Below are 57,671 nucleotides of genomic sequence, written 5' to 3'. Positions count from 1 at the left end.
TGCGCAGCTTTATGCCCGGCTCCCGCCTGGCCCACTGTTACATTGTAAAAGATGGCCTGCAGCCCGGCGAACGGATTGTATGCGAAGGCACACAAAGCATCCGCGATGGTATGCATATCAGTCCTGTAATCATTCCCCTTGACAGCCTTTTGGATAAAAAAATGTAAGGGAGCAAAAACAAAACAAACACATGTTCGATACTTTTATAAAGCGGCCGGTACTGTCGCTCGTTATTTCTTTGATCATACTGTTACTGGGCCTGCTGGCATTGTACACATTGCCGGTTACCCAATTCCCGGATATTGTGCCGCCTTCTGTAACGGTTACGGCTAAATATACCGGGGCCAATGCCGAAGTGTGCGCCAAAGCAGTGGCCACGCCGCTGGAACGCGCCATTAACGGCGTGCCGGGCATGACGTATATGTCAACCGTAGTAAGCAACAACGGTATTACACTGATTGAGATCTTTTTTAAGGTAGGCACAGACCCGGACCAGGCAGCGGTGAGCGTACAAAACCGCGTGGCCACTATTATAGACGAATTGCCCGAAGAGGTAATCAAGGCCGGCGTAACTACAGAAAAAGAGGTGAACAGCATGCTGCTGTACCTCAATATTATGAGCGACGATCCCAGCCTGGATGAGCAGTTCATTTACAACTTTGCAGACATTAACGTACTGCAGGAGCTGAAACGTATTGACGGCGTTGGCTTTGCGGAGATCATGGGCGCCAAGGAATACGCCATGCGCGTATGGCTGAAGCCCGACCGCATGCTGGCCTACAACATTTCCACAGAGGAGATCATTAGCGCCATACGCCGGCAGAATATTGAAGCCGCACCCGGTAAAACCGGCGAAAGTTCCGACAAAAGCCCACAACTGTTACAATATGTACTGCGCTACACCGGGAAGTATTTTGAGCCTTCCCAGTATGCAGGCATTATCCTGCGCACAGAGGCAGATGGGTCTATGCTGCGGCTGAAAGACGTGGCAGACCTGGAGTTCGGGTCGTTAAGTTACGGCATGGTGTCTAAAACAGACGGTAAGCCCTCTGCATCCATCATGCTGAAACAACGCCCCGGCTCCAATGCGCGGGAGGTAATACAAAACGTAAAGGACCGTATGGCGCAGCTGAAGGCCACCTCCTTTCCGCCGGGCATGACGTACAATTTCAACTACGATGTATCGCGCTTCCTGGATGCCTCCATACATGAAGTGGTGCGCACCCTGTTTGAAGCATTCATACTGGTGTTCGTGGTAGTGTTCCTGTTCCTGCAGGACTTCCGCTCTACCCTTATTCCCGCGCTGGCGGTGCCGGTGGCGCTTATCGGCACCCTTACCTTTATGCAGCTGCTGGGCTTTTCCATTAACCTGCTTACGCTGTTTGCGCTGGTGCTGGCCATTGGTATTGTGGTGGATAACGCCATTGTAGTGGTAGAGGCCGTGCACGTAAAAATGAGCGAAGACCACCTGCCGCCGCTGGAGGCCACGCTGGCCGCCATGAAAGAGATCAGCGGCGCTATTGTGGCCATAACGCTGGTAATGTCGGCCGTATTTGTGCCGGTAGCCTTCCTCTCAGGCCCGGTGGGCGTGTTTTACCGGCAGTTCTCGTTAACGCTTGCATTTGCCATTGTTATATCCGGCATCAATGCATTAACGTTAACGCCTGCACTCTGCGGCATTATGCTAAAGAACACGCATGGGCGGCCGCCGCGTAAAAACTTGCTGCAGCGTTTCTTCAAAGGTTTTAATAAAGGGTACGATGCTACGGCCAACGGCTACCGCAGCCTGCTGGGCCGTATTGCCAGCCGCAGGCTGGTTACGGTTGGCCTGCTGCTGCTCTTTTTCCTGGCTACCTGGGGCGTTAGCTCCATACTGCCTTCGGGCTTCATTCCTTCGGAAGACCAGGGCATGATATACGTGAATGTAACCACGCCGCCCGGCGCCACCGTAGAACGTACGGAAAAGGTGCTGGAAGAGGTATATGCCGTAACGCGCAAAATAGACGCGGTAGAGTCGGTGTCTACCCTGGCGGGCTTTAGCCTGGTGAATAACGTTGCCGGCGCTTCCTATGGTATGGGTATGATTAACCTGAAACCCTGGGAAGAAAGAAAAATGTCGGTAACAGACATGATAGCGGAGCTGGAGGAAAAAACAGCACATATTACAGACGCCAACATCGAGTTTTTCCCGCCCCCCACTGTACCGGGCTTTGGTAATGCCAGCGGCTTTGAGCTGCGCGTGCTGGACAGAACCCGCAGCGACGACCTGGAGCAAACGGCCACTGTTACCAATGATTTTATAGCGGCATTAAAAAAACGGCCGGAAATAGGCTCCGCCTTTACCAACTTCGATCCCAGCTTCCCGCAATACCTGATACATGTTGATGAGGAACGGGCCGCGCAAAAAGGCGTAAGCATTGAGAATGCCATGAACACGCTGCAAACACTGTTAGGCAGCTACTACGCCTCCAACTTCATCCGCTTCGGGCAAATGTACAAGGTGATGGTGCAGGCCGCACCGCAATACCGCACCAAGCCGGAAGACGTGCTGCACCTGTACGTGAAGAACGATAAAGGGGAAATGGTGCCCTTCTCCAACTTTATACGGCTGGAAAGGGTGTACGGGCCGGAGCAGCTAACCCGCTACAACATGTACACCGCGGCCATGATCAATGGCGATGCCGCGCCGGGCTACAGCAGCGGCGACGCCATACGCGCCATACAGGAAACCGCCAAAACGCTGCCCCGCGGCTTCACCTATGAATGGAGCGGCATGACGCGTGAGCAGATACTCTCCGGCAACCAGGCCGTTTATATTTTCCTGATATGCCTGGTGTTCGTGTACCTGCTGCTGGCCGCGCAATATGAAAGCTTTCTGCTGCCGCTGCCGGTTATACTATCGTTGCCGGCCGGCATTTTCGGCGCCTTCCTGTCGCTGAAATTACTGGGGCTTGAAAACAACATCTATGCGCAGGTAGCGCTGGTAATGCTGATTGGTTTGCTGGGCAAAAATGCAATCCTGATCGTGGAGTTTGCCATTTTGCGCAATAAAGAAGGGCTGTCGCCGCTGGAAGCCGCCAAAGAAGGCGCGGTATCGCGTTTGCGGCCCATCCTCATGACCTCCTTTGCATTTATTGCAGGTTTAATACCCCTGTGTATGGCTGCCGGCGCAGGCGCCATGGGCAACCGCTCCATTGGTACCGCAGCGGCCGGAGGTATGTTAATAGGCACTGTGTTCGGCGTGCTGGTAATACCAGGACTGTATGTATTATTCGCCGGCCTGTCACGCAAACACTTAAACAAAACAACATGATGCAACTGAATAAATTGCCTGAGATAAATAACAAACAACCCGGCCGGCGGAGATACCGTGTGCAGCCGCACAGCCGGCGTACAGGGTTTACACGTGCGGCCCTGTATATGGGATATTGCGCGTTGGGCCTGCTGTTGCTGGTTTGGGGCTGCCGCGTGCCGAAGCCGCTGGCGCTGCCGGACAATCAGCAGCTGCCCGATACTTTTGCCCTGGCCGGCGCCAATGCAGATACTGCAGGCATAGGGCATATACCCTGGCAGCAGTTCTTTACAGACCCGCATTTGCGTGCGCTGATAGATACGGCGTTAAAAAATAACTATGCCTTAAAAACCAGCACCGAGCAAATGAAAATTTCCGAAGCTGCGCTGCTGGCGGCAAAGTATGCATGGCTGCCTAATGTGAACATTGCGGCAACCGCCGGCGTTGATAAATTCGGCAAGTACACCATGAACGGTGTAGGCAACTTTGATACGAATTTATCCGGCAACATCAATAAGGATCAACATATTCCTGATCCCACACCGGATTTTTTCCTGGGCCTGCGCAGCAGCTGGGAGGTAGACCTGTGGGGCAAGATAAAACAGCGCAAACAGGCAGCGGTGGCGCGTTACCTGGCCAGCGCGCAGGGCCGCCGGCTGTTAACCACTTTCCTGGTGTCGGAAGTAGCGGCGCATTATTACACGCTGATAGCGCTGGACAGTGAGCTGGCAATTATTAAAAAGAACATTGCATTGCAGGAAACAGCGCTGGAAACCGTGCAGATACAACAATCAGCCGGCCGTGCTACCCTGCTGGCGGTACAACAGTTCCAGGCGCAGCTGCTCGATACCCGCAGCCTGGAGCATCGCACCCGGCAGCAGCAGCTGGCCATAGAAAGCCAGCTGAATTTTCTGCTGGGCCGTTTTCCGCAGCCCATTGCCCGCAGCAAGGCGCTGAATATTGATACCCTTGCTGCGCCCTGGCGGCCGGGATTGCCCAGCAGCCTGCTTACCAACCGCCCGGACATTAAACAGGCCGAGCTGGAGCTGGCTGCCGCCAAAGCAGATGTAGGCGCTGCGCGCAAAGCCTTTCTGCCTTCTTTAAACATAACGCCATACGCGGGCTTTAATGCATTTAAGGCAGGCCTGCTGCTGGAGCCGGGCTCCTTTGCTTATGGCATACTGGGCGGCCTTACTGCGCCGCTGTTCAATCAAAAGCAACTGCAGGCGCAATACCGTATCAGCGCTGCCAACAGCCGCATCTCTTATTATAATTACCAGCAAAAAATATTAAAAGCATACCAGGAAACGTCTGTTGCGCTGGGTTACATGTATAACCAGCAGCGCATATACGCTTTAAGGGCCCAGGAAGTAAGCGTGCTGCAAAACGCCGTATCTACCGCCAATGATCTTTTCCTGGCTGGCTATGCCTCCTACCTGGAAATCATTACCGCGCAGAAAAGCGTGCTGGAAGCAGAGCTGGCGCTGGTGCATGCCCGCCGCGATATGCTGTCGGGCACCGTACAACTGTACCAAACCCTGGGCGGCGGCTGGCAGTAGGCAATTACGAATTGTCAATTACGAATTACGGATGATGACCGAAGCGAGTTAACCGCAACACTGCTAACTATTGCATTCCATCCGTAATTCGTAATTGTCAATTCGTAATTGATTTCGCTTATCCGTGTAAATTATTTGCGTTAAGTTACAGTATCTCCCCGGGTGATTTCTTCGTACGCTGTTTCATCTTATATCCCCCTCAAAAAAGCTAATCTGAAATAAACGCGCTTCATAAATATTCACCGCATCCCTTTTTATGAGCATTCCAGGGATATTAAGAAAATATATATCCTTTATTGAAGTAAGCGGGCGTGTTAAAAATACGTTACCACCGGATAGCCTTTTGCTTTTTTTGTAAATTCATGTAAGAATTACTCAAAATAAGCACCTATGAACCTAAAATTTTACTATCTCGCCAGGATGCAACCTAAACCATGATTGTTTATGACTGAACGATGATGTGTTCCTTTTCCAAAAGGGATGAATGTTCTGACAGCAACAGCATGTAAACGTGTGAAATAACAGATTGGATTTTTTGACCGGCAGACTATATCTTTTAAATACGGCGCTTTTATATAAAAGTCCTTTGCTTTTGACAGATTGAAAAACCTATATCCATCTTTATTGCAAAGTACCCTTGCCTGGTATAACACCTATATCACTATTTTAAAAATGTATGACCGCCAGAACCCTGCCAGGCAAATAAACCGTATATATAAAAGAAAACGAACCAACTATTGTGAATAGCCATAAAGACCGATCCGGAGAGGACCATGAAAACCCTTGTGAATAACAGCCTGTACCAGTTCTGTTAGCATAAGTATGCCCTGCCGGAATAAAACCACTATCATGGGAAAAATGAAAATTATCGGGGTTACTCCGCTGGAGCAACCAGATGCAGGCCTTGTATTGTCGTTACATAAAGCAAAAGCCCTTCCTGTACTTCACCTGGGCCGCGATTTATTGAAAGCCCAGGCAGCCCTCAACACCATTACTGCACAAAATGAACAGCCTTTCGGCGTATGCTTCAGCAATGCGCAGCTGTCGGCCATCTCCCTGCCGGCACAGGTTTCACTGGCTATTATTCCTTATGGTGTTAACATCGCCCTGCCCAAACATATATCCATCTACTACCAGGTACATTCAGTGGACGAAGCGCATAAAGCAAAAGCAGCCAATGCGCAGGGCATTATTATAAAAGGCAATGAAGGCGCAGGCGCCGTGAGCGATGAGTCGTCTTTCATCCTGTTCCAGCGCATAGTACGGGAAATAAGCGGCCTGGAAATATGGGTGCAGGGCGGTGTTGGCGTGCACACTGCCGCGGCATTGGCCGCTACCGGCGCTACCGGTATAGTGCTGGATAGCCAGCTGCTCCTGTTCCCCGAATGCAATGCGCCTGCCGCTATAAAAAGTACCTGCGAAAAGCTGAGCGGCGCCGAAACCCGTTTGGTGGATCATTACCGGGTGCTGGCAAGGCCTAACTCGCCCATGCTGCCGGAAAAAGCCACCCAATCCGACCTGGCGCCGTACCTGGGCATTACCGACCTGGATAAAGGGTACATACCCCTGGGCCAGGATATTGCCATTGGCATTGACCTGGTGCAACGCTACAAAAAGCTGAACCGTTTAATATTCGGCCTGCAGGAAGCGGCCTATGGCCATCTGCAGCAAGCCAAAACCCTGCAGGTCATCAGCCCTGGCAACGCATTATCCCAAGAGCTGCATATCACCTACCCTATTGCGCAGGGGCCTATGACACGCGTGAGCGATGTACCTGCTTTTGCCGCTGCAGTAGCAGATGCAGGCGCGCTGCCCTTTGTTGCGCTTTCCCTGTTAAAAGGCGCTGCCGCACAAAAGCTCATACAGGAAACCAAAGCGCTGGCAGGCAATAAAACCTGGGGCGTTGGTATACTGGGCTTTGCGCCGCCGGAGCTGCGCGAAGAGCAGCTCAACTATATTAAAGAGGAAAAACCACCTGTTGTATTAATAGCCGGCGGCCGGCCTTCTCAAGCCAAAGCGCTGGAGCTGGCAGGCATTAAAACCTACCTGCATGTACCCTCTGCTTCCCTGCTGGATATGTTCATTAAAGAAGGCGCCAAACGTTTCGTGTTTGAAGGCCGCGAATGCGGCGGCCACGTAGGCCCCTTATCCAGCCTGGTATTATGGGAGCGCCAGGTAGAGCGCCTGCTGCAGGAAGAGCATGCCAACCAGTTCAGCGTGTTCTTTGCCGGCGGTATTCATGATGCGTTGTCGGCCGCCTTCATATCTGTAATGGCGGCGCCGCTGGCGGCACGGGGCGCTAAAACCGGCGTGCTGATGGGCACCGCTTACATCTATACGCAGGAGGCAGTAAGCAGCGGCGCTATCCTTCCCCGGTTCCAGGAACAGGCCATTGCCCATAAGCACACTATACTGCTGGAAACAGCACCGGGCCATGAAACCCGCTGCCTGTACACGCCTTTTGCCGATTATTTTAATAAGGAAAAAGAACGCCTGCACCTGGCCGGTGCTGATAAAAAAGAAATATGGGCGCAGCTGGAGCAGCTGAACGTAGGCCGTTTACGTATAGCCGCCAAAGGTATAGCGCGCAGCGGCAATGACCTGGCAGAAATAAGCCCTGCAGACCAGCTTTCCGGCGGCATGTACATGATAGGCCAGGTAGCAGCGCTGCGCAATACCATTACCACCGTTGCCGGCCTGCATAAAAATGTAGCCGCCGACAGCTGCAGCATTATTGAAAAAGCGGCATTGCCTGCAATGCCAGATGCTACGGAAAAAGCACTGAACGTAGCTATTATAGGGATGGCCTGCATTTACCCCGGCGCCCGCAACATAGAGGAATACTGGCGCAACATCATACTGGGCAAAGATTGTGTAACCGAAGTACCGGATGAACGCTGGAATAAAACCCTGTATTATGATGCCGCTGCTACCAACGGTGAAAAAACACCTTCCAAATGGGGCGGGTTTATTCCTAAAATAGATTTTGATCCCGTAGCTTTTGGCATTCCCCCGCAATCGCTGGCGGCCATTGATCCGGCCCAGCTGCTTAGCTTACTGGTAGCCAAACAGGCGCTGGACAATGCGGGCTATGGCGGGCTGAATATCAACCGGGAGAATGTATCTGTTATCATCGGAACAGAAGCCGGTACAGACCTGGCCAATAACTACGGCTTCCGCGCCCTGTTCACGCAAATATTCGGCGAGATGCCGCCTGAGCTGGATGCAGCGCTGCCCCGGCTCACGGAAGACTCTTTCCCCGGCGTGCTGGCCAACGTTATTGCCGGCCGTATTACCAACCGGCTTGACCTGGGCGGCCGTAACTACACCGTAGATGCGGCCTGCGCGTCTTCCCTGGCAGCCATTGACCTGGCCTGCCAGGAGCTGGTGCTGGAAAAATCAGACATGGTAATAGCCGGCGCCGCCGACTTGCATAACAGCATTAACGATTACCTGATGTTTGCCAGCACCCACGCGCTAAGCCGCAAAGGCAGGTGCGCCACCTTTGATGCTAACGCCGACGGCATTACGCTGGGCGAAGGCATTGCCATGGTAGTGCTGAAACGCCTGGAGGATGCAAAACGCGACGGCGATACCATTTATGCCGTTATTAAAGGCGTTGGCGGCTCCAGCGACGGCAAAAGCCTGGGCCTTACCGCACCGCGCAAAGCCGGGCAAACCAGGGCACTGGAACGGGCATACGAACAGGCCGGCATGTCACCGGCCGCCGTAGGGCTGCTGGAAGCGCATGGCACCGGCACCGTGGTAGGCGACAAAACAGAGCTGAGCGCCATCTCCGATATGCTCATCCGCTCCGGCGCTACCACTGCGCAAACTTACCTGGGCTCTGTTAAAACACAGATAGGCCACACCAAATGCGCCGCGGGTTTGGCCGGCTTAATAAAGGCGGCACTTGCGGTATACCACGGCGTAAAACCACCTACCCTGCACCTGGAAACACCCAACAGCTTTTATAACCCCGCGCATAGCCCGTTTGCATTTAATAAGCAAACCGGTACCTGGAATGATGATAAACGGGTAGCCGGCATCAGCGCCTTTGGTTTTGGCGGCACTAACTTTCATGCAGTAATAGAAAACGACCCCGCGATGCCGCAGCCCGCAGCTGTAATGAATGCCTGGCCGGCAGAGCTGTTTGTGTTCCGCGGTCATACTTATGAAGCAGCGCAGCAAATGCTGCTAACCATAAAAACGCTGCTGGAAAAAAATGATAGCATCCCTTTAAAGGACATTGCCTTCAGCCTTTATAAACACCACGACGCCCCGGTGCAGGTATGCATTGTGGCCGGCAGTGCAGACGACCTGCTGCTAAAGCTGGACCTGGCCCTGTCGGGCGCTGCTACCAACGGCGTGTACACCATACAGCCGCTGCAGGGCAAGGTAGCTTTCCTGTTTCCCGGGCAGGGCAGCCAGCGGGTGAACATGGCGCGCGACCTGTTCGTTGCCTTCCCCGCCATGCGCCGTTTGTTAAAGCACAAGCCACGGTATGAGCACATCCTGTTTCCGCCGGCTGCTTTTGATGAAGCGGCAGCCAAAGCACAGAAAGCAGCCATTAAAGATACCCGCCTGGCACAGCCGCTCCTGGGCGTGGTAGACCTGGCCATTGCCACTTTCCTGCAGGAGCTGGGCATTGTGCCCGACATGGTGGCCGGCCACAGCTACGGCGAGCTGCCCGCCCTTTGCTTTGCTAAAGTGTTTGAAGAAGACCAGCTGGTGCCGTTAAGTGAAAAACGGGCAGCCGCCATACTGGATGCCGTGGGCGCGGATAAAGGCGCCATGCTGGCGCTGGGCTGCCGGCAGGAGGCCCTTACCACTGCTATTGAAGGCGAAAGCGATGTATACCTGGTAAATCATAACTCGCCCACGCAATGGGTGGTGGCCGGCGCAACACCTGCTATTGCCCGCCTGGCAGATAAGCTTACTGCCGCCAATATATCTTTTCAGCAGCTGGAGGTTGCCTGCGCTTTCCATAGCCCGCTGCTGTCCGGCGCCAAGGATTTGTATGCCCGTGCGTTGAAAGAGGCCGCCTTCAATACGCCTGCTATCCCGGTATGGTCCAATACCACAGCAGCTGTATATCCCACAGCGCCCAACGCTATAAAGGAAAGGCTGGCAGCGCACCTGGTGCAGCCCGTACGCTTTACTGAAGAAATTGAACAGATGTATGCCCACGGTGCGCGTGTATTCATTGAAGTGGGTCCGGGTAAGGTGCTGGGCAACCTAACCAGGTCTATCATAAGCGGTGATGCGCTGGTACTGCATACAGAAGACAAAGACCAGCAGGGCATTACCTGCCTGCTGCATACTATTGCGCGCTACATGGCCAGCGGCAGAACCGTACTGCTGAACCGCCTGTTCGAAGGCCGTAATATTAACCAGCTGAACCTGGATGCCATTGATCAATACAAAAAACCGGCTACTGTTTGGCTGGTGAACGGGCAAATGGCCGTACCGGCAACCGGCAGCCTGCCTGCGCATGGCGCGCTCCCCATTGTTACGCCGCTGGCGTTAAAAGGCAATGCTCCTGCTGCCGCAGTGATGAATAACAACAGCGCGGAACAAATGGTGGCCGCTTACCTGAACAGTCTTAAACATATTGTACAGGCCCAGCGGGATGTGATACTGGGCTACCTGGGCCATGCGCCGCAAAGCTTCCAGGCTGCGGAGCTGCCGGACCTGGCGCCGCAAAAATCCATACCCGTGCACACCAACGGCGCCAACGGGCATAACGGCAGCAATGGATATGGCACTAACGGCCACCTGCATACGAATGTAACGCACGCGCCGGCCACTGCAAACAAAGACGTAACAGCAGTGCTGCTGGCTGTGATCAGCGATAAAACCGGCTACCCGCCGGATATGCTGGGCATGGAAATGGACCTGGAGGCAGACCTGAGCATCGACTCTATTAAACGTATGGAGATCATTGGCGAGCTGAAAACCCGGCTGGGCGGCTTTAACAGCAGCACCCAAAGCGAAGAGCTGCTGGTAGAGCAGCTGGCCGCTATCAAAACCCTGAAAGGCCTGGTAGCATGGCTCACCGCCAATGCGCAGGAAACAGCGCCCCCCGCAACACAAAGTAAAGGCTTACCTGTTACTGAAATACAAGCCGTACTGTTAAACGTAGTGAGTGAAAAAACCGGCTACCCGGCAGATATGCTGGGCCTGGAGCTTGACCTGGAGGCAGACCTGAGCATTGACTCCATTAAACGCATGGAAATCATTGGCGAGCTGAAAACGCGCCTGGGCAACCTGCAGCAGGCCGGCGGCAATGATGAGGAAATGATGGAAAAGCTGGCCGCTATCAAAACCCTGCAGGGCCTTATCACCTGGATTGCAGAAAGCACTGCCGCTAACTTTGAGCCGGTGCAGGAAGCCAAAAAGATCATAGAACAGGGATTTGTAAAAGAAAGCCTGGAAGAAAAGCTCTCCCGCCTGCGCTTTGAGCTTACACCTGCCGCACTGCAGCGTATGTCGCCCGCAAAGCTGCAGGGAATGCATTTTGCCATTACGGATGATGGTGGTTCTGTTGCCGCGGCCATTCAGCAGCTCCTGGAGCAGCAGGGCGCACAGGCGGCCATTATACAGGAAAGCGATCCGCTGCACGGCTATCATGGCCTTATTATACTCGATATTTTTTCATCGCCCAGGCAAAGCAATATCATCACTTCTTTTTCCATGGTGAAAAAGCTGGATTTTGAGAAAGTGAAATGGGTATATGCCCTCTCTGATTTCGACAGCCATGTAACGCAAACCGCAGACCCGTTGCTGCTGCAGCACCTGCAGGGTTACAGCGGCTTTTTCAAAAGCCTGGGTAAAGAGTATGAGCATACCAGATGCCGCACTATTAACCTGGCGTCCGGGCTGTTGCCGGAAAACATTGCCGCCATTGCGCTGGATGAGATACTGCATCCTGAAGGGCCGGCGGAAGTAGTGTACCATAACGGGCAGCGCCAAACGCTGCAACCGGTGCATGCGCCGTTAACCATTGGCCAAACGCCCGACATCCATCTTACCCAACAATCCGTTGTACTGGTATTCGGCGGTGCGCAGGGCATTACCGCGGAGCTGATGATCCGCTTTTCCAGGGAATATCCCTGTCATTACATACTGGTAGGCCGCTCTGCAGATCCGCGCGCACAGGCGCATGAAAATCGCCCGCACCTGCAAACCAAAGATGAGATACGGCAGTACGTACTGGCGCAGGGCCAGCTGAAAAAACCGGCCGACATTGAAAAGCGCACCGCCGAAATATACAAGCACAACCAGGCCTTGCATACGCTTACCGCGCTGGAGCAGAACGGGGCCACCGTTAGCTATCACTCCCTGGACCTGCGGGATGAACCTGCCCTGCGCGCCTTTATGAACCAGGTACGCAAAGCATACGGCCGCATTGACGGTGTAGTGCATGGCGCCGGCCTGCTGGAAGACAAGCTGTTTCACCAGAAAACGCCGGAGTCTTTTGAACGTGTGTTCTCTACCAAGGTAACGCCCCTGCGTGTACTGGCGGAACACCTGGATGCACATACGCAATTTGTGATCCTGTTTTCCAGCGTAGCCTCTGTATACGGTAACCGCGGGCAAACAGATTATGCTGCCGCCAACAGCGTAATGGACCGTTATGCAAGGGTGCTGAAACAGCACCTGAAAGCAAAGGTAATGGCCATTAACTGGGGCCCGTGGAAAGGCGCCGGCATGGTATCACCTTCGCTGGAAAAGGAATATGAGCGCCGCGGCATTGCCTTAATACCGCTGCCCGATGGTATGGAAACCTTTATTGACGAGCTGAAATACGGCAATGAAAGCCAGGTGGTGATTATGGCGGGTGATGTTATCAAAAAAACAGGCCACAACAGATGAGCAACGATATAGCGATCATAGGAATGTCATGCATCTTCCCCGGCGCGCCGGATGCAGCCGCTTTCTGGAAGAATATCATTAATAAGGTAGATGCTATTCAAACCGTACCGGAAAACCGGATGGAAAAAATGTTCTTTGACGGGGAAGCGGCAGTAGACCGGTTCTATTGCCGCCGGGGTGGTTTTATAGATGATTTCGCAGCGTTTGATCCCATACAGTTTGGTATACTGCCCCTGGTAGTGGAAAGCACTGAGCCGGAGCAGCTGCTGGCCCTGCACCTGGCCTATAAAGCGCTCGCCGATGCAGCGGTGTTTGAAAAAGAGCTGTCGCTGGAAAACACCGGCATCATCATCGGCAAGGGAAATTATCCCGGCCCCGGTGCGGTAAGAGGTATTGAAATAATAAGAACCGGTGAACAGATAGTACGGGTACTGCAGGACCTGCTGCCCGGTATAAAAGCGGAAGCATTAGACCGCGTGAAAAAAGAGTTCCAGGTAAGGAAAGGCCGCTTTGGTCCCGATACTGCCATGGGTCTTATCCCCAATCTCGTGGCCTCACTGGCGGCCAACCGCCTGAACCTGGGCGGCACTGCCTATACGGTGGATGCAGCCTGTGCCAGCTCGCTCATAGCAGTTGATCATGCGGTGCGGGAGCTTACCAGCCGCCGCGCCGATATGGTGATAGCCGGCGGCGTGCACGCCTCACAGAACGCGCCTTTCTGGAGCATTTTTACGCAGCTCGGCGCCCTCTCGCACATCCAGCAGATACGCCCTTTTGACCAGCGTGCGGATGGCGTGCTGATAGGCGAAGGCTGCGGCTTTGTTGTGCTGAAAAGACTGGATGACGCTATCCGCGACGGGCATCGTATATACGCCGTCGTTAAAGGTGTGGGCGTGTCAAGCGACGGCGCAGGCGTGAGTGTAATGAGCCCCTCCGTAAAAGGGCAAACCAAAGCCATTTTACAGGCGTGGCAGCAGGCAGGTGCCAGCCTGCGCGACATTGGCTACATTGAAGCGCATGGCACGGCCACACAGCTGGGCGACAAAACAGAGCTGGAAACCCTGCTGCATGTTTTCGGCAGCGCGCCGGACCTGCCCAAAGCAGGCATTGGCACCATTAAATCCATGATAGGCCATGCCATGCCCGCAGCCGGTATTGCCGGCCTTATTAAAACTGCGCTGGCCCTGTACCACAACCAGCTGCCCCCTACCCTGCATTGCGAAGATCCCCTGCCCTTTATGGAAAAAACGCGGTTCACGCCCGTACAAACCGCCGCTCCCTGGAGCCAGAGCGGGCTGCCGCTGCGCGCGGGTGTAAATGCATTCGGCTTTGGCGGCATTAATGCGCATGTGGTGCTGGAAGCCGCTACCCTGGAGGAAAAAGCTGCCGGCAAGCTGTTTAACGGCACAGGCGCGCCCCTGCAAAAAGACCCGGTGCTGCTGCTGGCAAGGCCCACCAAAGCCGCGCTGCTGCAGGCGCTGGAAAATAACGAAACCTATACCGGCGAAGGCGGCTACCGCATTGCCCTGTTTGATCCCACACCGGAACGCATACAGCGCGCTGTTAAAATAGTGCAGAAAGATAAGCCCTGGCGTAACCGCAACGACATCTGGTTCTCCAACCATCCCCTGCTGCAGCAGGGCGGTAAAATAGCCTTCCTGTTCCCGGGCCTGGACGGGCTGGCAGGCGGTGAAACCACCAGCGTAGCACAGTATTTTAACCTCACCGGCCTGCCGCGTATAGCCGGCAGCGGTAGTGTGCTGGGCGCCGCACAGCAGCAAATGGAGAACAGCGGCATTCTTGACCGTGCATTAAAGCTGCTGGGCGTACAGCCTCACCTGAATGCCGGCCATAGCCTGGGCGAATGGCTGGCCGGCTACGCCGCGGAAATGGTAACGGAACAATCGCTGCTGCGTTTACAGGCCCGGCTTGACCCTGCGCTGTTTGAGCAAAAGAATGCCACCTTCCTGGTGGCCGGCTGCGGGTATGAAAAGCTGCAACCCTTACTGGCCGGCGTTAAAGACATTTACCTTTCCATTGATAACTGCCCGCAGCAGGTGATCCTTTGCGGTACCAATAAAGCCGTGCAGTCGTTTATAAACGTGCTGAAGGCAGAACAGGTATTTTACCAGGTACTGCCCTTCCAGTCCGGTTTTCACTCCCCTTTTATAAAAGAAAAGCTGGAGCTGCTGCTGGCCGGCATGAACGAGCTACAGTTTCAGCCGGCAAAAGTACCGGTATGGTCTGCCACTACATTAACTCCTTACCCGGAGGATGTAGCGGCTATCCGCCGGCTCAGCGTGGAGCATCTTATAGCACCGGTGCGCTTCCGCGAGCTGATCGAAAAACTATATGCCGGCGGTGTACGTGTATTCATACAGGTAGGCGCCGGCGGCCTGGTAGGCTTTGTAGATGATACGCTGAAACAGCAAAGCTACAGCGCCATAGCGGCCAGCATACCTACCCGCTCCGGCCTTGCACAGCTGCAACGGGTGCTGGCTGCCCTGTTTGCAGAGGGGCACGCGGTAAACAGCGCTTTTATGGAAGCGCCGGCAGCGACCGTTGCCATAAAAACCAAACCATTGGGCCGCCCGGTAAAACTACAGCTGGGCTCTCCTATCGTAAGCGGCCTCTCGTCCCTTAAAAACCTGGCTGCGCCCACTGCCGGGCACAACATGCTTCCGGAAAAAGCAGCTTCTCCTGTTATGCAGGCGCTGATGGACAATTTTGTGGAAATATCCGGCATACAGCAATCGGTAATGGAAATATTCCGGGAAAAAGCAGTCCATCATAACGGCACTAACGGAAACGTACATACTGCTTTTGCAGCGGCGCCGCCACCGCAAAATCAGCCGGTGATAAAGCAGCTGAGCGTATCGCTGAACACGCATCCTTACCTCATAGACCATTCCCTGATACGGCAGCGGCCGGGCTGGCATTGTGCAGATGACTGCGAGCCCGTAATACCTATGACCATGATACTGGAAATGTTTGGCGACATTGCCAGGGAAAGCGCCCCGGGCATGCAGGTACAAAAGATTATGCAGGTGAAAGTGCTTCAGTGGATGAACGTGGCCACTCCCTTCCGGGAAACAGTAAAAGGAGAATGGAAAGCGCCGGACCGTATTTACCTGGACGTTGAAAAATATGCCAGCGCAGAAGTGCAGCTGTCGCGCCAATACAGCACGCCTGACCGTACCGGCGCAAACATAGGCGCGCCGCTGAACATTACCATTACGCCGCAGCAAATATACACGCAGCGCATGTTCCACGGCCCTGCCTACCAGGGCATTACCGCAGTAAAGGTAGTTGCGGAAAAAGGCATTACCGGCATTATAGAAGGCGGCGCAGGCAAAGGCTCCCTGCTGGACAATGCCGGGCAGCTGTTTGGCCTGTGGCTGCAGCTAACGCTTCCAAAAGACCGTATAGCCTTTCCCGTGAAAATACAGGAAGTGGAGTTTTACCAGCCCATGGAAGACCAGCAGGGTAGCTTTGAATGCACCTGCCGGCTCACCTCCCTGAACAACGAGTTTGCCTTTGCTGATTTTATCCTGGAAAGGGACGGTAAAATATGGGCCATTGTCCGCGGCTGGCAGAACCGCCGCCTGGAAATAGACGAGCCGCTGTGGAACGCCCTTATATCGCCCGAAAATGCGCTGGCAAAAGAAATTGTACCGGGTGTGTTTATGTTCCACAATGCATACGCCAGGGTAAACTCCTGGGACTTTATTGTAAAACGCTATTTTAACCAGGAAGAGAAAAAATATTACAATGCCCTGCCCCTGCATAAGAAAAAGGAATGGGTGATCAGCCGCGTAGCGGTAAAGGATGCCGTAAAGGCCCTGCTGCTGAATGCCGGCAACCTGTACTACCCCGTGGAATTTGCCATCCGTTCAACCAATACCGGCCAGCCTTATACAGCAGGCGATATGACCGGCAACATCCACATTTCCCTGGCGCATAAAAATACCGACGCGGTAGCCATTGCCCGCTTCAATAAACCTGTAGGTATAGATATAGAAGAGATACGCGGGCATAACAACGCCTTTGAGGAGCTGGTGTTTGATCCCGCGGAGTTAGCGCTGCTGGGCAACCGCAATCATGCAGAGTGGCTTACCCGCTTTTGGGTAGCCAAGGAAGCCTATGGCAAATCGCTGGGCAAAGGCCTGCAGGGCAATCCCAAAGCATATGTAGTAGAAGCCGTTAACGGCGAAACCTTAACCATAAAAGGCGTACACATTCAAACTATTCAATACAAAAACTATATAATCGGATGGACCAGTTAACACAACCTACCCAGCTCAGCGAAGCGGAAATATTGCAGGTGCTGAAAAAATTCATCACAGAAGTGATAGGCGAGGAATTTGTGGAAGACCTGGACATAACAGCGGAAAGCTCTTTCACAAAAGACCTGGAAATGGACAGCATTGAGATCGTGTCTTTTTCCGAAAAAGTAAAAACCTATTTCGGCAAGGACATAGATTTTACCGGCTGGCTGTCGAACATGGACCTGGATGAAATTATCCGTTTGAACCTGGGCGATATTACAAAATATATTCACACATGCCTGTAGCAACGCAGTCACATATACACCTGCATGTGCAGGAGATGAACCGGGAAGCTGCGGAAACCGTGCTGCTGGTGCATGGCATGTTTACCAACCTTTCCATCTACTATTTTAATATAGCGCCCCTGCTGGCGCAGCGCTACCATGTAGTGCTGTACGATCTGAAAGGCCATGGCATGAGCGCCCGCGCCCACAGCGGCTATGACCTTACCACCATGAGCGATGAGCTGCTGGCGCTGATGGACCGGCTGCAGCTATCCTCCGTACACCTGGCAGGTTACAGCTACGGCGGTTTGATAGCGCTGAAAACAGCCACCCGCTGCCCGGAAAGAATTAAAAAGCTCGCCATCATTGAAAGTCCTGACCCCTATGAGCAGGAAACCATGAGCGTAGTAGACGTGTACAGCAAAGAGCTGCTGGTGCATTTTATAAACAGCCAGGGGCTCCATACTCCTGTTCCTATGGGCAGGCGGCAGCTGGAGCGCAGGCACCGCCTATACGAATTTCTGCTAAAGGAAAGCACCATCCGCCAGGATATGCAGCACGAACGGCATTTCTTCAGCAAAGGCGGCATACAAAATATCCCGCATGAAACGCTGCTGCTGTATGGCAGCCACTCCAACTGTGCAGGTGCAGGACTGGAGCTGCAGGGAAAAATAAAACAGGCGCGCCTGGTGTTCGTAAACGGCGATCATAACATACCCGTACAGGAGCCATTTGAAATCGGGCATATGCTCCGCGATTTTTTTGACACGCAGGATTAATCTAACCATAACGCCTATGGCAAAATTTGCTTTTGTTGTACCGCCCCTGACCGGCCACATTAACCCTACGCTTAGCGTAGGCGCCGAACTGCTGCTGCGCGGCCATGAAGTAGGCTGGATAAGCCTGGAGCCCGGCCTGCAGCAAAAACTGCCGCCAGGCGGACAGCTGCTGCTGGTACCGCCCGGTGAGCCCGGGGAAAACGGGCAGGAGCCTTACCTCAACGCCATCCGGCAAAAAAATGTGTACGGCGTAGAAAGCATTAAGTTCCTGTATGACGATGTGCTGGTGCCGCTGAACCGCTACATGTTTCCCGGCATTATGGAGTGCCTGGATGCTTTCCGGCCGGATGTGGTGATCAATGACCATGAGCTGTTTGCCGGCGCCATGGCAGCGGTAAAAAAGGGCATTCCCTATGCCACCGCCGTAACAGCGCCTGCTGCTGTAAGGGCTATGGACGACCTGCCCAAGGTGAAAGAATGGGGCGACCAGCGCATTGTAGCACTGCAGCAATCCCTGGGATTAACCGCCACGGAGCCTATCCAGTGCTCCGGTATGCTTACGCTGGTATTTACATCCAGGGCATTTTTTGGCGATAAGGCGCTGCCGGATTATTACCGCTTTGTAGGGCCGGTAACTGCGCACCGCCCGGCCAGCATTGATTTTGAGTGGGAACGGTTTTACCACATGAACCACCCGCACAAGGTGCTGGTATCTATCGGTACCACTTTTGACCATGCCTATAAGAAGGATTTCTTCAGCAAAGTATGCGACGCATTGGGCAATGAGCCGTTAACCGTGGTAGTGGTGTCTGACCCGGCGCTGTTCAACGTTTGGCCGGGGAACTTTATAGTACAGGAAAAAGTACCGCAGCTGGCCTTACTGCCACACCTGGATGCGGTGGTGTGCCATGGCGGGCATAATACCGTATGCGAAGCCCTGGCGCACCAGCTGCCCCTGGTAGTCATACCCATTGCATACGACCAGTCTTTTGTAGCCAGCTGTGTTACCGCCACGGAAAGCGGGGTACGGCTGAACTTCAAACGCTTTAAGGCCGCGCATTTAAAGGCTGCCGTGTGGGATGTGCTGCAGGATCCCAAATATGCAGCAGCTGCGCAACAGATCAAAGCCTCCTTTGAAAACGCCGGCGGCACGGCACGAACGGCTGAGCTGCTGGAAAACGGTGCAAAATGTGCAGATGTGCAAATATGCAAATGTGCAGATGACGGAAAAGGATGATTGAATGTCACAAATTCACAAATTATAAACGATGTATAGCAATGATAATTATGCATGAAAAAAGTAAACACCAATATGCAGATGAGTAAACACGCAAATACACACGTAATAGCAGGTGCACACCGGTAGCAGTGCATTCATCCGCATATCTGCACATCTGCACATCTGCACATTTACTACCCTTTCCTTATTAAACACTGTGCTATGAAAAAATTCCTATTCGTTGTTCCTCCTTTTTTCGGGCATATCAGCCCTACGCTGAGCGTAGGCGCCAGCCTGCTGGCCCGCGGCCACCAGGTAGCCTGGCTGGGCATCCAGGACATTGCTGCTAAGCATATACCGGCCGGCGGGCAGTTTATTGTGCCCCACGCCGAGCTGGAAGAACACCTGCCGGAAATACAACGGATATTAAAACGGCAGGATGACGGTCCGCATATTTCCGGGGCCGAAACCCTGAAGCTGGCCCTGGAAGAAACCTACATGCCCTTTTGCCGGTTCCTTATGAAAGGGCTGTTGCGTATTGTTGATGAATTTCAGCCGGATGTGATCGTAAGCGACTGCATTACCTTTGCCGGCGCCGTTTGCGCCCATAACAAAGGCATACCCTGTGTAACCACCACGCCGGTACCGCCCAATGTAGGCGGCGATGCTATGAGCGCTCCCAGGGTGCACGCCTGGTGGGTGAACAACATCCTGGCCCTGCAGCAGGAATTTGGCATTTATGACCCGCAGGTAATAGTAAACTCCAGCCAGCTGAACCTGGTGTTCACCTCACAAACATTTGCCGGTGTGCCTAACGCCCCCGCGCATATGAAATTTGTAGGCCCCGTAAAAGGCCGCCCCAACGATACGCCGTTTGACTGGGAGCGCCTGCGCAGGGCCACCACGCCCAAAGTATATGTGTCACTGGGCACGCTGCTGGTAGACATCCGTAAGGAATTCTTCAGCAAGCTCATAGCCGCCTTTGCAAATGAGCCGCTGACCATCGTGGCTGCTACCAGCCCGGATATTTTTGAACAGTGGCCGGATAATTTTATTGTACAGGGCTTTGTACCGCAGTCGGAGCTTATGGCGGAAATGAATGCCGTTATCTGCCACGGCGGATTTAATACCGTAAACGATACGTTCATGAACGGCCTGCCTATGCTCATCACGCCTATTGCCTACGACCATTTTCATACCGCATCGCTGATAGAAAGGGCCGGCTGCGGCATTAAGCTGCGTTACAAACGGTTACGGGTAAACGATCTTAAAACCGCTATGTGGGAGCTGCTGCACAACCCGCAGTACGGCAAAGCAGCGCAGCGCATCCGCGAAACCTTTATACAGTCCGGTGGTAACGACAAAGCAGTGGAGTACCTGGAAACCTTTGCCGCAGAAGCAAAAATGCTGGCGCTTTAGGACTATTAAAATATGAAACCGGGCATAAACATTTTCCCACACGGGCATGTTAATGCGAGGTTCTATCCGACATATAAAAAATCATTTATTAACGGATGAAAGCATGAAAAGAAGACTACTTTTCCTGGAGCGGTTCATTTACGGGGATGGGTCCATTCCCAAGAACATCACCTTTACGGTAAAAATCAATGGCTCCTTTACAGCAGCTGCGCTGCACAATGCGCTGGCTAAGCTACAGGCCAGGCATCCCCTGCTAACCGTTGGCGTACAGGAAGACAGCCAGGGCCGGCCCTGGTTTGTATCGCCCATGCCCGTGCCCGACATCCCGGTACGGATAGTAACCCGCATATCCGATGAGCAATGGATGGAGGAGTCTGAAAAGGAATGCCAGCTGCGGTTTGATATGGAGAACGGCCCCTTGCTGCGGATGGTATGGCTGCGCTCCGCAGCAGTATCGGAGCTTATTATGGTATGCCACCACTGTATTTGCGACGGCGCTTCCATTGTAACCCTATATAAGGAGATATTGACGCTGCTGGATCAGCCCGACCTGGCCATTGGACAGTACCGGTCTTTTAACTCGGTTGCCGAACTGGTGCCGGAGGCCATTTTATCGGATAAAAAGCTGCAGCGCAAAGGCAGGGTAACAGCTGCTTTTTTAAAGCTGTTCCTGTTCTTTGTACGCGGTAAAAAACAGATCAGCAGGGGAAAGGACTACACCCTGCGCTGGAAGCTGGACAAGGCTGCTACAGCGGCTTTGGTACGGCGCTGTAAAGTGCAGCACACCACCATGCATGCGGCCCTGTGCACCGCATTCCTTTGCGCGTTCCGGCATGTAAAAGGCCGCAAGGCAAAAAACCAGGTGTTTTGCCCGGTAAACCTGCGCCGCTATATCCCTGAGATAAAAGAGGACATGCTGTTTGGCTTTGCCACCAGCACTACTTTATCTATAGATAAAGACCCCGCGCTGGATTTTGCCACGCAGGTAAAGCGCCTCAATGAGCAGCTGTCGGAAAAGCTGGCCAACCTGAAAGTGTACGAAGAGATTATGCTGAATGAATATTACCACCCGGTAGTAAAAAAGCTGTCGCAGTACCTGGGCACCGCCAGGGGCAATAATGACCTTACCTTTTCCAATATGGGGCGGCTGGATATTCCAAAGAAATTCCGCTCATTTGAAGTGGAGGCAGTGTATAATCCCGTCCTCATCTTCAAATCGGCCAACCCGAACGGCATTATTGCCAGCACGTTTGACGAGCAGCTGAATTTTTCCTTCCTCTCCAATGACGCTTATCTCTCCCAGGACGATGCCTGCGCCATACGCGACAAGGCCATGGAGCTGCTGCTGGAGGGGAAGCAGGTACCGGAGGCGCAGCTGGCGAATGCACAATAAAATGCACCGGGCAACGGCATAACACCGCATCCCATGTTTAGCATTTATCGTTAAAACTTTACGCTTTATGCTTTACGCCTTCTGCTTTACGCAACAATAAAAATCTCTACGGATGAAAAGAAAACTCATCATTGGTGAAAGGATCATGTATGGAGATGGCAACACGCCTTTGAACAGCTGTTTTACTGCCCGTATAAGGGGTACCATTTCCCCGGAAAACCTGCGGCACGCCCTTGCCCGCATTCAGTCCAAACATCCGCTGCTGAGCGCAGGCGTGGTGCCGGACCGGAAAGGACGCCCCTGCTTTGTAACCAATGCGCATATAACGGAAATACCCGTACGTAAAGTGCCCCGCCATACGGATAACGACTGGCAGCATGAGTCTATGGCAGAATGGGCCACACCGTTTGATATGCACAACGGCCCCCTGTGCCGGGTGGTTTGGATAGCGTCTGCAGCAATATCAGAGCTGGTGCTGGTATGCCACCACTGCATTTGCGACGGCGGCTCCGTGGCCACCATTTTGCAGGAGCTGCTTTGCCTGCTGGACCGGCCCGATATGCCCATGGAAACTTACCTGGCCTTTAATGATATACATGAGCTGATACCGGCTCCTTTCCTGGAAAACAGGCAGCTGCGGCAAAAAGGCCGGAAGTCGGCCGTGCTGGCCTGGCTTACCTTGTCTGTAGTATTATTCGGGAAAAAGCAGCCGCCTAAAGGCAGCAATTACCTGCTGCACTGGAAGCTGGGCAGGGAGCAGTCGGCCGCCTTTGTGAACCGTTGCAAAACAGAAGGCACTACGGTGCATGCCGCCCTGAGCGTAGCCCTGCTGCGGGCATTTAAACAGGTAAAAGGCGGGCAGGCAAAAAACAGGATCATATCGCCGGTGGATATACGCCGTTTTATAACCGCCATCCGGCCGGATCATTTGTTTGCCTATGCGCCAACGGTAACCCTTTCCCTGGATGATGACGCGCCTGATACCGCCAAAGGTTTTTGGGTGCAGGCTTACCGGCTGAAGGAAGCACTGTCGGAAAAAATAGCGGAGATGAATGTATTTATGCAGCTCATGATAGGCGAATATGTGCACAGCTCCCTGAAAAAGCTGGTAAAGCTGCTGAAGGTAACCAACGGCAACCATGATGTTACGTTTTCCAATATGGGAAGACTGAACATCCCCGAGCAATACAGCACCTTTGAGGTTGAAACCATTATGAGCCCTACAGTAGCGTTTCCCTGGCGCAATCCCAATACCATGGTAACAACAACTTTCCGGGGTCAAATGGATTTCGTGTTCATGTCGAACGATAGCTTTTTACCCTATGCGGAGGCCGTAGCCATTAAAGAAGCTGCTATGGCGTTAGTGCTGGAGGAAGCGGAAATACCAGTAGCAGTATGATATTAACATTTGTATTAACGCTTACGTTAACACTTTATTAGCTAAACAAGGTTTTTGAAATTGTACTTTAGCTGTAGATATTAAATGAATTTTTCTTAATTCAGCAGGGGCGGTGATTTCTATCCCGCCCTGTTTTTATTGGTGGCTATGGTGGGGGTTTTGTATCTTGCCGCATGAATTTTCATTCGCGCTTGATAAGAATAATATTCATTACTGTTAGCATACTCTGTTCCTCTACCCTTTCCCAAGCGCAACACCTTTTGCGTACCACCGTTACGGTTAACGTAAAAAAACAGCCGCTGGTAAAGGTGCTGAACAGCATAGGCGAACAGGGTAAATTCCATTTTTCCTATAACAGCGATGTAGTACGGAACGACAGCCTGGTTACATTTTCGGCCGCCAACAAGCCTGTAAAACAGGTGCTGGACCAGCTCCTGGGCGCCGGCTACCAGTATAAAGAGGTGAGCGACCATATCATTATTATGCAGGACCTTTCGCGGCAGTTCATCATCACCGGGTATGTGCAGGACCGCGAAACCGGGCAAAAGGTAGCCAATGCCACCGTGTATGAAAAACAGCAGTTCATCTCTACCCTTACCAATGAACAGGGATTTTTCCGACTGCGCCTCAAAAACAACGACCGTTATGCCGCTGCCATTACCGTAAGCAAAGACCTGTACCGCGATACCACCCTTTCCGTACACGCGGGCATTGACCAGCAGGTGGATATATCCATTAAACAAATGCCGCCGGTAATGTTAGCGCCGGTAGATGTTGGCGTGGAAAAAACCTGGATGGGCCGTTTCTTCCTTTCGTCGAGGCAGCGCATGCAAAGCCTTAACCTCAGCCGCTTTTTTGCAGATAAGCCTTTTCAATCGTCTATAGTGCCGGGGCTGGGCTCCCATGGCCGCCTGGATGCGCAGGTGATCAATAAGGTTTCCTTTAACCTCATTGGCGGCTATGCTGCGGGACTGAACGGCGTAGAGGTAGGCAGCATCTTTAACATTGATAAAAAAGATGTGCAGTATATGCAGGTGGCCGGCGTGTTTAACGCAGTGGGCGGGCATATGCTGGGCATGCAGGCAGCGGGCATCCACAATTATGTGATGGACACGGTAACCGGCATGCAGGCCGCCGGTGTGCTCAATATTGTAAAAGGCCCGCTCACAGGCATGCAGGCTGCCGGCGTATTTAACCAAACAAGAGCAACTGTGCAGGGCATGCAGGTGGGTGGTGCGCTCAATATAGCCGATACCGTACAGGGCGTGCAGGCCGCCGGTGCAATCAACCTGTCGAAAAAAGGCGTACAGGGCATGCAGGTGGCGGGTGCAGGCAATATCAGCCATGGCCGCGTTAACGGCTTTCAGGCAGCGGGCTTATTTAATTATGCCGATACTCTGCGTGGCCTCCAGGTGGCAGTGGTGAACGTGGCCGATACCTCCCTGGGCTGCAGCATCGGCCTTATTAACATTATTAAAAAAGGCGGCCTGCGCCAGATAACATTATCAGCCAATGAAATTACCTTACTGAACCTTTCTCTTAAAACCGGTACTAAAACATTCTACACCATATTAACCGCCGGTATTAACCCTGTGGCAGATAAAAAGGCTTTCCTGTTCGGGTTTGGACTGGGACATATTTTTACCCTGTCTGAAAAAATGTACCTGGGTGCAGAGCTGATGTCGCCCAACCTGTACCTGGGCAGCTGGGATCATTTACAGTCGCTGGTACGCCTGCAGCCTTTGCTGCATTACCGGCTAAACCGCTGGTGCAGCGTGTTTGCAGGTCCGGCCGTTACCATTTACGGCAATGACGATGTTGCGCCTAAAACCGGCTACCGCAGCCGCCCCCATGCAGTAGGCTGGAATGCCGGGATCAGCATATTTAACGGATGCGGTTATTATTGATCTTCTTTGCAGAGGATGGGTCTGTCTGGTAAGTGAGCACAGATCCATCCTTTAATATTTCCACCACACGGTAACCCCTGTATTCAGTGCCCCAGGTGCCTGCTACGTGTGAGTCCCAGAAATAATATTTACCGTCTTTCTCCCGCATGCCATCCTCATCATGGTCATGGCCCTGGAAAATGGCCTTCAGATTGGCCTGGCGGCTAAACAGCTCCACAATATCCGGGCGGTCAATGCCATACTTGGTCCATTTTACCGGCGTAATGTGCATGAATACGAACACCTGTTCCTTATCCTTGTAATCATCCAGGAAAGCCCTTGTTTTTTCCAGGTCAGGGCCGGTATATTCGCCCTTTATATCAGCGGTATTAAGGGTGATAAAGCCAACATCTTTTTTGGTGAACACATGGTCAAAGGGCGTACCCCATACGGACTGCCAGTGCGTTTCTTCCGTTTTATCGTGGTTGCCGTGCGATACATAGTACGGAACAGCAAGCTTGTCCCACGCAGCTTTCACCTGCGGCAGCAATGCAGGGTCATTATGAAAAAGATCACCGTTGATCATCACAAAGTCCAGCCCCCGGCCTTTGGCTTCTGCATTCAGCCAGTCGGTCATTTGCTGGTGGCGCGCGGCATAATCGGATTTGGCTTCTCCATAATGCCCGTCGGATGCCAGCCCAAAACGCAGCTTCACATCTTTGCGGGCAGGCAGCCTGAAGTTGTCCGGCATAAAAGCAGGCAGGGTGTTGCCCATGCCCAGCAGGATCACGCTTTTAATAGTGGATTGCAGAAACGCTCTGCGGGTGAATGTCATAACGCAATGCTTAAATTGTTATACAAACAGGTGCAATATTAATACGCCCACCAGTCCTGTTACAGAAACAATGGTTTCCATTACAGACCAGGAGCGGAAGGTATCTTTCAGCGACAAATTAAAATATTCCTTGAACAGCCAGAAACCGCCGTCGTTCACGTGCGAAAAGAACAGGCTGCCCGCGCCAATGGATAATACCATAAGACTGGGGTTCACATGCAGCTGCCCCATCATGGGCGCCAGAATGCCGGCAGTGGTTAAACCCGCTACTGTAGCGGACCCCAGGGCCAGGCGTATTACAGCGGCAATCAGCCAGGCCAGCACCAGCGGCGGTATGCTCCAGCTTTGCAGCACAGCGGCAATCTGCATGCTTACACCGCTGTCAACAAACATCTGCTTGAGTATACCGGAGCCGCCTACGATCAGCAATACCATGGCTACATCCTTTACCGCTTCGCTGTAAATGTTCATTACCTGGTGCATGGTTCTGCCCATGCAAATGCCCAGGCTAAAGGTGGCCACAATAATGGTAATGACCATTACAATACCCGGCTCGCCCAGGAAAGTGAGCAGCGTGGCCAGCGGGCTGCCTGCCGGCAGCACGAACAGCAGTATGGTGGTAACAATGAGCATAATCACCGGCAGCAGCGATGACAGCAGGCTATTGAACACCCCGGGCAGCAGCTCCTCGGGCAGCGGCGCCACGTTAAAAGTTTGCAGGGGTTTTGCCTCCAGTGTTTTCAGCGTTTTGGAAAATACCGGCCCGGCCAGTATTACCGCCGGAACAGCTACTATAATGCCGTATATTAACGTAATGCCCATGTTGGCATGAAACTGCCCTACCAGCGCCGCCGGAGAAGGGTGCGGCGGCAAAAAGCCGTGAGTCACGGACAGGGATGCCAGCATTGGCAATCCAATATACACTGCGGGCATTTTATATTGATAGGCAACGGAAAATATTAAGGGTATAATCAGCACAAAGCCCACGTTATAAAACAGTGGTATACCAATAATAAAACCGGTGAGCATAAGCGCCCACTGTATGTACTTTGCGCCAAAAGCCTTCATAAGCACGGCGGCAATACGCTGCGCCGCGCCGCTTTCCGCCACCAGCTTGCCCAGCATGGCGCCCAGTACGATCACCACTACCAGCGATCCCAGTGTATCGCCGATACCTTTGTATACTGACAGCGGAATGTCGTTTAACGGTATGCCCAGCAGCAAACCGGTAACAACAGATACTACCAGGAAGGCCAGGAATGCATTTACCTTACCCCACGAGATCAGCAGTATGAGCGCAACAATACAAAGGAAGATGATCAGTAATGTCATGATGTAGCTTATGGTGAATATTTAATGTGAGTCCCTGCTTACTTCCGATCCGGAGCCGCCAACCAGGAAGTCAAAGTCGGCGCCTTTATCGGCCTGCAGCACATGGTTAACATACAGGCTAACATAGCCGCGCTGCATGGGCGCTACTGTTTTTTCCCAATGCTGCCGGCGTTGCTGCAGCACGGCATCCGGCACATCCAGGTGCAGGCGGCGGCCGGCCACGTCCAGCTCAATGAAATCACCATTTTCTACCAGCGCCAGCGTACCGCCAATGGCCGATTCCGGCGATACGTGCAGCACTACAGTGCCGTAAGCGGTACCGCTCATGCGCCCGTCGGAAATACGCACCATATCGGTAATGCCTTTATCCAGCAGTTTTTTGGGCAGGGCCATATTGCCTACCTCCGGCATGCCGGGGTAGCCTACCGGCCCTACGTTCTTTAACACCATTACGCAGGTTTCATCTATATCCAGCGCAGGATCATCTATACGGGCATGATAGTCTTCTATGGTTTCAAACACCACAGCGCGGCCGCGGTGCTGCATCAGTGCAGGCGTGGCGGCCGATGGTTTTATTACGCAGCCGTTCTCGGCCAGGTTACCCTTCAGCACCGCAATACCGGCTTCCGGTATCAGGGGCTGCTCAAGGGAATAGATCACATCCCGGTTGTAACAGCTGCAGGCATCTGTAATATTTTCCGCATGCGATTTACCGGTAACAGTAATTGCATCCATATCCAGGTAAGCTTTCAGCTCGTTCAGGATCACGGGCAGGCCGCCGGCATAATAAAAATCCTCCATCAGGTATTTACCCGAAGGCATGAGGTTCAGCAGCAGCGGTATGTGGCTGCCCAGGCGGTCAAAGTCCTCCAGGTTCAGCTCCACTCCCATCCTGCCGGCAATGGCGGTAAGGTGAATGATAAAGTTGGTGGAGCCGCCGATGGCGGCATTTACCTTAATGGCATTTTCAAATGCCCGCCGGGTAAGTATTTTAGACATCTTCAGGTCTTCCTTCACCATTTCCACAATACGGCGGCCCGAAAAGTGGGCCAGCACTTTTTTGCGGGAGTCTACCGCCGGTATGGCGGCAGCGCCGGAAAGCGTCATGCCCAGCGACTCTACCATGCAGGCCATGGTGGAGGCAGTGCCCATGGTCATACAATGGCCTGCGCTGCGCGACATGCAGCTTTCAGCAAACAGGTAGTCCTTGGGCGTCATCTTACCTGTTTTCATGTCGTCGGCAAACTTCCATACGTGCGTGCCGGAGCCTATCTGCTGCCCCTGGAAACGGCCGTTCAGCATAGGTCCGCCAGGCACCACAATGGTGGGCAGGTCTACGCTGGCAGCGCCCATTAAGGTAGAAGGCGTGGTTTTATCGCAGCCGGTAAGCAGCACAACGCCGTCTACCGGGTTGCCTCTTATAGACTCTTCGGCGTCCATGCTGGCCAGGTTGCGGAACAGCATGGCCGTGGGCTTCAGCAGGGTTTCGCCCAGCGACATAATAGGAAATTCCACCGGGAAACCGCCGGCTTCATATACGCCTCTTTTCACCACTTCGGCAATATCGCGCAGGTGGGCGTTGCAGGGCGTGAGCTCTGACCATGTGTTGCAGATGCCGATCACAGGCCGGCCATCAAACATATCTCCGGGGAAGCCCTGGTTCTTCATCCAGCTCCTGTAAATGAAGCCCATCTTGTCTTTCTTCCCAAACCAATTGGTACTTCTGAATGTAGACATTACTATAACCGTTTATACGTTAACGTGGAAGCATTGCGCTTTTCCGGGTTGTTAAAGCCCAACTTACAAAAAAATGCCTCCTTTTTTCCAAAAAAATCCTCAGGTGTTGTAGTATTTACGCATCAGGCGTTCGTATGTGCGTTCAGGTAATACCTTTTTCAGCACCACGGAAAACTTTTCAATAGGTTTGCCTATGCGGTAATAACGTTTTACATAGGATGAATTAATGATCTTTTCTATTGCAGGGCCAAACTGCTCCGCAGGCAGGCCATGGTCTATGCTGGCGTCGATAGCGGCATACACGCGGTCAAAGCTGGCTTTATAGGGAGAGTTGTCGGGCACTTTTGTTTTAATGCGGTTGGCATTGATATCCGTATGTACGGCGCCGGGCTGCACGCAGCAGGCCTGTATGCCGTAAGCGCCGGTTTCGAGCCGCAGGGCTTCTGTAAAACGGTCAACCGCTGCTTTGCTGGCGCTGTACACGCCCCGGTAAGGCAGCCCTGCTTCCGCGGCAATGGAGCTGATATTAATGATCAGGCCCTTGCCCTGGCTGCGCATATGCGGCAAAATGGCCTGGCAGGTGCGTATAACGCCCAGTACGTTGGTGTCGAAAGTTTTCTGCACATCTGCCAGCGACAGGTATTCTGCTACGCCGGCAATGCCGATACCGGCATTGTTGATCAGTACATCTATGCGTGGCTGCTCCTGTAAAATGGTTTGTATGGCCTGCTGTATGCTGGCTTCATTACAAACATCCATCACCAGGGTGCGGAACTGTTTTCCTTCCTGCTGAATGTTACGGGAGGTGCCGTATACTGTAAATCCTTTTGTTGAGAGATAATTGCCAATGGCCGCGCCTAATCCGGCGGAAGCGCCTGTAATGAGTACTACTCCGGGCATGAAATGTTATTTGGTTTTTAGGTTATTTCTATAGGTTTTATACTTTTCCACTACCCGTTTAAAATGTGCGGCCAGCTCTTCCCACTGCCCTTCCTCAATGAGCGTTTTTGGGAACAGGTGGCTGCCCATGCCCAGGCCTTTGGCGCCCGCCGCCAGGAACTCGGTAAAATTATCCGGCGTAACACCGCCGGTAGGCATCAGCCGCAGGTAATCCATAGGCGCCAGCACCTCTTTGAAATAGGAAGCGCCCAGCTTTGTGGCAGGAAACACCTTTACCATGGTGGCGCCCAGGTGCCAGGCAGTATAGATCTCCGTAGGAGAATAAGCGCCGGGGAATACCGGCACCTGCGCCTTTTGGCAGGCACGCACCACCTCCTCCTGCAAAATGGGTGTTACGATAAACTGGGCGCCCGCCCCCAGGGCCTTTTCCAGGTCGTTCAGCGTGCAAACGGTACCGGCCCCTATGTTCAGCTGCCCTTCAAACTCCTGTACCAGCCGGGTAATGGTGGTAAGCGCTTCTTCCGAGTTAAGGGTTACCTCCAGCGTGGTCAGGCCGGCGGCCTGGTAATACCGCGCCAGCACCGGTACGGTAAGCGGCGGCATATTACGGAGTATGCCCACAATGGGCAATTTGTCAAACAGCGTTTGTGAAAAAGCATGTGGCATAGTTAACTGTTTAACTGGTTATATATTTTGTGCTGTCCGCGTACTACTGCGTCTTCTGTCCATGCGGCGGAAAAAATAACCGCGCCCGTAAGCCCCAGCACCGATAATGCCGTGGCATAGCGTTGCTGCAGGTGGGCGCCACCGCAAAGGTATATGGTACCGGGATCAGTAAATAATAATTCCTGCAGCTCGGCGCCTATGAGCAGCCCGCTCAGGTAATCGAGGTTTTCAATGGGCGTAAAGCTGCCGAACAGGTGATGCGTTCTTGCACGAAAGGCGGCATGCAGCAGCGGCTGGGTTACGGCGTCGCGTACGCCCTGGCTGAAAGAGCCGTCGGTGGTAACAATCAGCGGCGCTTCGTGCCCGGCCACCGCATCTCTTAAAATGCTCTGGCGGCGCAGCAGCTCAAACAATTCGCCGGTCATGAATGTTTTAAAGTCCACGGCCTGCCGCTCCTTTACCTGTATGTGCTTGGAGTGCGTGCCGGGCAAAATAAAGGTGCCGAAATCGGCCAGCGCCAGGTCGTCGCTGATACAGCCTACCAGCTGTGTTTCCTCTCCGCGCATTACATCCAGCTGGCTGCGCACGCCGGAGATGAGTATAATTTCGTGGGGAAAATCTGCAGTAGGCGGGGCAAAATGTGTGTGCACGTGGGCGCCGTCTACTGTAAAAGGCAGGTTGCCGTAAGGCAGCTCCAGCATACCAATGGAGGAAGACGCCATGCCGGAAATAATCACGGGCACCTGCTCCAGCGTATAGCCGATACGGTGCTCAATAGCGGTGATGGCGTTGTGTATCACCTGTACATAAAATTCCCATCTGCCCGGGCGCTCCCGGGGCCCGCCCGATTCCCAGGCCCTGCAGGTAGGGGCAATGCCCTGGCCCGATATTTCAGATGCCAGTACCTCCAGGTCCAGCGCCTGTATTAATCTTAACCTGAAAGAGGAGGTTCCCCAATCACAACTTAGAAAGGTAGTCATGGGGGAAAATTACGGATAATTACGAATTGGTTAATTACGAATTACGGATTAAGGCGATGAGTAACAGGTAAGATTGCCGTATGGAGCGGCAATAGTCGATTATGGATTAAGGCGGAGAGTAACAGGTAAGATTACCGTATGAAGCGGCAATAGTCGATTATGGATTACAAAGCGGAACATAGCTGTTTCCTGCATCACCGGAAGCGCCGGTGAAAATATTGTGATTGCGAATAACTAGGGCAATGGGGAATGTTGGCTTATTGAATATTGAATGGCGGGTGGAATGAAGAAATTTATGCCCGCACGCCTTTACTACCCTGTTTATACGCTTTTACCAGGGATGGGGAACGCTTTTACTACCCGTCACAAACGCTTTTACCTGCAGTTTCGCAGCAGTTACCCCCTGGTGGCGGCCGGTTTTATCCGTTCACTTATCGCGGTGCATCACCGCCCCTGCCCATCCGTAATTATTTTCACTGGCATTCCTGATTCCAATCGGCCATTGCCGCCAGGCATCCAACTTATTCGCCATCATAATAATTTCATAAGCGCTCATGAATACTTCGTAATTGGTAATTATTCATAATCATAATTTATTTTCAAAGGCATTTTCCGCAGGGCGGAACAGGCAATGCACTGCTTTGCGGGATCCTGATTGAATAATTCGTAATTGAATGCGTATTTTGCTTATCAACCAAAATCAAAATCAGCAAGCCTATGCAAAAGCACCTGTTTGTGATTCTCGCTGTTATTGCGCCTGTACTGGCGCTGGCCCAGGTGAAAGAGCTGGACCAGCGGGTAAGCGGCGTAAAAGACTCCGTTATTGCCTGGCGAAGGCAGCTCCACCAGCACCCCGAGCTCTCTAACCGGGAATATAAAACCGCTGCTTTTGTAGCTGCCCACCTGGAAAAACTGAGGCTGGAAGTACAAACCGGCGTGGGAAAAACCGGTGTGGTAGGCATCCTGAAGGGCGGTAAGCCCGGACCTGTAGTGGCTTTACGGGCCGATATGGACGCGCTGCCGGTATTTGAAAGAACCCATGTACCCTTCCGGTCTGCCGACAGCGCAGCATACCTGGGCCAGCGCGTGCCGGTAATGCACGCCTGCGGGCACGACGCGCACGTAGCCATTCTGCTGGGCACCGCCGAAGTGCTGACCAGCCTGAAAAAAGATATACCCGGCACCGTTAAATTCATTTTTCAACCCGCTGAGGAAGGCCCGCCCGGTACAGAAGAAGGCGGCGCCCCTTTAATGATTAAGGAAGGAGTAATGGATAACCCGAAGGTAGACGCTATTTTTGGCCTGCACATTAACGCGCAGACACCTATCGGCAAAATAAAATACAAACCTGGTGCGGAAATGGCATCCAGCGACTGGTTTGTAGTAACGGTAAAAGGGAAGCAGTCGCACGGCTCGCAGCCCTGGAGCGGCATTGACCCAATAGTAGTGGCAGCGCAGATCATACAGGGCTTTCAAACCATTGTAAGCCGGCAGGCAGAGCTCACCAAAGCGCCGGTAGTAATTACCGTGGGCAAGATACACAGCGGCGTACGCAGCAACATTATACCCGAAGAGCTGGTGATGGAAGGCACCATCCGCACGCTCGACAGCAAAATGCAGCAAATGGTGCATGAAAAAATGAAGCAGATGGCCACCAACATCGCAGCAGCATCCGGAGCTACCGCAATAGTGAGTATTGACACCAAAACCAAGGTAACCTATAATGATCCCGCGCTGGTAAAAATGATGCTGCCTTCTATTGAAGCAGCCGCCGGCAAAGACAATGTATATGAAACCGAGTGGACTACCGGCGCGGAAGATTTCTCCTTCTTTGGGGATAAGGCGCCGGCCTTCTTCTTTTTCCTGGGTGGTATGCCGGCCGGCCAGGACCCCGCAAAAGCAGCGGCCCATCATACGCCGGATTTTTATATTGACGACTCCAGGCTGGATGTTGGCGTAAAAGTATTTTGCCGGCTGGTGTTTGATTATGCAAAACAGCAACACGAAAGAATGTAAAATGTAAAATTTTAAATGCCGAATGTAAAAGTAAAACGCCCCGAAACCGGTACAATGTTTTGTTGGTTGCGTTTTACTTTTACATTTTACATTTTAGATTTTAGATTTATCATCTTACATTCCTTAGTATGCCGGCGATTTTATCAGTGCATCGCCTGCCTTGCCAGCAGCTTCCATTGGCCGCCCTCTTTCACAAATACCAGTATGATGCGCAGGTGCACGGTACCCGGCTTACCACTGTCGTTGGTGTCGGCATCCAGCACATGGCGTACAATGGCCGTGTTGCCCACAACCGTAATGGTTTGCCCGCTCAGCTTTATGTTAACAAAATCAGACCGTCCGCTTACGATGTGCTCCACAAAAGTGGGTTTATCTTCCAGCGCGCCGCTGGAGTGCCCATAGGAAAGCTTGTCATCGGCCAGCTTTTCCAGGTCGGCCTTGTTGCCGCTTATCATGGCCAGGCGCATGTTCTCTACGGCGGCCGCCACCGCCTTTTCCTCTTTGGATTGGGCATTAGCGCACTGCAACAGCAAAAACATAACGGGGAATAATAAAAGACGTTTCATCCGTAATTCTTTTGGAACTTTAATTAAGATTGCCCTTAAATATACACAATCACAAAAGAAATATCAGGTGTTTCTCTTTCCCTAACGTTATTGCTGCTTTCGTTGCTCCCTGGCTGTTATATACCCGTTAAAAGTAATGGGCTGCCGGTTATTGCTGGTTACCTGCAGCGTGCCGTAGCCGTCTTCGGACAGCAGCAGCGTCATTTGCCGCACATCCTCCGCGTCGGACGGTTTAATAGAGATGGTCCAGCCGCCTTTTTTGCCATTATTCACCGTATAGCCGAACTTATGGGAAGTAAACTGTATGCCGCCCTTGGTAGGGTCCAGCGGGGCCGTGTAGGCGCGGCCAAAATAAGGCAGGTAGGCTATAACAGAGTCTTTAGCCACCTTCAGTTCATATTCGCTGGTAAGCTGCCGGACACGGCCGCTCATGGGCAGGGCCGTTTGCGCTTTAAACGTGTAGGATTGGGCGCTCACCAGCTCTTTTATCTTGTCTTTTTTATCCTGTGCCTGCAGCCGGCCGGTGCAGCTGATGGCTATTAATAAACATAAGGTTCCGTTCAGTAGCTTTTTCATAAAACTGTTCTTTTGCTAAATTTACGCAACTTCCTGCTGCGGTAAGACACCCCCTTCAAAGGCTTTACCAGGGAGCTTTTCTCCTGTTTGAACGGCAAATACTGCAGGCGTTTAGCCTCCTCCCCAGTTTTAGCGTTTATTTAACACCCCTGTGCCTGCTAAATTCAGGCCCGGCTGCTCATTATCCGCTGTCTTGGCGTAATTTTACGTTGCCTGGAGCGCTCCTATACCCAAACCGTTTAAAATCTTTCTATATGGATAAACAACAACTCCGCGAAGCATATAAACTTTATTGGCTGGAGAATGGAAAACCACCTGTTTCCGTATATGCCTTTTGCAAAATTGCGGGCCTGCCGGAAGCAGCGTTTTATGACCTTTACAGCTCCCTGGAAGCAGTAGAAAAAGATATATGGCTGGCCATTTTTGAAGATACTGTACAACAGCTGCAGAACGACGAAATATACCAGGCCTACTCTGCCCGGGAAAAACTACTCACCTTTTACTTTATGTGGGTGCAAAAGCTGAAGGCCGACCGCAGCTACATACTGCTGCAGAAAGAAAGGTTCCGGTTCCCTGCCATGCGGCAGGCGCAGCTTGATAGCTTTAAAAAAGCTTTTTACCGTTATGTGGAAGACCTGGTAAAAGAAGGCTACCAGTCCGGCGAAGTAAAAGAACGCAAGTATATTTCCGACCAGTATGTACATGGTTTCTGGGTACAGGCGCTGTTTGTGCTACGCTACTGGATAAACGACAGCAGCGAACGGTTTGAAATGACCGATGCCGCCATTGAAAAAGCCGTGCACCTGAGCTTTCAGCTCATTGCCTCCAATACGCTCGACAGCCTGCTGGACTTCGGCAAATTTATGTTCACGGGAAAATAAGGCCGCGTACTTTTTCAGGTCCGCAATTGAAATGTGCTGCCCGCAGCTTTCCCGGGAGGAACAATACAATAAAAATCAAACCAGCACGTCTTCAATGTAGTGTTGCTTATGCCGGCACTATAGCAGAAGCCGTAAATCTACTCTTAAACCAGCGCAATGAAGGAACAAACGAATATTCCCACCGGGAAGGTGGAGAGGGCCGGACGGTTTATCACCACGGGATTAAAAGTAGGCTCCAATTACCTGAAACATTATACCCGCAAGCTCATAGACCCCACCGTTACCAAAGAGGAGCTGCATGCAGACAATGCGGAAGATATTTACGATACCCTGAGCCACCTGAAAGGCAGCGCCTTAAAGGTAGCACAAATGTTAAGCATGGATAAGGGCATGCTGCCCAAAGCGTATTCTGACCTGTTTTCCATGTCGCAATACAGCGCGCCGCCGCTTTCCGGCCCGCTGGTGGTGAACACGTTCATTAAAACACTGGGCAAATCGCCCTCACAGCTGTATGATAAATTTGACATGCATGCCTGCAATGCAGCATCTATAGGCCAGGTGCACAAAGCCTGGAAGAACGGGCAGCAGCTGGCTATTAAGATACAATACCCGGGCGTGGCCAACAGCGTAAAGTCGGACCTGCGCATCGTAAAGCCCTTTGCCGTGCGTATTGTAGGCATGAGTGAAGTGGATATGGACAAATATTTTGACGAGATAGAAACCAAGCTGCTGGAGGAAACCGATTATAAGCTGGAGCTGCACCGCTCCGTAGAGCTGTCGGCCCTGTGCGCGCATATACCCAACCTGGTGTTTCCGCGGTATTACCCCGAGCTTTCCTCTGACCGCATTATTACCATGGACTGGCTGGAGGGGTACCACCTGAAAGAGTTTTTGCAGCGCAACCCTTCCCAGGAAGTGCGCAACCGCATCGGGCAGGCCCTGTGGGACTTTTACGATTTCCAGATGCACCGGCTGAGAAAAATACATGCCGACCCGCACCCGGGCAACTTCCTGATGCGCGACGATGGCACCGTGGGCATCTTTGACTTTGGCTGCATCAAGGAAATACCGGAAGATTTTTATGAGAACTATTTTATGCTGGTAGATAAGGAGATACTGAAAGATGAGGCCAAACGCATGCAGATATACACCAACCTGGAAATGATACATCCCACCGACACGGAAAAGGAGATCACCTTCTTCTCCAGCCTTTTCCAGAAAATGATAGACCTGTTAACCCTGCCCTTTACGCAAAACAGCTTTGACTTTGGCAATGAAGACTACTTCCGGGAAATATATGCGTATATGGATTACGTGTATAACCTCAAAGAAGTACGGGACTCCAAGGTAGCCAGGGGCTCCCGCCACTCCCTGTATGTAAACCGCACTTATTTCGGCCTGTACTCCATACTCAGCGACCTGCGGGCGGAAATACATACCGGCGCAGGCAGGTTTAAAACGCTGATGCAGTAAGCGCAGGCTTATTCAGCAAGGATATTACCTGTTGCTCCCATAGGTTGTTAAAAATGCAGCACATCAAAATATTTGCAACTGTGTTTCATTTTTTACTACCTTAGCATTATGGAACCAGTACAAGCATTTGACGTTATTATCATCGGCGGCAGCAATGCAGGACTTTCCGCCGCCATGGCATTGGGCCGCTCATTAAGGCAGGTGTTGATCATTGACAGCGGAGAGCCCTGCAACCGGCAAACACCCCACTCCCACAACTTTCTTACGCACGACGGCAGCGCACCCGCTGAAATTGCCGCTATAGGGCTGCAGCAGGTGCTGGCCTACCCTACCGTGCAGCTGCTGCAGGGGTTAGTTACCACTGCTGCAAAGCACGATAATGGTTTTATAGTAACCACTGCTGCAGGCGGACAATATACAGCGGGCAAGCTGCTGCTGGCCACCGGCATGAAAGATATAATGCCGGATATACCTGGTTTTGCGGCCTGCTGGGGCATTTCGGTACTGCACTGCCCTTACTGCCATGGCTATGAAGTACGCAACCAGCCCACCGGCATTTTAGCCAACGGCGACATGGCTTTTGAGTTCTGTAAGCTCATACGCCACTGGACGCCGCAGCTCACTCTTTTTACCAACGGCCCATCCACACTGGGCGCGGAACAAACCGCGCAGCTAACGGCATGGGATATACGTATAACAGCATCGCCTGTTACCGGCATTGTACATGAAAAGGGGTACCTGCAGCACCTGGTGCAGGAGAACGGCAGCACGCCTGCTTTAACGGCGCTGTATGCACGGCCGGCCCTGCAGCAGCGGGAGGTGGTGCTGCAGCTGGGCTGCGGGCTGAATGAGCATGGATTTATTACTGTGAACGATTTCCAGGAAACCACCATACCAGGCGTATATGCCGCGGGTGACAATACCACCATGTTCCGCGCCGTGTCCATTGCAGTTGCCGCCGGCACCAAAGCCGGGGCTATCATCAATAAGGTGCTGATAGATGCCGCTGATTGAGCTTACTCTGCTTTCAGGCTTTTTACAGGATTTACCAACGCGGCTTTTACAGACTGGAAGCTGATGGTGGCGAAGGCAATGGCAATTACCAGCACGCCTGCTATGGCAAATATCCACCAGCTTAAATTCACCTGGTAAGCAAAATCCTGCAGCCACTTGTTCATGGCCCACCAGGCAATAGGCGACGCCAGCATCATTGCTATCAGCACCAGGCGCACAAAGTCCCTGGATATTAAAGCTGTTACCTGCGCCACAGAAGCGCCCAGCACCTTGCGGATGCTGATCTCCTTGCTGCGTTGCTCCGCCATAAAAGCAGAAAGGGCAAACAGGCCCAAACAGGCAATGATAATGGCCAGCACAGAAAAGCAGGTAAAAATATAGCCGGTGCGCTGCACATCGCTGTACATGCTGGCAAAACGCTCGTCGAGGAAATTATAACGGAAAGGCTGGTTAGGCAAAAAGCTTTTCCATACGCCGCCAATGGCGCCGAGCATTTTTTGCATGTCGGCGGTTTTCACCTTTACAGATACAATGGTGGGGCTGTTGCCCAGGCTCATGCAAAGGGGCTCAATGTGATTGCGCATGGATTCAAAGTTGAAATTCTCCACCACGCCAATTACTTCGTGCAGGCTGGTGCCGTCGTTATTATTGGTAATACGCCGGCCAACCGGGTTTTCATTACCGGGAAACAGCTTCCGGGCCATGGCCTGGTTAATGATAACTGCCTGCGAGTCTGTAGGCATACTGGGCAAAAAATTGCGGCCCGCTACCAGGTGCATGCCCATTGTGGCCAGGTAGTCATTATCTACCGTCCAGTATTGTCCATAAACAGGCACATCCACGTTGGTTCTCCCTTCTTTCCAAAAGCCATTACCATTACGCTTGGTATTGTTTACCGGCAGGTAGTCACTTATAGCCACGTGAACAACCTCCGGCAGCTGCTGCAGCTCCCCCTTAAATGCTTTTACCTGGTTGCCCAATGTTTGCGCACCCTGTATCATCACTACCTGGTCTTTATTAAACCCCACCTTACGGTGCAGGATGAATTGCATTTGCCGGTAAATAACCACGGTACTGATAATAAGGATAATGGAAGTAGTGAACTGGAACACTACCAGCACGCTTCTAAGGCTGGCATTCTTAACGCCACGGCTGATATTGCCTTTCAATACCTGTATGGGCTGAAAGGCCGACAGGTAAACCGCCGGGTATAATCCCGACAGCAGGCCCACTATCACGGCTGACAGCAGCAGCGCAGGCGCCAGCCACGGTTCTTTCCAGGGAAATACCAGGCTTTGCGCAGCCAGCGTATTGAAATAAGGCAGCAGCAGCCAGGCCAGCAGGCTACCCAGTAAAATAGAGAGGAAGCTATACAGGAACGACTCTGCCAGGAACTGCTGTATCAGGCTGGTACGGTAAGCGCCGATTGTTTTTTTAAGCCCCACCTCTTTGGCGCGGTTGGCGGAACGCGCGGTGGACAGGTTAATAAAATTGATGCAGGCTATCAGTAATATAAAGCTGGCTACAGCGCCAAACAGCCATATAAAGCGAATATCGCCGCGGCGCTCCTGGTCATCACCAATATCATACGAGTGCAGGTGTATATTACTTACAGGTTGCAGCAGCAGGTGATACTGCAGGCTTTTACCCAGGCGTTCCAAAGTCTTATCTCCCTGCTGCTTCATAAGAGGTATGTAATACTTATTCAGCACGTCACCTGTCATCCTTTGCTGCAACCGCACAGGATCAACGCCGGGGCGCAGCTTTACATAACTCTCATAGTTAGTTGCCGCCCAGGTGGTTTGCTCTCCCGGCCACAGTGATTTGCCCTTAAGCGTTAACAAAAAATCATATTGTATATGGGAATTAGATGGCAGGTTTTCCATTACACCGGTTATGCGGTAGGGGTGGTTAATATCATCATTCAGCACCATTACCTTGCCAACCGGGTTTTCATGGGGGAAATATTTTTCTGCCTTCCGCCGCGAAATCACTATGGTGTTGGGCTCTGCCAGGGCATGCGCCGGATCGCCGGCTACAAAGGGCCATTGAAAAATATTCAGCAGGTCCTGGTCTATATAAGTGAACCCTTCTTCATAGGTATTATCTGCACTATCTGCCCGGCGTACCTGGTTACTGCCCGCTCCTGTGAACAGGCGGCTGGACATGAAGCGGCCTGCTTCTTCTATTTCGGGGAAATCACTTTTTATAGCAGCAGCAAACGGGGCCGGTGTAGATACTCCTTTGTTGATAATACCATTGTCCGTTACCTCTCCCACCACCCGGTAAATGCGGTCAGCATCCGGGTAAAAACGGTCGTAGCTCAGCTCATGCCGGATGTATAGCGTAATAAGCAAACAGGCTGCAATGCTCAATGCAAAACCGCCTATTTTAATAGCGGCATACATCTTTTGCTTCAATAATTGCCTGCATGCAATTTTAAAGTAGTTCTTCAGCATGCAAAGAGGTTTGGCCGGTATCATACAAACGCAGTGCCTGCGGATGGTGTTACTGATAATCAATTGCTTAAACAGCGCACCCGGTCAATGGCTTGTCCGCTTTTGAAAAGTGCTGTCCGGTAGCGAACACAATTACACTCGCCCCATCAGCGGATCAGTAAAGCTGTGCGTACCGGTTTCCACGCGGCCGGCATACCTTTTTTCAAAAGCAGCATAGCCCTTTACCTGCACGCTGCAATCGTACCAGCCATGGTTTTTACCCAGGTCCAGCACAACGGCGCCGGTTTGCCCCGGCGCTACTACCTGTGTACGGGCGCCTGTTTTATAGGCGTTATCTTTTATGCTTACGGTATAGGTTTGTTTACTGGTGTTGCGCAGCTGCAATGCCAGGCGCCCGGTAAGCTGGGATGGATTGCCTGCTGCCTGCTGGTAACGGCAGCTTACCTGCAGCAAGGGATCCTGGCTGCCGCCCTTAAATTCCCGGAAAAAGCCGTTGGGGCCATGCACCTGCAAATGATAGGCGCCGTTCTCAAAATCTTCCAAAGGCCAGCTATCCTGCAGCTGATCCCCGGCTGCTACACCGTATGACCATACGCGCATATCTTCCGTTTTATATTTTCCCGGCGCGTATACCAGGAAAGGCGCGCCTGCGGCCTTTTTCCCGAACACCTGCTGCTGCGCGGCGAAGTGTATTTCAAATGATTTCTTATCCGCATCCAGCTGCCCGTCGGCATACAGCTCATAAGGCAATGCGCAGGCCTGGCGGATGCCTTTTTCCTGCCTGGGCAGCAGCGGGCTGCCGGCGGGGTTTTGCAGCACCTGCGCAATGTCGGCAGGCGTAAGCTGCTTATACCCATGCGGCAATGCTTTGAACTGGGCCTTGTGCACGCTTTCAATAAACGCATCTTTTTCTACCTGCGCAGGCAATGCAATTTTTTCACCGTTATAAGGCCGGAATACGGACGACAGATCGCCGCAAACCACACGGCGCCAGCTGCTGATATTTGTTTCAGTAAGCGGTTTGCCGGTTTTATGCTCCAGGAATTTTTCCAGGAACTGCAGGGATGAAGTATGATCAAATACCTGTGAGTTCACCCATCCGCCCCGGCTCCAGGGCGATGCCACCACCAAGGGCACACGGTAGCCCAGCCCGATGGGGCTTTCGCGGTGGTACTGCGCGGGCATACCGGTTCTGCGCTGCTCCTGCTCCATGGTCACATATTCCACGCCGGCATCTGTATTGGCCGATACCTTGCCGGTAGCGGGATCCTGCGGGTTGGGCGCTACAAAGGGCGGTATGTGATCAAAGTAACCATCGTTCTCGTCATAGGTGAGAATGAAGATGGTCTTTTTCCATACTTCCGGGTTTTGCGTAAGTATATCCATTACTTCCGACACATACCAGGCGCCGTACCAGGCGGAGCTGGGATGGTCAGAGAAGTTTTCCGGCGCAACAATCCACGATACGGCCGGCAGCGCGCCGTTTTTAACATCCTCCCGGAACTGGTGCAGCACATCGCCTTCCGGTATGGTTACTTCGCGCGCAGTATCGCCATCCTGGTAAGTAAGGGTGGTAAGCTTACCAAAATGCGGATCTTTTTGGTTGGCGCTAAATGCTTTCTCATGCAGGCTTTTTTCCTGCGGCGACAGCTGCGCGTATTTTTCGCGGGTGTATATTTTCTGCTCGGCCTTTGCTTTTTCCAGCGCCGCCTTTTTTTCCCGCACCTGTTTTTCCACAGCTGCGTGCTTGGCGTCAGCAGCCGGCAACGCCGCCAGCTGCTTTTCCAGACCGGCTATTTCAGCAGGCAGCTTTGCCACCGCATTTTCAAGGTAAGTGATATAGCGGTTAGAGAGCTTTACGTTATACTGTGTAAAAAACTCAATGGGGTTATCGGTAAAGTTAGCCAGCCAGGCATCTTGCTCGCCGGTAAAGCCGCCGCCCGCGCTGATCTCGTTCTGGTATATTTTCCAGGATATGCCGTTCTCCTCCAGCCGTTCGGGAAAGGTTTTCCAGCTTACCATGCTGCCGTAATCGGCTTCCTCATTCCATACGCATGCTTTAGCGCCGGTATGCTGTTCTGCGCGGATGGTGCCGGTCCAGAAGTACAAGCGGTTAGGCGTGGTGCCGGTAAGCGATGAGCAAAAGTGCTGGTCGCATACGGTAAATGCGTCTGCCAGCGCGTAATAAAAGGGAATGTCGCTACGGGTGTAATAACCAAGGGTCAAAGGCATTTTTGCATAAGCCGCATGCCCCGAAGGTTTTGCATCCAGCCACCTGTCGTATTTGCCGTTGTTGCGCGCATCTACCTGGTTGCTCCATGAATGGGGCAAAGAGCCCATCCAGGTAACCCGGGTATCTTTCATATCCAGGCGGAAAGGGGCGTATGTTTCGCCGGCAGCATTGGTTTGCAGCCATACGGGATTTTTATCGGGCAGCTGAATGGCACGGGGATCATTAAAGCCGCGTACGCCCTGCAGGGAGCCATAGCAGTGGTCAAAAGAGCGGTTCTCCTGCATGAGGAACACAATATGCTCCGCATCCAGGTAAGTGGTGCCGGCAGCGGGGTCAATGGCCAGCGCTTTTTGCACGGATGCGGGCAATGTGGCAAAACCTGCCGCCCCGGAAAGCAGCGCTGCTTTCTTAATAAATTCCCTTCTGGTGTCCATAGCTGTAAGTGGTTGTTACAGCTATAAAAGTATTGAATGGAAGGCTAAATGGCGATTAAATTTCCATTTCGTATATTTAGTACATATGAATGTCGATGGCTACATATACCTGCAGCAGGTGCGCGCCATTGCACTGGCGCTGCCCGGCGTAACAGAAGGCCCCTGCCACGGCACGCCCGGCTTTCGTGTACACAGGAAGCTGCTGGCGCGTATTAAGGAAGATGGCGAAACCCTGGCCATCCGTACCCAGGAGCGGGACAAGTGGCTGCAGGCTGCGCCTGATATATTTTTCCTGACAGATCATTACCTGAATTATCCCATGATGCTGGTACACCTCTCAAAAGTAAACCAGCAGGATCTGGCAGCCCTTTTCCTGGCGGCCTGGAAAGAGCGCGCGCCTAAAAAGCTGGTGCAGACGTATGAAACAGCGGAAGGAATGCTAAAACAAGGGCACAGGCGTAAGGGAGGATGATGACCGCTTGTGCTTTCCGTCTATCCACCGGTTGAACTTATAGCTCAGGTAAGCGGAGCCGGTGCCTATTACCGCGCCTATTAATACATCGCTTGGATAGTGGCGGCCCAGGTACATGCGGGAATAACCCACTGCACCCGCCCAGGCAAAGGAGGGCGCTATCACGTACCATTTGGGATATTCAAAGCTTAGCGCCGCTGCGCATGCAAAGGCGGTAGAGGTATGGCCGGATGGAAAGGAAGGGCTGTTATTCGTTTGAGCGGTAAGCAGGTCCGGGTGGTTCATAAACGGCCGGTCGCGGTGGAAAGAATATTTCATGGCGGAAGTGGCGGCAAAGCTCACAGCCAGCGCGCCTACGGTGGTCCAGCCATTACGGATGGTAGTTGGGTTACGCGTGGCATAGCCTATAACCAGCTGGGTAATGGGCAGCGCGGCAGACACGGTGTACATGCTGTTGCTGGCGCCATTCATAAAACCGTCAAACTCATCGTCACGGTTATAGTTGATGGTTTTTAGCCATTTGTAGTCAATACCTTGTGATCTTGCTTCAAACTTCGCAAATACTAACAGTAACAGTAGTAGTACACTTACGGACCTCTTCACGGGATATTTTTTATGCGTAACAATAACGTAAAAAGCTACAAATTAGTACGGGATTCTGGATGAAATCTGTAGGTTCAGGCTATGAAATAAGCACCATAGTCCACATCGGCGTGCGATCACATCGAATATACCATTTTTTCCCGATTCAGCGATCACACAAAAATGGAAGTATTGCACGGGCGCGCAGTTTTTTATGCATCTGCAGTTTGCGCACAGCCGCAGGCGGCCAGCTGCGTTTCCAGCAGCTGCTTGTAACACCGGAAACGGAGGTCCCCTATCTCCCCCGCCACCTTTATGGCCAGGTCGTATAACTCGCTCAGCTCATCGTTCTGGAAAACATTGTCTTTGAAGTAAGTATAGCGGGCGGCTATAAACGCGGTTATCCTGGCGTGCAGGTCGCCGTGGCTTTCGGGGGTAATTACCCGTTCATCCATAAAAGCCTGCAGCGCCCTTTTAAGCTCCCACTCGTGGGTGTTGCGTAGTTCTGTTACGGCGGTGTTCACCTCATCCACGGTAAGGCCGCCTTCATAAAAAGGCTGCAGGATGGTATTGATCTTATGCGCAATTTCCACGTAATGCCCGTTCCGTTTGCAAAATGCCTGGAACTGCCGGTACTGCGCCAGCACCGCTTGTTTTTGCCCGTTGGCATGGGTACAGAAAAAGCGGAATGCCTGCTTATCCAGCGCTGCCTGCCGTGCTTTCAGGTCTTCATTTTCCTTTTCCAGCCGGGCGATAATGCTGTCACAGTCGCTGCGGGTGTACTTAATGCCGTCAAAGTCAAAGCTGGTAACATCCAGCCGCTTCTCCTTAATAGCGGTTACAAGGGCCAGGTCGTTCTCATTGTTGTTGATGGATGCCTGTATCTGTCCGTTCTCCTCATTGAACAGCTCATCAAAGTCGCCCGGCTGCGGCGGGTATTCGTCGCCGCTCAGGTCCCAGTCGGCAATGCCGATAAAACGGCTGTCGTAAAATCCTTTATAGGCAGCCGGCAGGCTATAGGTTTGCTCCTGCTCCGCATGCCAGGTTTCAAACTCTTCATCGCCGCACTGCTGCATATTCCCTTCCATGGGCACATCGTGGTACAGGTGCGCTGTAACGCTTTCCTGCAGGGCTGCTGCATTATGGAACAGCGCCCAGGCGCTGGTATCGTCTGCCGGGGCGTCCATAGCCACCTGCTCCAGGTGCTGGCGGCGCTCATCCAGCGTAGGATGGCTGGCCCACTGGTTTTTATAGTTGATCCTGGATTTGGAAAAAGAGCGGATGAACTGGTGGTTTACTTCCGGCAGGCCCTGTTTCAGCGGCAGCCGGTGCCGGCTGGCGATAGCGCGGAACACAATAAGCTGGTTGCTGAAAATATTGCGGGCTACCTTTTTTTCGCGCAGCCATTCATTGGCGGCGTTAATGGCAGAGGAATAACAGCCGTTGGCCACCTCTACCCTGCTGAGGGCTGTTACCAGGTTATTGCCACCGGCCACGCTGGCGGCAATGGTATCTGCATGAAACTCCATTTCCCGGCTCAGGGCCAGGTAGCTTTTGTTAATGATGCGGTACATGCCCCGCAATATCCACTGTATGCCCTGCGCTATTCTTATGGTAATGTTGGCAAAAAACGCCAGGCCGCTGTGCAGGCCGCCCCAGGATTGCAGGAAGGCGGTATAGCCCTTGTTATCATACAGCATGTTGTAAATAATACGGTTGGTATTATAGGTAAAGCTGCCCAACTTCATGCTGCGCTGGCTGAAATGCCCGAACTCATGGGCCATAACGGCTTTAAACTCGCTGATGTTAATGCTGTTTACCAGCCCCAGTCCTATTTCAAGGTTCTTGCGTATGGGCAGGAACATGCTCCAGAAGCTGGAATGATAGAATACGCAGGCATTTACATCGGGCGAAAGAAATATCTTTTTGGGAAAACGGGTATTGGTTTCCGCGGTAAGCCGGCGGATGAATGCAAATAGCTCCGGCTGTTCCGCTTCGGTAACCGGTATGCGGTAGGCATTTTCATCTTTTGATACCGCAAACATAAACTTCACCAGGAAGTAGCATACAGAAACGCCTACGCCAATCAGCCCCAGCCCTAATATAATCGTCAGGAACATGGGCTTTAGTATTATCAGCCATATGCCGGCATAACAGCAGGCAACGGCCAGGCCAACAGCTACTGCCAGCAGCAGCACATAGGTAAATAAGAACAGCAGGATGGCCATCATAACTTTAATGGCCTGCATTCTGAACCCTGCAGAAGGTGCTAATTTTTCCGGGTAAACATGGGCGGGCGGCAATGGATACGTCAGTGATTTCATGGTATAGATTGTACTTTGTGATGTGGCCCTTGGCCAATAACACACAACATAGTAAAAAAAAATGAAAAATAAAGCAGCACCTCCCGTAATGGCAGGTGCTGGTGACAGGTGGTATGGATGAACAGGCTATTCGCGGGGAGCGGTATTGGCAGATGCGGCAGCCAGGCGGGCCTTTTCCCTGGAAATCCTTCTGCCGCGGAAAAACAGGTACAGGTTCAGGAACAGCACAATACCCAGGTAGATACAAAATGCGCCTATTTTAGTGCTCAGGATTTCGAGCAGGCTGCGGTTGCTGATAATGTCTGCGGTAATGGTCATCACCCAAAAGGCAAAGCCCAGGTTCAGCAGGTAAAAGCCGGTTTCAAACAGCTTGTTGGTGGCGCCTGCAATTTCTGCCCTGCCGCTGAATATGTCCAGCATAAATACTTTGCTGTTCCTGAACAGTATATGCGCCACATACCAGGTTAAAAGGATAACTACGGGCAGGTAAATGAGATAGGCAATGAAATTGTAAGATGGTTGCATACAACTATATTTTAGGGATGAATAAAATGCTGGTTTCTTTTGCTGATGAAATAAATGCCGGCCATGTTAAAAAAGTGTATGAGCGCCAGTGTTAGCAGTATTTTGCCGGTCATGGCGGTAATGCTGTCCAGGAGGGCGGTCCAGGTATCAATAGTGTCCCAGGTAGCCAGCATCAGTGCGGCATATCCCAGGTTCAGCAGGTAATATCCCACCAGCAGTATTTTATTGATAAAGTCTGTAAGCGCTGCATCCTGTTGCAGCAGGTTGAGTATAAAAATGCGCCCGTTGCGGTAAAACACAAATCCCACACGCACTGTAACCAGGTAAGTAATCAACAGGTACAAGAGATAGGCAAGTATGTTCATATGCGTTTAATTCATGTCAAAGGTATTGAGCTATTTTGAATTTTCAAAACTTTCTGAAAGTTTATTAAAAATCAAAAATGGGAATGTTAACGGGACGATGGAGGATCGGGATTGTAGCCGCAGATGAATGCTGCGAGTGTTAGCGGGTATTTGCTGTAAGCGTTAGGCAGATGAATGCTGTGCGTGTTAGGTGATGTTTACAGTAAGTATTAGCAGATGAATGCTGCGAGTGTTAGCGGGTATTTGCTGTAAGTGTTAGCAGATGAACGCTGTGCGTGTTAGGTGATGTTTACAGTAAGTATTAGCAGATGAATGCTGCGAGCGTTAGTGGGTATTTGCAGTAAGTGTTAGCAGATGAACGCTGTGCGTGTTAGGTGATGTTTACAGTAAGTATTAGCAGATGCTGCGGCAAGACCGGTTGTAGATGTTATAAAAGTTCCTGCAGTAGTTGTTGCACGAGCTGCGGCAGGTAAGTACTACAAAACGGCCGTAGCACCATAGGCCAGTGCATATGCGGCAATAGTAATCCTACAGATCCACCCACTTATTGGCCAGGGTATGCGCCATCCAGGCAAACAGCGGGGCAAACACTACATCGGTGGTATAGTGCACATGCTGCACCAGCAGTAAAATACCCACCAGCACCGTGCAAATACCCGCCAGCAGGCGGTCGGGCTTTTTTACAGAACAAAAGTAAACAAGGGCCAGCAGCGAAGTATGGCCGGAGTAAAAGAGGTCTTTGCTGATGGACTGCCCCCCGTAAAACACGCTTGTAAGCGGATCAGTAAGGGCTATCATATTTACCGGCGGCGACAGCGGCACCAGGTAAATGGTAAGGCAGCGCGATACGCACAGCAGTATATAAGCGGTAACAAAGGTCAGGAACATGCGGGGGCGGCCAGTAGCCCGGATTACAAACAGCAACAGCACACCCCATATGCCTATCATGATAGGTATAGAAACATCAATTGCAGGCAGGCAGGCCAATATCCAGTCGTTCAATACAGCGCCATCGCGTTTTTCGATATAGCGAAAAAAAGACGGAAAGGTTAAAAAAATGAGGACCAGCGTTATACTGCCGGCAATCATTTTCTTCTTAAAGCCCGTATCTCCCCAGGAAATTTGCCAGCTCCTTCTTAAAAGCTGCATTCTAAGTCCAACGCGCATTTTGCTATGTACTGTGCTTACGGGGCGCAATTTTAATATAAATATACCAATAAAAAAAATATGTTACCCCATCATAGGTAAAAGTCTATGAGCGCGCCAAAGTAAGCGTGCTGCCATCCTTCTGTAATGTCGGTATAAGCTTCGTCAGGGATATTGGTATGCTTTAGCTCCACGGAAGTGCCTTTCTTATCAGGATGAAGGATAATGGTTACAATAGAGTCGGCCTCCTGCTCGCCAAAGTACCATTGCTGCACGATCCTTTTATCTTCCACAAACTCCAGGTTGCGGCCCGCGATGCTGCCCTCCCACAATGAGAACTCCGTGCCGGGTTCTGTGCTCATTTCTGCCGGCTCGCCGCTCCAGAGCTGTATGGTAGCCGGGTTGGTGAGGGCGCGGTACACCTCTTCGGGAGGCGCAGGTACAATAAAATGCTTTTTATAATCCTTCATAAATAGTCAGGCGCTGCGGTATAATGAATGCGCAAATGTATTCAAATTAATGGCATTCTTAACCAACCTGTAAATGAGGGCGGTAACAGGGCAACGCGGCCCGTATGTTATCATTGGGTTATTGAATTCAAAATATTTATAATATTACTATCTTCACGAACTCATCCTTACTCAACTATGAAAGGCATTTTTTACCTGCTGTTATGCAGCCTGGCGTTGCCCGCCGCAGCCCAGAACAGGTACTACCCATATGCGGATGGCAATAAATGGGGATTTACCGACGAAAACCTGGCCGTGCTCACTGCCCCGCAGTTTGATACCAGCTTCCGTTTTGTAGACAATAAATTTGCCATTGTACAAAAGCAGCGGCTATACGGCCTGCTTAGCCCCAACGGCAGCTTGATACTGCCCTGCAGCTATGAACACCTCACCTACTTTGGTATGAACGCCGGCATTGCAAAGCAAAAGGGGAAATACCAGCTGCTGAACTTCAGCAATGGCCAGCCACTGTCGGCGTTTATGTTTGACAGGCTGGATGATTACATATACCACGACGGCATCACACTGCTGGTTACACAAGCCGGCAAAAAATACTTTTTAGATGTAAACAGCGGCCACCCGCTGAACAAAACCGGGTATGACGACGCCGTTTTTATGCGCGATTTCAACCGCTATGGTAAAATAAAGATCGCGGGTAAATGCGGCCTGATTGATATGCGCGGCGCCGTAGTGCTGCCCGCCAGGTATGATGAGCTGTACACAGACTGGCAGCAGGGTAAAAAAGTGCTGGTGGCTGTCAGCGGCAAAACAGTTACCTGGTTTGACGAGCAGGGCAAGGTGGTGCCACAGCCCCGAAAAGAGAAACATGCTCCAAACGATGAACCAATGGAGGAAACAGCAGTAGCCATGCCCGTAACCGAAGAAATATTTGCCATGCCCATGGAGGCCGCCAGGGACGAAGCGGATATGAAAAAAGACGTGTATGTTTACAGCCAGGGCAGCAGCAAATGGAAAGTAACGCTGGAGAACCGCCCCCGCTACACGTCGGGTGAAACGGAAATACTGCACACCTTTGAACTGAACGGCTATACGAACCTGCAAAAGCTGAACTACGACCCCTTCAGCCGCGATATACCCGCCATTACACTAAAAGCCGTAAAAGACGGTAAAGCCGGCATTATTGACCCTGCCGGTAAAGTGCTGGCGCCTTTCCGCTACGATGATATTATTTATACGGGCAACTTTTATAAGACCCTCCGCAATAACAGGATAGGCATGCTTAGCCGCGACCTTACTGAAATTATCCCGCCGGTGCTGCAACAAATTTATTCCAGCGACTCCTACCTGCGAGCCTGGCTGGTAGAAATGCCCGATGGTAAAAGAGGATATATGGATATGAAGAGTGGTAAAATATTTATCCCGGGCATACAGCTCACCAGCAATTAATACAATGTACAATCAATTACGCAGCTATTTCCTTACCCTGCTGGCAGTGCTATATGTAACCCTGGCAGCAGCACAGCAAACATCCCTGCCCGCAGCATTCACCGGTAACTGGCTTTCAACAGACGGCAGCAACCGGTTTGTAATAGGACTATATAAAAATATAGCCTGCTACCGGAACAATGTGCAGAACATAACTGCCGTTAGCGGCAGCAACAATCACTGGCGGCTCACCCTGTCCAATGCCCGCCTGGACCTTGTGCTGCAGGATGCGCATACCCTGGTGCTTACTACAAACGGACGTGCCCAAACGTTAAAGAATATACGTACCGGTAATCATGCCGGTAAAATTACGCGGCAGCCATTACAACAACCGCTGTTCCGGGAAGGCACCGCTACCGTAAAGGGATGGCTGCAGCCGCCGGCCCGGCCTAAGCCTGGGCTGCGGTACAGTTATGTGCTGGCAAGCTATGAAAATGTGCTCACCGGTGAGGAGGAATACTTTCCGGCAAACCTGGACAAAAACGGCCGCTTTACCCTTAGCTTTCCCGTGTACAAGCTGCAGCGCTGCACCCTTTTTTACGGAATGGGCGAAGTAGCCACCTTTTTTGTGGAGCCGGGCAGCACCCTGTTGCTGGCTGTAAACCCCGGCGTTAAAGCCGGCGGCCCTGACCCGGACTACAACCAGGTGATGCAGCGTGTATGTATGATGGGCGATAATGCAGCTTTTAACAACTGGTACCAGCACTTTTTAGCTTACCGCAGCACCCTGCCCGATACGGCCTATACCCGTAACATGGCGGCGCTGGCGCAGGTGTACGCTTCTTCCGGGGCGCCGCAGCATTTTATTGATTACATAACAGCAGAAATGCGGTACGACTATGCGTACAAACGCCTGTCAGACATGCGGGATGCAGACACCCTGGTGCTGCGGCAGCTGTATCAAAACTACCTGGCGCCAGGATTGCCCTATGCCGTTATCCATGATAATTTTTACCGCGTGGCCGGCCATTATGCCGATAAGCTGCGGAAAAACTTCCGCGTACACTACCGGTTTACCATTGATAAAATAGCGCCGCGCGTGAACAACGAATACAGCCGCCTGCTTTCTCCTGCGTTTATCCGGGCTTTTAATCTTTTACAGAAAAACTGGGATAAGGTGTCTAAAATGAAGGATGCGGAAATCATTCAAACCTATTTTAACGGCAATAAGGAAGCTGCTATCGCTTATGCCTATTTATTCCGCAAAATAGAGAATGAATTTTTCAAGGAAGCGCGCGATTCCATAGCCTACGCGCAAAACGCCGCGCTGTTGAAAAATCCCGCCCTGAACTTTGCCGCTAACCTGTACCAGCTGCAGTACAATGATGTTGCTGAGGATGAGCTGCGCACGCCATCCATTTACCGGCTGAACATTTTTAAAACCACTGCTGCACGCAATGCCATGCCCTGGGAGCTAACCGTTCGCCTGAACCGGAAACAGGCGGTACAGGCGGCCGGCGCCACCATCCAGCTGAAAACGGACAGCACCCGCATCCGAGAAGTAAATAACGAAGCAGACTGGCAGGCGGCGTTAAAAAGCTACCGTGGAAAGGTGGTGGTAATATCCATGTTCGACCATTACTTTGAAAAGAAATACGCCGTACGCATCCTGTATGAGCTGGAAAAAATGCAGGCTATATATAAAGGGAAAAATGTGGTGTTCCTGAAATGTATAGTACAGCGGCAACCCATTGATAAGGCACGGCAGCTCTTCGGTTACCTGCAGCTCATGAGCAGCCAAAACCAGCTGCAAAACCTGTTTTACATTAACGGCAAAATAAGCGCCATGGCGGTGATGAAGAATGGCATTGAGGATGCCTTTGGCATTTACAATACAGCCGGTGAGGCCCACCACCCGGAGATATATCCGCAAAAGCCCCCTGACAGCGGGCAGCCTGATATAAGCCTTACCGCCGAACTAAATGCTGTGCTGGCAGGTAAAGGCCGGTATTATGAAAGCAATGCCGCCACTTATTTTACAAAACGCGCGGGTAATGAGCACAGCTACTTTCCACGTAAAAACGGGGTGCTGAAAACCTGGACCCGTACAGACACCGCAGGCGCATATGAAGTATATACAGCCACGCAGCCGGACATGCCGGACTATGAAACCGGGGACAGTGTTTACCGGCAGCTGCACTTTTTGGCAGACACCACTTGTGTGGAAGCCCGGCTGACATTGCATAAAACGCCGGCGGAAAAAATCAGCCGCATGTTTTACTCCAGCGGCTATGATAAGGAGGTTACCAGGAATGGCGTTTACCATTACCGGTTTAACAAACCAGGCAGGCAATTGCAGCTATACAACGGGAAAAAGCCGGAGGCGCCGGTAAAACGGTACCGGGTGGCAATGATCGGTACCGATATAATGGTGCTGGAGCGAATGGAGTAAATACGCTTATGCGGCCAGGATGGTAAAGACAAGAAGAGGTTTCCTTTTTACAGGCAAACCTCTTCTTTATATGATCAAAGGACAAACGCAATTAATAGCTCACCGCTTTACCGGCATTGATCTGGCCATTGCCAAAGAAACGGTCTTTACCAGGCGCGCCGTAATCATTAGCGCTTTTGCGGAACAGCAGCTCTACCAGCAGGGAATTTGCCAGGCGGCCGTATTTACCGTATATCAGCGCAGCAGCGGCGCTGGCGTGGGGCGCAGCCATACTGGTACCTGCAGCCCAGGTGTAGTAAAAAGTATTTGTTGCCTCATCCCAGGCGCCGATGTTGAATACAAAGTCGAACACATATTCATAGTTAACAATACCGCCCACGTTTACAATAGTAGTGTTCACGGGATCAGTATAGTTGCCGCCCGGTGCGCCATAGGAAACAAACTTCTTACCGGAGTTGGTGAAAATAGAAGGTATATACAGGGTGGTGTCCTGGTTAATGCCCCAGCCCAGCGGGCCGTTGGAGGAGATGCATATTACGCCCAGGGCAGCGGCCGGGTAGGTGATAAAGTTCTTTTCCACATCATAATTATATGCGTCGTTACCGGCGGCTGCTATGAGCGTGGCGCCCAGCAGGTTGGCATACACGGTAGCGCGGTTCAGGGCTATTACCAGGTCTTTTACATCGCGGTTATATTCTACAATGTAATCGTCAGTAGGGTCGTCGGGGGTGCCGTTATCGTCTTTATAGGTTCTGCGGGGCAGCTCGCCGCCCAGGCTCATGTTAATCACATTAGCGCCGTGGTTTGCAGCGTAGAAAATGCCGTCGATGATGCTGCTCCAGGGGCCGGAGCCTTCATCGTCCAGCACTTTTATGAGCATGAGCTTAGCTTCCGGGGCAACGCCTACCACGCCATAGGCATCGTCCAAAGCAGCAATAGTACCGGCAACATGTGAACCGTGGCTGAACCCTTCTGCCCCATGGTACTGTACTTCTTCCCCTTCAATAAAGTTGTGGGTTAAAATAATGTTGGGGGCAATTTCAGGATCGTTCAGCAGGAAACCGCCGTCCAGCACAGCCACTTTGGCGCCGCGGCCTTTGTAGCCTTTTTGCCAGGCCTGGGGCGCTTTAACGGAATTAAGATCCCACTGCAGGAAGCTGTAAGGGTTAGATACAGGCGCTGCGTTTGATTTAGCCATGGCGCCCGCGGGAGCAGGATGTTCCCCGGGTTTGTAAGACACGGCAGAGCGGTATGTTTTAGTGGGCAGGCGCCAGTTCATTACCACATCAACCGCTACGGATTGCACGCCAGGTATCTTCCTTGCTTTTTCAGGGAAAGAGGGGTCGGGGGTTTGAACATGAATGAGGCCCAGCTCTTTGATGGCTTCCTTTAGTTTAAACTTTTTTACTCCCAGGCTGGTAAGCCCTTCTGAAATAGTTTCCAGCTTTGCGCCTTCCTGCGCAATTACGATAAAACCTCTGTCTTGGTGTACGGCGGACCTGTTCAGTGACCCGTTAATTACATTGAGATCTTTTTTACATGAGGCTACAACAATAAGCATCATAAGGGGCAACGCCCAACGCATTAGTGGATTTCTTTTCATAGAGTTAAGATTTAGTAGTAACGAAAACGGATTTTGGAATTAAACAGAATGCTACATTTTATCTATCATGCATGACTCTCTATTGTGACATAGGGCTAATTGAATGTACTTAAAATTATTTAGATTAATCAACTTTAAACAAAGAGGGCGGGAAAAATTAATATCCGGTGTGGATAAGCGTACGGGAACATTGCATATTTACGCAAAAGCCTGCCGGCTGTGGCCGGCAGGCTGATAGTAGTGAACAGGAAAAGAATGGTGGAAGGCTTATATCATTTGTGCAACACCTTGCCCGAACAACCAGTTTTCCAGTGTTGTTTCAGTGAGCACGATAAATACATCGTCTATGGCAATGGGCGTGCGGGCTGCAATCTTCTCGGCAATGGAGCGGTACAATGCTTTTTTCATGGCTACTGTGCGGCCGGCGCTGGCCGTGATTTCAACGTACACCATATTGGCGCTGTGCGGCACGTTCATGTAAATATCTTTCTTCACCTTTTCCGTAAAGTTTTGTGCAAGATTGATTTTTACAAAAGGCATATCAGTGCGTGTTGTTGTTAGTGGAAATAACGGTTACCTGCTGTTCTTTTTTAGCCAGGTAAATGGCAATGAATTTACTGGGCTGACTGTTGAGCGCATTTTTAAAAACAGTGATCTGCCGGCCCGCGGCCTCCCGGAAGCTATCGCCCGCGTGGAGCATTACAGGCGGCTGACCGGCTGCCTGGTACTGTATCTGCCCGGTTACCACGTAGCCGTACACCTCACAGGGATGATAATGTGCCGGCGCGCCCTGTCCCGGGGCAAGGATGATTTCATCTATACGTATATCCTCTACCGTAACAGCAGGTAAGACCTGCTCCAGGAGGGTTTTGCGGCTGATACCCGCCGGGCGGGACTGCGCTGTTGCATTTAGCCCGATAGCCGTCAGCCATACCGGCAGGCCGGCTGAAAAAAAGTGTTTCATGTGCTATTGCATTTATTCCGCGTCAAAATTAAGGCGATTGCATACTTTTGTAATATTGAAATATTTAATCCAATACTTCAATTTTATTAAACTATGACCGGTGACATAATGGATCTCGACCTGCTGCGCACCTTTGTGCTGGCAGTAGACCTGGACAGCTTTGCCAAAGCTGCCGACCGGGTAGCGCGCTCACAATCGGCCGTGAGCCTGCAAATGCAACGCCTGGAGGAAATGACCGGGCAGCCGCTGTTCATAAAACAAGGGCGGGGCTGGCACCTGACCGCTGCCGGCGAAATGCTGCTGGGCTATGCCAAACAGCTGCTGGATATTAACGACCGCGCCGTACGCGCATTAAACGATACCCAGCTGGAAGGGCAGGTACGGTTAGGACTATCCGCAGATTTTGCAGAAAGCGAGCTGCCGGTGATACTGGCCCGTTTTGCGGAAGTGTACCCGCAGGTGCAGATCACTATTGTGATAGACCGGCAGGCGGTGCTGCAGCAGCAGCTGAAAGCCGGCCACCTGGATGTGATTGTGAACATGCACTTTCATACGCCGCCGGATGCAATACCCATTGGGCAGCTGCCTTTACGCTGGATAGGCAGTAAGGCTACGCGGTTAACAGCGGAGCAGCCATTGCCGCTGTTGCTGTTTGAAGCGCCCTGTATTATACGGCAGGCGGGCCTGGAAGCGCTGGATGCCGCCAAACGCCCGTGGCGGGTTGTGCTCACCAGTCCAAGCCTGGCGGGGCTATGGGCCGCAGCGCAGGCAGGTTTGGGCGTTACCATCCGCACGGCTATCGGATTACCGCCGGGATGTAAGGTGTTACCCGCGTCGGCGGGGCTGCCACCCCTCCCCTTCCTGCATTTATTTCTGCAGCAGCAAAAGCAGCACGCTGCGCCGGCGGTAGAAAGGCTTACAGAAATATTGCAGGAAACCTTACGTGAGCAGGTACAGCGTGTGCGTAAAAAATAAAAAATCGGTTTCTTTGCAGTGTCATGTCGTTATATATCACATCATTGAATTCAGGCAGCAACGGGAACTGTTATTACATTGGCAATGACTGGGACGCGGTGCTGATAGACGCGGGTATCTCCTGCCGTGAAACGGAGAAGCGGATGAAACGCCTGGGGCTGTCTATGCAGCAGGTAAGAGCCATTTTTGTTTCCCATGAACATACGGACCATATACGCGGCATACCGGTGATTGCCCGCAAATACCATCTGCCGGTATACATTACAGCCGCTACCCTGGTAAGCGGCGGGCTGCAGCTGAATGCACAGCAGGTAATGTCATTCAGCGCCTATACGCCGGTGCAGGTAGGCTCCCTTACTGTAACCGCCTTCCCCAAGTTTCACGATGCCTCCGAGCCGCACAGCTTCATCGTGAACGGCGGCGATATTAACATCGGCGTGTTTACCGACATCGGCGCGCCCTGCGAGCATGTGATCCGCCACTTTCAGCAATGCCACGCCGCTTTCCTGGAAACCAACTATGACGAGCAGATGCTGGAGCAGGGCCGGTACCCGTATTTCCTGAAGAACCGCATCCGCGGCGGACAGGGCCATTTATCGAACCGGCAGGCGCTGGAGCTGTTTACAACGCACCGCCCGGCTTATATGAGCCACCTGCTGCTGTCGCACCTTTCTCAGGAGAACAACTCTCCTGACCTGGTGCAGGCATTATTTGCGGAACATGCAGGCGGCACAGAGATTGTGGTAGCATCCCGGTTTTCGGAAACGGCGGTATACCGGGTGGGGCTTGATTTACAGCAAGGTTTGTTGGTATAAATTGATATTTATTCTGAAGAATATTTGGAAGAAAAAGATTAATTCCTATCTTTGCACTCCCGAAAACAAAAAAGG

The 57,671-nt window shown here is 52.0% G+C and carries 40 protein-coding genes (1 of these 40 running past the window's edge); 21 read left to right on the top strand and 19 right to left on the bottom strand.

Annotated features, from left to right (window positions below; translation table 11 throughout):
• The 12 genes from VFS25_RS06350 to VFS25_RS06295 form a co-directional block, all read left to right on the top strand.
• Positions 1 to 167, top strand: partial view of an efflux RND transporter periplasmic adaptor subunit gene (locus VFS25_RS06350; protein WP_326461286.1) — the 3' portion only. 955 nt of this gene lie to the left of the window's left edge; only the last 167 of its 1,122 coding nucleotides appear in the window; its start codon lies off the left edge, out of view; the stop codon is at positions 165 to 167.
• A gap of 23 nt (positions 168 to 190) precedes the next feature.
• The gene (locus VFS25_RS06345) at positions 191 to 3,313 is read left to right on the top strand and encodes an efflux RND transporter permease subunit (RefSeq protein WP_326461285.1); all 3,123 of its coding nucleotides are present in this window, start codon (positions 191 to 193) and stop codon (positions 3,311 to 3,313) included.
• Complete coding sequence (locus VFS25_RS06340) at positions 3,310 to 4,851, top strand: TolC family protein (protein WP_326461284.1); 1,542 nt, start codon at positions 3,310 to 3,312, stop codon at positions 4,849 to 4,851. Before VFS25_RS06345 ends, VFS25_RS06340 begins: the two co-directional genes overlap by 4 nt.
• Before the next feature lie 849 nt (positions 4,852 to 5,700).
• On the top strand, positions 5,701 to 12,729 hold the full coding sequence (locus tag VFS25_RS06335; RefSeq protein ID WP_326461283.1) for an SDR family NAD(P)-dependent oxidoreductase: 7,029 nt from the start codon (positions 5,701 to 5,703) through the stop codon (positions 12,727 to 12,729).
• Complete coding sequence (locus VFS25_RS06330) at positions 12,726 to 17,015, top strand: beta-ketoacyl synthase N-terminal-like domain-containing protein (RefSeq protein ID WP_326461282.1); 4,290 nt, start codon at positions 12,726 to 12,728, stop codon at positions 17,013 to 17,015. The genes VFS25_RS06335 and VFS25_RS06330 overlap by 4 nt, the downstream gene beginning before the upstream one ends.
• Positions 17,003 to 17,302, top strand: coding sequence for an acyl carrier protein (locus VFS25_RS06325; RefSeq protein WP_326461281.1), 300 nt, complete (start codon positions 17,003 to 17,005; stop codon positions 17,300 to 17,302). Before VFS25_RS06330 ends, VFS25_RS06325 begins: the two co-directional genes overlap by 13 nt.
• On the top strand, positions 17,293 to 18,060 hold the full coding sequence (locus VFS25_RS06320) for an alpha/beta hydrolase (RefSeq protein WP_326461280.1): 768 nt from the start codon (positions 17,293 to 17,295) through the stop codon (positions 18,058 to 18,060). The genes VFS25_RS06325 and VFS25_RS06320 overlap by 10 nt, the downstream gene beginning before the upstream one ends.
• Before the next feature lie 16 nt (positions 18,061 to 18,076).
• Positions 18,077 to 19,297, top strand: coding sequence for a glycosyltransferase (locus VFS25_RS06315; protein ID WP_326461279.1), 1,221 nt, complete (start codon positions 18,077 to 18,079; stop codon positions 19,295 to 19,297).
• A gap of 204 nt (positions 19,298 to 19,501) precedes the next feature.
• Positions 19,502 to 20,698 carry a glycosyltransferase gene (locus tag VFS25_RS06310; protein ID WP_326461278.1) on the top strand — a complete coding sequence of 399 codons (1,197 nt, stop codon included), beginning with the start codon at positions 19,502 to 19,504 and terminating at the stop codon, positions 20,696 to 20,698.
• A gap of 103 nt (positions 20,699 to 20,801) precedes the next feature.
• Positions 20,802 to 22,091, top strand: coding sequence for a condensation domain-containing protein (locus VFS25_RS06305; protein WP_326461277.1), 1,290 nt, complete (start codon positions 20,802 to 20,804; stop codon positions 22,089 to 22,091).
• A 112-nt stretch (positions 22,092 to 22,203) separates the two neighbouring features.
• Positions 22,204 to 23,490: a condensation domain-containing protein gene (locus VFS25_RS06300; protein WP_326461276.1), complete on the top strand. Its 1,287-nt coding sequence runs from the start codon at positions 22,204 to 22,206 to the stop codon at positions 23,488 to 23,490.
• Between the two features lie 260 nt (positions 23,491 to 23,750).
• Positions 23,751 to 25,397, top strand: coding sequence for an STN and carboxypeptidase regulatory-like domain-containing protein (locus VFS25_RS06295; protein ID WP_326461275.1), 1,647 nt, complete (start codon positions 23,751 to 23,753; stop codon positions 25,395 to 25,397).
• On the opposite strand, the gene VFS25_RS06290 is transcribed toward VFS25_RS06295, so the two are convergent.
• From VFS25_RS06290 to VFS25_RS06265, 6 genes are all read right to left on the bottom strand, one after another.
• Positions 25,375 to 26,211, bottom strand: a complete 837-nt coding sequence (locus tag VFS25_RS06290; RefSeq protein WP_326461274.1) for a metallophosphoesterase family protein — start codon at positions 26,209 to 26,211, stop codon at positions 25,375 to 25,377. The two genes, VFS25_RS06295 and VFS25_RS06290, sit on opposite strands and share 23 nt — an antisense overlap.
• Positions 26,212 to 26,229: 18 nt before the next feature.
• On the bottom strand, positions 26,230 to 27,543 hold the full coding sequence (locus VFS25_RS06285; RefSeq protein WP_326461273.1) for a gluconate:H+ symporter: 1,314 nt from the start codon (positions 27,541 to 27,543) through the stop codon (positions 26,230 to 26,232).
• 21 nt (positions 27,544 to 27,564) lie between these two features.
• The gene (locus VFS25_RS06280; RefSeq protein WP_326461272.1) at positions 27,565 to 29,280 is read right to left on the bottom strand and encodes an IlvD/Edd family dehydratase; all 1,716 of its coding nucleotides are present in this window, start codon (positions 29,278 to 29,280) and stop codon (positions 27,565 to 27,567) included.
• A gap of 99 nt (positions 29,281 to 29,379) precedes the next feature.
• Positions 29,380 to 30,180 (bottom strand): SDR family oxidoreductase, encoded by an 801-nt coding sequence (locus tag VFS25_RS06275; protein ID WP_326461271.1) that lies wholly within the window; start codon positions 30,178 to 30,180, stop codon positions 29,380 to 29,382.
• Positions 30,181 to 30,186: 6 nt separating this feature from the next.
• Complete coding sequence (locus VFS25_RS06270; RefSeq protein WP_326461270.1) at positions 30,187 to 30,846, bottom strand: bifunctional 4-hydroxy-2-oxoglutarate aldolase/2-dehydro-3-deoxy-phosphogluconate aldolase; 660 nt, start codon at positions 30,844 to 30,846, stop codon at positions 30,187 to 30,189.
• A gap of 2 nt (positions 30,847 to 30,848) precedes the next feature.
• Entirely contained in the window at positions 30,849 to 31,826 is a 978-nt protein-coding gene (locus tag VFS25_RS06265) for a 2-dehydro-3-deoxygalactonokinase (RefSeq protein WP_326461269.1), read from the bottom strand.
• A 717-nt stretch (positions 31,827 to 32,543) separates the two neighbouring features.
• On the opposite strand from VFS25_RS06265, the gene VFS25_RS06260 reads away from it, so the two are divergent.
• Positions 32,544 to 33,842, top strand: a complete 1,299-nt coding sequence (locus tag VFS25_RS06260) for an amidohydrolase (protein WP_326461268.1) — start codon at positions 32,544 to 32,546, stop codon at positions 33,840 to 33,842.
• 143 nt (positions 33,843 to 33,985) lie between these two features.
• On the opposite strand, the gene VFS25_RS06255 is transcribed toward VFS25_RS06260, so the two are convergent.
• Both VFS25_RS06255 and VFS25_RS06250 read right to left on the bottom strand, forming a co-directional pair.
• Complete coding sequence (locus VFS25_RS06255) at positions 33,986 to 34,408, bottom strand: nuclear transport factor 2 family protein (RefSeq protein WP_326461267.1); 423 nt, start codon at positions 34,406 to 34,408, stop codon at positions 33,986 to 33,988.
• Between the two features lie 87 nt (positions 34,409 to 34,495).
• The gene (locus tag VFS25_RS06250) at positions 34,496 to 34,984 is read right to left on the bottom strand and encodes a DUF4251 domain-containing protein (RefSeq protein ID WP_326461266.1); all 489 of its coding nucleotides are present in this window, start codon (positions 34,982 to 34,984) and stop codon (positions 34,496 to 34,498) included.
• Between the two features lie 254 nt (positions 34,985 to 35,238).
• On the opposite strand from VFS25_RS06250, the gene VFS25_RS06245 reads away from it, so the two are divergent.
• The 3 genes from VFS25_RS06245 (at position 35,239) to VFS25_RS06235 (ending at position 38,352) form a co-directional block, all read left to right on the top strand.
• Entirely contained in the window at positions 35,239 to 35,865 is a 627-nt protein-coding gene (locus tag VFS25_RS06245; protein ID WP_326461265.1) for a TetR family transcriptional regulator C-terminal domain-containing protein, read from the top strand.
• Between the two features lie 156 nt (positions 35,866 to 36,021).
• On the top strand, positions 36,022 to 37,338 hold the full coding sequence (locus VFS25_RS06240) for an AarF/ABC1/UbiB kinase family protein (RefSeq protein ID WP_326461264.1): 1,317 nt from the start codon (positions 36,022 to 36,024) through the stop codon (positions 37,336 to 37,338).
• A 108-nt stretch (positions 37,339 to 37,446) separates the two neighbouring features.
• Positions 37,447 to 38,352, top strand: a complete 906-nt coding sequence (locus VFS25_RS06235) for an NAD(P)/FAD-dependent oxidoreductase (RefSeq protein ID WP_326461263.1) — start codon at positions 37,447 to 37,449, stop codon at positions 38,350 to 38,352.
• A 2-nt stretch (positions 38,353 to 38,354) separates the two neighbouring features.
• On the opposite strand, the gene VFS25_RS06230 is transcribed toward VFS25_RS06235, so the two are convergent.
• Positions 38,355 to 40,811: an ABC transporter permease gene (locus tag VFS25_RS06230; RefSeq protein ID WP_326461262.1), complete on the bottom strand. Its 2,457-nt coding sequence runs from the start codon at positions 40,809 to 40,811 to the stop codon at positions 38,355 to 38,357.
• Between the two features lie 132 nt (positions 40,812 to 40,943).
• Positions 40,944 to 43,478 carry a phosphocholine-specific phospholipase C gene (locus tag VFS25_RS06225; protein WP_326461261.1) on the bottom strand — a complete coding sequence of 845 codons (2,535 nt, stop codon included), beginning with the start codon at positions 43,476 to 43,478 and terminating at the stop codon, positions 40,944 to 40,946.
• Positions 43,479 to 43,563: 85 nt separating this feature from the next.
• Between VFS25_RS06225 and VFS25_RS06220 the strand changes: the two genes are divergently transcribed.
• Positions 43,564 to 43,950, top strand: coding sequence for an MmcQ/YjbR family DNA-binding protein (locus VFS25_RS06220; protein ID WP_326461260.1), 387 nt, complete (start codon positions 43,564 to 43,566; stop codon positions 43,948 to 43,950).
• On the opposite strand, the gene VFS25_RS06215 is transcribed toward VFS25_RS06220, so the two are convergent.
• From VFS25_RS06215 to VFS25_RS06190, 6 genes are all read right to left on the bottom strand, one after another.
• Positions 43,918 to 44,553: a phosphatase PAP2 family protein gene (locus VFS25_RS06215; RefSeq protein WP_326461259.1), complete on the bottom strand. Its 636-nt coding sequence runs from the start codon at positions 44,551 to 44,553 to the stop codon at positions 43,918 to 43,920. The two genes, VFS25_RS06220 and VFS25_RS06215, sit on opposite strands and share 33 nt — an antisense overlap.
• Positions 44,554 to 44,744: 191 nt before the next feature.
• Positions 44,745 to 46,856, bottom strand: a complete 2,112-nt coding sequence (locus tag VFS25_RS06210) for a M48 family metallopeptidase (RefSeq protein WP_326461258.1) — start codon at positions 46,854 to 46,856, stop codon at positions 44,745 to 44,747.
• 126 nt (positions 46,857 to 46,982) lie between these two features.
• A complete protein-coding gene (locus VFS25_RS06205) occupies positions 46,983 to 47,381 on the bottom strand; it encodes a hypothetical protein (RefSeq protein ID WP_326461257.1) in 399 nt (132 codons plus the stop codon).
• An 11-nt stretch (positions 47,382 to 47,392) separates the two neighbouring features.
• Positions 47,393 to 47,746, bottom strand: a complete 354-nt coding sequence (locus VFS25_RS06200) for a hypothetical protein (protein ID WP_326461256.1) — start codon at positions 47,744 to 47,746, stop codon at positions 47,393 to 47,395.
• 528 nt (positions 47,747 to 48,274) lie between these two features.
• Positions 48,275 to 48,895, bottom strand: coding sequence for a phosphatase PAP2-related protein (locus VFS25_RS06195; RefSeq protein WP_326461255.1), 621 nt, complete (start codon positions 48,893 to 48,895; stop codon positions 48,275 to 48,277).
• A gap of 89 nt (positions 48,896 to 48,984) precedes the next feature.
• The gene (locus VFS25_RS06190) at positions 48,985 to 49,362 is read right to left on the bottom strand and encodes an SRPBCC domain-containing protein (RefSeq protein ID WP_326461254.1); all 378 of its coding nucleotides are present in this window, start codon (positions 49,360 to 49,362) and stop codon (positions 48,985 to 48,987) included.
• A gap of 177 nt (positions 49,363 to 49,539) precedes the next feature.
• On the opposite strand from VFS25_RS06190, the gene VFS25_RS06185 reads away from it, so the two are divergent.
• Both VFS25_RS06185 and VFS25_RS06180 read left to right on the top strand, forming a co-directional pair.
• Positions 49,540 to 50,808, top strand: coding sequence for a WG repeat-containing protein (locus VFS25_RS06185; RefSeq protein ID WP_326461253.1), 1,269 nt, complete (start codon positions 49,540 to 49,542; stop codon positions 50,806 to 50,808).
• A 4-nt stretch (positions 50,809 to 50,812) separates the two neighbouring features.
• Complete coding sequence (locus VFS25_RS06180; protein ID WP_326461252.1) at positions 50,813 to 53,239, top strand: hypothetical protein; 2,427 nt, start codon at positions 50,813 to 50,815, stop codon at positions 53,237 to 53,239.
• A gap of 91 nt (positions 53,240 to 53,330) precedes the next feature.
• Here the strand turns inward: VFS25_RS06180 and VFS25_RS06175 are convergent, their stop codons facing one another.
• The 3 genes from VFS25_RS06175 to VFS25_RS06165 all read right to left on the bottom strand — a co-directional run bounded on the left by VFS25_RS06175 (position 53,331) and on the right by VFS25_RS06165 (position 55,806).
• Complete coding sequence (locus VFS25_RS06175) at positions 53,331 to 54,842, bottom strand: S8 family serine peptidase (protein ID WP_326461251.1); 1,512 nt, start codon at positions 54,840 to 54,842, stop codon at positions 53,331 to 53,333.
• Positions 54,843 to 55,109: 267 nt separating this feature from the next.
• Positions 55,110 to 55,382, bottom strand: coding sequence for a tautomerase family protein (locus VFS25_RS06170; protein WP_326461250.1), 273 nt, complete (start codon positions 55,380 to 55,382; stop codon positions 55,110 to 55,112).
• Position 55,383: 1 nt separating this feature from the next.
• The gene (locus VFS25_RS06165) at positions 55,384 to 55,806 is read right to left on the bottom strand and encodes a cupin domain-containing protein (RefSeq protein WP_326461249.1); all 423 of its coding nucleotides are present in this window, start codon (positions 55,804 to 55,806) and stop codon (positions 55,384 to 55,386) included.
• A 93-nt stretch (positions 55,807 to 55,899) separates the two neighbouring features.
• On the opposite strand from VFS25_RS06165, the gene VFS25_RS06160 reads away from it, so the two are divergent.
• Both VFS25_RS06160 and VFS25_RS06155 read left to right on the top strand, forming a co-directional pair.
• Positions 55,900 to 56,781, top strand: coding sequence for a LysR substrate-binding domain-containing protein (locus tag VFS25_RS06160; protein ID WP_326461248.1), 882 nt, complete (start codon positions 55,900 to 55,902; stop codon positions 56,779 to 56,781).
• Between the two features lie 44 nt (positions 56,782 to 56,825).
• The gene (locus VFS25_RS06155) at positions 56,826 to 57,596 is read left to right on the top strand and encodes an MBL fold metallo-hydrolase (RefSeq protein ID WP_326461247.1); all 771 of its coding nucleotides are present in this window, start codon (positions 56,826 to 56,828) and stop codon (positions 57,594 to 57,596) included.
• The last annotated feature ends 75 nt before the right edge of the window (positions 57,597 to 57,671 follow it).

Source organism: Chitinophaga sp. (assembly GCF_035761305.1).
In the GTDB taxonomy this organism is placed as follows: domain Bacteria; phylum Bacteroidota; class Bacteroidia; order Chitinophagales; family Chitinophagaceae; genus Chitinophaga.
This window is presented reverse-complemented; position numbering and strand designations above follow the sequence as displayed.

Excerpts from the sequence above, each read along its gene's own strand:
- VFS25_RS06345 (WP_326461285.1), top strand. The coding sequence starts at position 191 with ATGTTCGATACTTTTATAAAGCGGCCGGTACTGTCGCTCGTTATTTCT.
- VFS25_RS06340 (WP_326461284.1), top strand. The coding sequence starts at position 3,310 with ATGATGCAACTGAATAAATTGCCTGAGATAAATAACAAACAACCCGGC.
- VFS25_RS06335 (WP_326461283.1), top strand. The coding sequence starts at position 5,701 with ATGGGAAAAATGAAAATTATCGGGGTTACTCCGCTGGAGCAACCAGAT.
- VFS25_RS06330 (WP_326461282.1), top strand. The coding sequence starts at position 12,726 with ATGAGCAACGATATAGCGATCATAGGAATGTCATGCATCTTCCCCGGC.
- VFS25_RS06325 (WP_326461281.1), top strand. The coding sequence starts at position 17,003 with ATGGACCAGTTAACACAACCTACCCAGCTCAGCGAAGCGGAAATATTG.
- VFS25_RS06320 (WP_326461280.1), top strand. The coding sequence starts at position 17,293 with ATGCCTGTAGCAACGCAGTCACATATACACCTGCATGTGCAGGAGATG.
- VFS25_RS06315 (WP_326461279.1), top strand. The coding sequence starts at position 18,077 with ATGGCAAAATTTGCTTTTGTTGTACCGCCCCTGACCGGCCACATTAAC.
- VFS25_RS06310 (WP_326461278.1), top strand. The coding sequence starts at position 19,502 with ATGAAAAAATTCCTATTCGTTGTTCCTCCTTTTTTCGGGCATATCAGC.
- VFS25_RS06305 (WP_326461277.1), top strand. The coding sequence starts at position 20,802 with ATGAAAAGAAGACTACTTTTCCTGGAGCGGTTCATTTACGGGGATGGG.
- VFS25_RS06300 (WP_326461276.1), top strand. The coding sequence starts at position 22,204 with ATGAAAAGAAAACTCATCATTGGTGAAAGGATCATGTATGGAGATGGC.
- VFS25_RS06290 (WP_326461274.1), bottom strand. The coding sequence starts at position 26,211 with ATGACATTCACCCGCAGAGCGTTTCTGCAATCCACTATTAAAAGCGTG.
- VFS25_RS06285 (WP_326461273.1), bottom strand. The coding sequence starts at position 27,543 with ATGACATTACTGATCATCTTCCTTTGTATTGTTGCGCTCATACTGCTG.
- VFS25_RS06280 (WP_326461272.1), bottom strand. The coding sequence starts at position 29,280 with ATGTCTACATTCAGAAGTACCAATTGGTTTGGGAAGAAAGACAAGATG.
- VFS25_RS06275 (WP_326461271.1), bottom strand. The coding sequence starts at position 30,180 with ATGCCCGGAGTAGTACTCATTACAGGCGCTTCCGCCGGATTAGGCGCG.
- VFS25_RS06270 (WP_326461270.1), bottom strand. The coding sequence starts at position 30,846 with ATGCCACATGCTTTTTCACAAACGCTGTTTGACAAATTGCCCATTGTG.
- VFS25_RS06265 (WP_326461269.1), bottom strand. The coding sequence starts at position 31,826 with ATGACTACCTTTCTAAGTTGTGATTGGGGAACCTCCTCTTTCAGGTTA.
- VFS25_RS06260 (WP_326461268.1), top strand. The coding sequence starts at position 32,544 with ATGCAAAAGCACCTGTTTGTGATTCTCGCTGTTATTGCGCCTGTACTG.
- VFS25_RS06255 (WP_326461267.1), bottom strand. The coding sequence starts at position 34,408 with ATGAAACGTCTTTTATTATTCCCCGTTATGTTTTTGCTGTTGCAGTGC.
- VFS25_RS06250 (WP_326461266.1), bottom strand. The coding sequence starts at position 34,984 with ATGAAAAAGCTACTGAACGGAACCTTATGTTTATTAATAGCCATCAGC.
- VFS25_RS06245 (WP_326461265.1), top strand. The coding sequence starts at position 35,239 with ATGGATAAACAACAACTCCGCGAAGCATATAAACTTTATTGGCTGGAG.
- VFS25_RS06240 (WP_326461264.1), top strand. The coding sequence starts at position 36,022 with ATGAAGGAACAAACGAATATTCCCACCGGGAAGGTGGAGAGGGCCGGA.
- VFS25_RS06235 (WP_326461263.1), top strand. The coding sequence starts at position 37,447 with ATGGAACCAGTACAAGCATTTGACGTTATTATCATCGGCGGCAGCAAT.
- VFS25_RS06230 (WP_326461262.1), bottom strand. The coding sequence starts at position 40,811 with ATGCTGAAGAACTACTTTAAAATTGCATGCAGGCAATTATTGAAGCAA.
- VFS25_RS06225 (WP_326461261.1), bottom strand. The coding sequence starts at position 43,478 with ATGGACACCAGAAGGGAATTTATTAAGAAAGCAGCGCTGCTTTCCGGG.
- VFS25_RS06220 (WP_326461260.1), top strand. The coding sequence starts at position 43,564 with ATGAATGTCGATGGCTACATATACCTGCAGCAGGTGCGCGCCATTGCA.
- VFS25_RS06210 (WP_326461258.1), bottom strand. The coding sequence starts at position 46,856 with ATGAAATCACTGACGTATCCATTGCCGCCCGCCCATGTTTACCCGGAA.
- VFS25_RS06205 (WP_326461257.1), bottom strand. The coding sequence starts at position 47,381 with ATGCAACCATCTTACAATTTCATTGCCTATCTCATTTACCTGCCCGTA.
- VFS25_RS06200 (WP_326461256.1), bottom strand. The coding sequence starts at position 47,746 with ATGAACATACTTGCCTATCTCTTGTACCTGTTGATTACTTACCTGGTT.
- VFS25_RS06195 (WP_326461255.1), bottom strand. The coding sequence starts at position 48,895 with ATGCAGCTTTTAAGAAGGAGCTGGCAAATTTCCTGGGGAGATACGGGC.
- VFS25_RS06190 (WP_326461254.1), bottom strand. The coding sequence starts at position 49,362 with ATGAAGGATTATAAAAAGCATTTTATTGTACCTGCGCCTCCCGAAGAG.
- VFS25_RS06185 (WP_326461253.1), top strand. The coding sequence starts at position 49,540 with ATGAAAGGCATTTTTTACCTGCTGTTATGCAGCCTGGCGTTGCCCGCC.
- VFS25_RS06180 (WP_326461252.1), top strand. The coding sequence starts at position 50,813 with ATGTACAATCAATTACGCAGCTATTTCCTTACCCTGCTGGCAGTGCTA.
- VFS25_RS06175 (WP_326461251.1), bottom strand. The coding sequence starts at position 54,842 with ATGAAAAGAAATCCACTAATGCGTTGGGCGTTGCCCCTTATGATGCTT.
- VFS25_RS06170 (WP_326461250.1), bottom strand. The coding sequence starts at position 55,382 with ATGCCTTTTGTAAAAATCAATCTTGCACAAAACTTTACGGAAAAGGTG.
- VFS25_RS06165 (WP_326461249.1), bottom strand. The coding sequence starts at position 55,806 with ATGAAACACTTTTTTTCAGCCGGCCTGCCGGTATGGCTGACGGCTATC.
- VFS25_RS06160 (WP_326461248.1), top strand. The coding sequence starts at position 55,900 with ATGACCGGTGACATAATGGATCTCGACCTGCTGCGCACCTTTGTGCTG.